At 56.4% G+C, this 56,402-nt stretch carries 62 protein-coding genes and 1 rRNA gene (1 of these 63 running past the window's edge); 19 read left to right on the forward strand and 44 right to left on the reverse strand.

Annotated features, from left to right (window positions below):
* The 12 genes from BGP77_RS03830 to BGP77_RS03885 all read right to left on the reverse strand — a co-directional run.
* Window positions 1-151: ribosomal RNA gene (locus tag BGP77_RS03830) — 16S ribosomal RNA — on the reverse strand; the annotation flags it as partial.
* Between the two features lie 405 nt (window positions 152-556).
* A complete protein-coding gene (locus BGP77_RS03835) occupies window positions 557-964 on the reverse strand; it encodes a ClpXP protease specificity-enhancing factor (RefSeq protein WP_199224191.1) in 408 nt (135 codons plus the stop codon).
* 2 nt (window positions 965-966) lie between these two features.
* Complete coding sequence (locus BGP77_RS03840; RefSeq protein ID WP_108163413.1) at window positions 967-1,596, reverse strand: glutathione S-transferase N-terminal domain-containing protein; 630 nt, start codon at window positions 1,594-1,596, stop codon at window positions 967-969.
* A gap of 98 nt (window positions 1,597-1,694) precedes the next feature.
* On the reverse strand, window positions 1,695-2,456 hold the full coding sequence (locus BGP77_RS03845; RefSeq protein WP_370446822.1) for a cytochrome c1: 762 nt from the start codon (window positions 2,454-2,456) through the stop codon (window positions 1,695-1,697).
* Window positions 2,453-3,682 (reverse strand): cytochrome bc complex cytochrome b subunit, encoded by a 1,230-nt coding sequence (locus tag BGP77_RS03850; protein WP_108163414.1) that lies wholly within the window; start codon window positions 3,680-3,682, stop codon window positions 2,453-2,455. The genes BGP77_RS03845 and BGP77_RS03850 overlap by 4 nt, the downstream gene beginning before the upstream one ends.
* On the reverse strand, window positions 3,682-4,275 hold the full coding sequence (gene petA, locus BGP77_RS03855; protein WP_108163415.1) for a ubiquinol-cytochrome c reductase iron-sulfur subunit: 594 nt from the start codon (window positions 4,273-4,275) through the stop codon (window positions 3,682-3,684). Before petA ends, BGP77_RS03850 begins: the two co-directional genes overlap by 1 nt.
* 213 nt (window positions 4,276-4,488) lie before the next feature.
* The gene (gene rpsI / locus BGP77_RS03860) at window positions 4,489-4,884 is read right to left on the reverse strand and encodes a 30S ribosomal protein S9 (protein WP_108163416.1); all 396 of its coding nucleotides are present in this window, start codon (window positions 4,882-4,884) and stop codon (window positions 4,489-4,491) included.
* An 11-nt stretch (window positions 4,885-4,895) separates the two neighbouring features.
* Window positions 4,896-5,324 carry a 50S ribosomal protein L13 gene (gene rplM, locus BGP77_RS03865; RefSeq protein ID WP_108163417.1) on the reverse strand — a complete coding sequence of 143 codons (429 nt, stop codon included), beginning with the start codon at window positions 5,322-5,324 and terminating at the stop codon, window positions 4,896-4,898.
* Between the two features lie 122 nt (window positions 5,325-5,446).
* A complete protein-coding gene (locus tag BGP77_RS03870; protein WP_108163418.1) occupies window positions 5,447-5,767 on the reverse strand; it encodes a hypothetical protein in 321 nt (106 codons plus the stop codon).
* A gap of 36 nt (window positions 5,768-5,803) precedes the next feature.
* Complete coding sequence (prfC, locus tag BGP77_RS03875) at window positions 5,804-7,390, reverse strand: peptide chain release factor 3 (RefSeq protein WP_108163419.1); 1,587 nt, start codon at window positions 7,388-7,390, stop codon at window positions 5,804-5,806.
* Between the two features lie 233 nt (window positions 7,391-7,623).
* Window positions 7,624-8,700 carry a DUF418 domain-containing protein gene (locus BGP77_RS03880; protein WP_108163420.1) on the reverse strand — a complete coding sequence of 359 codons (1,077 nt, stop codon included), beginning with the start codon at window positions 8,698-8,700 and terminating at the stop codon, window positions 7,624-7,626.
* Between the two features lie 189 nt (window positions 8,701-8,889).
* Window positions 8,890-9,639, reverse strand: coding sequence for a helix-turn-helix domain-containing protein (locus BGP77_RS03885; protein ID WP_108163421.1), 750 nt, complete (start codon window positions 9,637-9,639; stop codon window positions 8,890-8,892).
* Between the two features lie 94 nt (window positions 9,640-9,733).
* Between BGP77_RS03885 and BGP77_RS03890 the strand changes: the two genes are divergently transcribed.
* From BGP77_RS03890 to cmoB, 3 genes are read left to right on the forward strand one after another with little or no spacing between them, the layout of a single operon-like run.
* Entirely contained in the window at window positions 9,734-10,936 is a 1,203-nt protein-coding gene (locus tag BGP77_RS03890) for an MFS transporter (protein WP_108163422.1), read from the forward strand.
* Window positions 10,937-10,967: 31 nt separating this feature from the next.
* Window positions 10,968-11,699 carry a carboxy-S-adenosyl-L-methionine synthase CmoA gene (gene cmoA, locus BGP77_RS03895; protein WP_108163423.1) on the forward strand — a complete coding sequence of 244 codons (732 nt, stop codon included), beginning with the start codon at window positions 10,968-10,970 and terminating at the stop codon, window positions 11,697-11,699.
* Window positions 11,696-12,697 (forward strand): tRNA 5-methoxyuridine(34)/uridine 5-oxyacetic acid(34) synthase CmoB, encoded by a 1,002-nt coding sequence (gene cmoB, locus BGP77_RS03900; protein ID WP_108163424.1) that lies wholly within the window; start codon window positions 11,696-11,698, stop codon window positions 12,695-12,697. Before cmoA ends, cmoB begins: the two co-directional genes overlap by 4 nt.
* A 6-nt stretch (window positions 12,698-12,703) precedes the next feature.
* Here cmoB and BGP77_RS03905 read toward each other — a convergent pair whose 3' ends face one another.
* The 15 genes from BGP77_RS03905 to mnmG all read right to left on the reverse strand — a co-directional run bounded on the left by BGP77_RS03905 (window position 12,704) and on the right by mnmG (window position 25,694).
* On the reverse strand, window positions 12,704-13,105 hold the full coding sequence (locus tag BGP77_RS03905; protein WP_108163425.1) for a RidA family protein: 402 nt from the start codon (window positions 13,103-13,105) through the stop codon (window positions 12,704-12,706).
* A 94-nt stretch (window positions 13,106-13,199) separates the two neighbouring features.
* On the reverse strand, window positions 13,200-14,081 hold the full coding sequence (locus BGP77_RS03910; RefSeq protein ID WP_108163426.1) for a LysR family transcriptional regulator: 882 nt from the start codon (window positions 14,079-14,081) through the stop codon (window positions 13,200-13,202).
* Between the two features lie 99 nt (window positions 14,082-14,180).
* Complete coding sequence (locus tag BGP77_RS03915) at window positions 14,181-14,600, reverse strand: F0F1 ATP synthase subunit epsilon (protein ID WP_108163427.1); 420 nt, start codon at window positions 14,598-14,600, stop codon at window positions 14,181-14,183.
* A gap of 17 nt (window positions 14,601-14,617) precedes the next feature.
* The gene (gene atpD / locus BGP77_RS03920; protein ID WP_108163428.1) at window positions 14,618-16,024 is read right to left on the reverse strand and encodes a F0F1 ATP synthase subunit beta; all 1,407 of its coding nucleotides are present in this window, start codon (window positions 16,022-16,024) and stop codon (window positions 14,618-14,620) included.
* A gap of 24 nt (window positions 16,025-16,048) precedes the next feature.
* Window positions 16,049-16,915: a F0F1 ATP synthase subunit gamma gene (gene atpG, locus BGP77_RS03925; protein WP_108163429.1), complete on the reverse strand. Its 867-nt coding sequence runs from the start codon at window positions 16,913-16,915 to the stop codon at window positions 16,049-16,051.
* 43 nt (window positions 16,916-16,958) lie between these two features.
* Window positions 16,959-18,503, reverse strand: coding sequence for a F0F1 ATP synthase subunit alpha (atpA, locus tag BGP77_RS03930; RefSeq protein WP_108163430.1), 1,545 nt, complete (start codon window positions 18,501-18,503; stop codon window positions 16,959-16,961).
* 13 nt (window positions 18,504-18,516) lie between these two features.
* Window positions 18,517-19,053 carry a F0F1 ATP synthase subunit delta gene (locus tag BGP77_RS03935; protein WP_108163431.1) on the reverse strand — a complete coding sequence of 179 codons (537 nt, stop codon included), beginning with the start codon at window positions 19,051-19,053 and terminating at the stop codon, window positions 18,517-18,519.
* A 9-nt stretch (window positions 19,054-19,062) separates the two neighbouring features.
* The gene (locus BGP77_RS03940; protein WP_108163432.1) at window positions 19,063-19,533 is read right to left on the reverse strand and encodes a F0F1 ATP synthase subunit B; all 471 of its coding nucleotides are present in this window, start codon (window positions 19,531-19,533) and stop codon (window positions 19,063-19,065) included.
* Between the two features lie 53 nt (window positions 19,534-19,586).
* Entirely contained in the window at window positions 19,587-19,814 is a 228-nt protein-coding gene (gene atpE / locus BGP77_RS03945; RefSeq protein WP_108163433.1) for a F0F1 ATP synthase subunit C, read from the reverse strand.
* A gap of 90 nt (window positions 19,815-19,904) precedes the next feature.
* Complete coding sequence (gene atpB, locus BGP77_RS03950) at window positions 19,905-20,789, reverse strand: F0F1 ATP synthase subunit A (RefSeq protein ID WP_108163434.1); 885 nt, start codon at window positions 20,787-20,789, stop codon at window positions 19,905-19,907.
* 37 nt (window positions 20,790-20,826) lie between these two features.
* A complete protein-coding gene (locus tag BGP77_RS03955; RefSeq protein WP_108163435.1) occupies window positions 20,827-21,243 on the reverse strand; it encodes an ATP synthase subunit I in 417 nt (138 codons plus the stop codon).
* A gap of 219 nt (window positions 21,244-21,462) precedes the next feature.
* Window positions 21,463-22,344: a ParB/RepB/Spo0J family partition protein gene (locus BGP77_RS03960; protein ID WP_108163436.1), complete on the reverse strand. Its 882-nt coding sequence runs from the start codon at window positions 22,342-22,344 to the stop codon at window positions 21,463-21,465.
* An 8-nt stretch (window positions 22,345-22,352) separates the two neighbouring features.
* The gene (locus BGP77_RS03965) at window positions 22,353-23,153 is read right to left on the reverse strand and encodes a ParA family protein (RefSeq protein ID WP_108164348.1); all 801 of its coding nucleotides are present in this window, start codon (window positions 23,151-23,153) and stop codon (window positions 22,353-22,355) included.
* A 10-nt stretch (window positions 23,154-23,163) separates the two neighbouring features.
* Window positions 23,164-23,799, reverse strand: a complete 636-nt coding sequence (gene rsmG / locus BGP77_RS03970) for a 16S rRNA (guanine(527)-N(7))-methyltransferase RsmG (RefSeq protein WP_108163437.1) — start codon at window positions 23,797-23,799, stop codon at window positions 23,164-23,166.
* Window positions 23,796-25,694 (reverse strand): tRNA uridine-5-carboxymethylaminomethyl(34) synthesis enzyme MnmG, encoded by a 1,899-nt coding sequence (mnmG, locus tag BGP77_RS03975; protein WP_108163438.1) that lies wholly within the window; start codon window positions 25,692-25,694, stop codon window positions 23,796-23,798. Before mnmG ends, rsmG begins: the two co-directional genes overlap by 4 nt.
* 182 nt (window positions 25,695-25,876) lie before the next feature.
* Between mnmG and BGP77_RS03980 the strand changes: the two genes are divergently transcribed.
* Together BGP77_RS03980 and BGP77_RS03985 are read left to right on the forward strand one after the other, a co-directional pair.
* Window positions 25,877-27,244, forward strand: coding sequence for a hypothetical protein (locus tag BGP77_RS03980; RefSeq protein ID WP_146171189.1), 1,368 nt, complete (start codon window positions 25,877-25,879; stop codon window positions 27,242-27,244).
* An 83-nt stretch (window positions 27,245-27,327) separates the two neighbouring features.
* Entirely contained in the window at window positions 27,328-27,819 is a 492-nt protein-coding gene (locus tag BGP77_RS03985) for a C40 family peptidase (RefSeq protein ID WP_233252291.1), read from the forward strand.
* Between the two features lie 24 nt (window positions 27,820-27,843).
* Here the strand turns inward: BGP77_RS03985 and BGP77_RS03990 are convergent, their stop codons facing one another.
* The 11 genes from BGP77_RS03990 to BGP77_RS04040 form a co-directional block, all read right to left on the reverse strand.
* On the reverse strand, window positions 27,844-28,392 hold the full coding sequence (locus BGP77_RS03990; RefSeq protein WP_108163440.1) for an SRPBCC family protein: 549 nt from the start codon (window positions 28,390-28,392) through the stop codon (window positions 27,844-27,846).
* A gap of 3 nt (window positions 28,393-28,395) precedes the next feature.
* Window positions 28,396-28,722, reverse strand: a complete 327-nt coding sequence (locus BGP77_RS03995) for a helix-turn-helix transcriptional regulator (RefSeq protein ID WP_108163441.1) — start codon at window positions 28,720-28,722, stop codon at window positions 28,396-28,398.
* Between the two features lie 34 nt (window positions 28,723-28,756).
* Window positions 28,757-29,122: a DoxX family protein gene (locus BGP77_RS04000; RefSeq protein WP_108163442.1), complete on the reverse strand. Its 366-nt coding sequence runs from the start codon at window positions 29,120-29,122 to the stop codon at window positions 28,757-28,759.
* Between the two features lie 137 nt (window positions 29,123-29,259).
* On the reverse strand, window positions 29,260-30,270 hold the full coding sequence (locus tag BGP77_RS04005; protein ID WP_108163443.1) for an amino acid ABC transporter substrate-binding protein: 1,011 nt from the start codon (window positions 30,268-30,270) through the stop codon (window positions 29,260-29,262).
* Window positions 30,267-31,097 (reverse strand): LEA type 2 family protein, encoded by an 831-nt coding sequence (locus tag BGP77_RS04010; protein ID WP_108163444.1) that lies wholly within the window; start codon window positions 31,095-31,097, stop codon window positions 30,267-30,269. Before BGP77_RS04010 ends, BGP77_RS04005 begins: the two co-directional genes overlap by 4 nt.
* 59 nt (window positions 31,098-31,156) lie before the next feature.
* Window positions 31,157-31,825 carry a fumarylacetoacetate hydrolase family protein gene (locus BGP77_RS04015; protein WP_233252292.1) on the reverse strand — a complete coding sequence of 223 codons (669 nt, stop codon included), beginning with the start codon at window positions 31,823-31,825 and terminating at the stop codon, window positions 31,157-31,159.
* Window position 31,826: 1 nt separating this feature from the next.
* Window positions 31,827-33,053, reverse strand: coding sequence for an extracellular solute-binding protein (locus BGP77_RS04020; protein WP_108163446.1), 1,227 nt, complete (start codon window positions 33,051-33,053; stop codon window positions 31,827-31,829).
* Entirely contained in the window at window positions 33,050-33,556 is a 507-nt protein-coding gene (locus BGP77_RS04025; RefSeq protein WP_108163447.1) for a hypothetical protein, read from the reverse strand. The genes BGP77_RS04020 and BGP77_RS04025 overlap by 4 nt, the downstream gene beginning before the upstream one ends.
* Before the next feature lie 53 nt (window positions 33,557-33,609).
* A complete protein-coding gene (gene serA, locus BGP77_RS04030) occupies window positions 33,610-34,839 on the reverse strand; it encodes a phosphoglycerate dehydrogenase (RefSeq protein WP_108164350.1) in 1,230 nt (409 codons plus the stop codon).
* Window positions 34,840-35,020: 181 nt separating this feature from the next.
* A complete protein-coding gene (gene ushA / locus BGP77_RS04035) occupies window positions 35,021-36,583 on the reverse strand; it encodes a bifunctional UDP-sugar hydrolase/5'-nucleotidase UshA (RefSeq protein WP_199224192.1) in 1,563 nt (520 codons plus the stop codon).
* A gap of 244 nt (window positions 36,584-36,827) precedes the next feature.
* Window positions 36,828-37,118, reverse strand: coding sequence for a GIY-YIG nuclease family protein (locus BGP77_RS04040; protein WP_108164351.1), 291 nt, complete (start codon window positions 37,116-37,118; stop codon window positions 36,828-36,830).
* 158 nt (window positions 37,119-37,276) lie between these two features.
* On the opposite strand from BGP77_RS04040, the gene BGP77_RS04045 reads away from it, so the two are divergent.
* Together BGP77_RS04045 and BGP77_RS04050 are read left to right on the forward strand one after the other, a co-directional pair.
* Window positions 37,277-39,823 carry a sensor domain-containing phosphodiesterase gene (locus BGP77_RS04045; RefSeq protein ID WP_158269263.1) on the forward strand — a complete coding sequence of 849 codons (2,547 nt, stop codon included), beginning with the start codon at window positions 37,277-37,279 and terminating at the stop codon, window positions 39,821-39,823.
* Entirely contained in the window at window positions 39,820-40,491 is a 672-nt protein-coding gene (locus BGP77_RS04050) for an NAD(P)H-binding protein (RefSeq protein ID WP_108163450.1), read from the forward strand. Before BGP77_RS04045 ends, BGP77_RS04050 begins: the two co-directional genes overlap by 4 nt.
* On the opposite strand, the gene BGP77_RS04055 is transcribed toward BGP77_RS04050, so the two are convergent.
* Window positions 40,463-40,978, reverse strand: a complete 516-nt coding sequence (locus BGP77_RS04055; protein WP_108163451.1) for a hypothetical protein — start codon at window positions 40,976-40,978, stop codon at window positions 40,463-40,465. The two genes, BGP77_RS04050 and BGP77_RS04055, sit on opposite strands and share 29 nt — an antisense overlap.
* A gap of 47 nt (window positions 40,979-41,025) precedes the next feature.
* Window positions 41,026-41,919 carry a LysR family transcriptional regulator gene (locus tag BGP77_RS04060; protein ID WP_108163452.1) on the reverse strand — a complete coding sequence of 298 codons (894 nt, stop codon included), beginning with the start codon at window positions 41,917-41,919 and terminating at the stop codon, window positions 41,026-41,028.
* Window positions 41,920-42,040: 121 nt separating this feature from the next.
* Here BGP77_RS04060 and BGP77_RS04065 point away from each other — a divergent pair, with 121 nt between their 5' ends.
* A complete protein-coding gene (locus BGP77_RS04065; protein ID WP_108163453.1) occupies window positions 42,041-43,018 on the forward strand; it encodes an NAD-dependent epimerase/dehydratase family protein in 978 nt (325 codons plus the stop codon).
* 66 nt (window positions 43,019-43,084) lie between these two features.
* Entirely contained in the window at window positions 43,085-44,584 is a 1,500-nt protein-coding gene (locus tag BGP77_RS04070; RefSeq protein WP_108163454.1) for a YifB family Mg chelatase-like AAA ATPase, read from the forward strand.
* 6 nt (window positions 44,585-44,590) lie between these two features.
* On the opposite strand, the gene BGP77_RS04075 is transcribed toward BGP77_RS04070, so the two are convergent.
* The gene (locus BGP77_RS04075) at window positions 44,591-45,352 is read right to left on the reverse strand and encodes an exodeoxyribonuclease III (RefSeq protein ID WP_108163455.1); all 762 of its coding nucleotides are present in this window, start codon (window positions 45,350-45,352) and stop codon (window positions 44,591-44,593) included.
* A 281-nt stretch (window positions 45,353-45,633) separates the two neighbouring features.
* Between BGP77_RS04075 and pyrE the strand changes: the two genes are divergently transcribed.
* Window positions 45,634-46,284: an orotate phosphoribosyltransferase gene (pyrE, locus tag BGP77_RS04080; protein ID WP_108164352.1), complete on the forward strand. Its 651-nt coding sequence runs from the start codon at window positions 45,634-45,636 to the stop codon at window positions 46,282-46,284.
* Between the two features lie 84 nt (window positions 46,285-46,368).
* On the forward strand, window positions 46,369-47,052 hold the full coding sequence (locus BGP77_RS04085) for a TVP38/TMEM64 family protein (protein ID WP_108163456.1): 684 nt from the start codon (window positions 46,369-46,371) through the stop codon (window positions 47,050-47,052).
* Here BGP77_RS04085 and BGP77_RS04090 read toward each other — a convergent pair.
* Window positions 47,036-47,617, reverse strand: coding sequence for an acyloxyacyl hydrolase (locus BGP77_RS04090; RefSeq protein WP_108163457.1), 582 nt, complete (start codon window positions 47,615-47,617; stop codon window positions 47,036-47,038). The two genes, BGP77_RS04085 and BGP77_RS04090, sit on opposite strands and share 17 nt — an antisense overlap.
* A gap of 125 nt (window positions 47,618-47,742) precedes the next feature.
* Here BGP77_RS04090 and BGP77_RS04095 point away from each other — a divergent pair, with 125 nt between their 5' ends.
* The 6 genes from BGP77_RS04095 to BGP77_RS04120 all read left to right on the forward strand — a co-directional run bounded on the left by BGP77_RS04095 (window position 47,743) and on the right by BGP77_RS04120 (window position 53,019).
* Entirely contained in the window at window positions 47,743-48,429 is a 687-nt protein-coding gene (locus tag BGP77_RS04095; protein ID WP_158269264.1) for a transporter substrate-binding domain-containing protein, read from the forward strand.
* Between the two features lie 77 nt (window positions 48,430-48,506).
* Complete coding sequence (locus BGP77_RS04100; protein WP_199224193.1) at window positions 48,507-48,656, forward strand: lipoprotein; 150 nt, start codon at window positions 48,507-48,509, stop codon at window positions 48,654-48,656.
* Window positions 48,653-49,918 (forward strand): diaminopimelate decarboxylase, encoded by a 1,266-nt coding sequence (gene lysA, locus BGP77_RS04105; RefSeq protein WP_108163459.1) that lies wholly within the window; start codon window positions 48,653-48,655, stop codon window positions 49,916-49,918. Before BGP77_RS04100 ends, lysA begins: the two co-directional genes overlap by 4 nt.
* A gap of 7 nt (window positions 49,919-49,925) precedes the next feature.
* Complete coding sequence (gene dapF / locus BGP77_RS04110; protein WP_108163460.1) at window positions 49,926-50,753, forward strand: diaminopimelate epimerase; 828 nt, start codon at window positions 49,926-49,928, stop codon at window positions 50,751-50,753.
* Window positions 50,750-51,424, forward strand: coding sequence for a DUF484 family protein (locus BGP77_RS04115; RefSeq protein WP_108163461.1), 675 nt, complete (start codon window positions 50,750-50,752; stop codon window positions 51,422-51,424). Before dapF ends, BGP77_RS04115 begins: the two co-directional genes overlap by 4 nt.
* A 110-nt stretch (window positions 51,425-51,534) precedes the next feature.
* Window positions 51,535-53,019: a bifunctional diguanylate cyclase/phosphodiesterase gene (locus tag BGP77_RS04120; RefSeq protein WP_108163462.1), complete on the forward strand. Its 1,485-nt coding sequence runs from the start codon at window positions 51,535-51,537 to the stop codon at window positions 53,017-53,019.
* Here the strand turns inward: BGP77_RS04120 and BGP77_RS04125 are convergent.
* Together BGP77_RS04125 and BGP77_RS04130 are read right to left on the reverse strand one after the other, a co-directional pair.
* Window positions 53,009-54,367 carry a magnesium transporter gene (locus BGP77_RS04125; protein ID WP_108163463.1) on the reverse strand — a complete coding sequence of 453 codons (1,359 nt, stop codon included), beginning with the start codon at window positions 54,365-54,367 and terminating at the stop codon, window positions 53,009-53,011. The genes BGP77_RS04120 and BGP77_RS04125 overlap by 11 nt on opposite strands.
* Window positions 54,368-54,474: 107 nt before the next feature.
* Window positions 54,475-55,191, reverse strand: coding sequence for a protocatechuate dioxygenase (locus BGP77_RS04130; protein WP_158269265.1), 717 nt, complete (start codon window positions 55,189-55,191; stop codon window positions 54,475-54,477).
* Window positions 55,192-55,404: 213 nt separating this feature from the next.
* On the opposite strand from BGP77_RS04130, the gene rimK reads away from it, so the two are divergent.
* A complete protein-coding gene (rimK, locus tag BGP77_RS04135; RefSeq protein WP_108163465.1) occupies window positions 55,405-56,304 on the forward strand; it encodes a 30S ribosomal protein S6--L-glutamate ligase in 900 nt (299 codons plus the stop codon).
* Window positions 56,305-56,325: 21 nt separating this feature from the next.
* Window positions 56,326-56,402 carry the 5' portion of a succinylglutamate desuccinylase/aspartoacylase family protein gene (locus tag BGP77_RS04140; RefSeq protein WP_199224194.1) on the forward strand. Its footprint extends 931 nt past the window's final position, so 77 of the gene's 1,008 nt are visible here — the first part of the coding sequence; its start codon is at window positions 56,326-56,328; its stop codon lies off the right edge, out of view.

Here is a 56,402-nt window from a genome sequence, read left to right on the forward strand (position 1 = left end):
GCTATCCCCAACTACCGGGCAGATTCCTACGCGTTACTCACCCGTCCGCCGCTCGACGCCTCCTAGCAAGCTAGGATCGTTTCCGCTCGACTTGCATGTGTTAGGCCTGCCGCCAGCGTTCAATCTGAGCCATGATCAAACTCTTCAGTTTAAAGTCTGGCAAACCATCCGAAGACAATCCGCCTTTACTCATGACTCGTTCGCAAGCTGAAACTCCCTAAAGAGTTTCAACGCCTCTCAGAATTTTCTGACAGGTCACTTGTCGATCGAGTTTGCCTCGAAAGGCATATAGGTCGACCCACAAGCGCCCACACGAATTACTTGATTCCAATACTGTTAAAGATCAACGAGCCGCGCTGTTGGCGCTCGTTTAAGCGAGGCGCGTATTCTACGCCTGCGCCGCACCCTGTCAACTCTAATTTGCAAAATTCGTTTAGGAATCAGCTTGTTAGCGGCGCGCTCTTCGAAGACTCGAACAGCGCTTCAGGATGGCTGTCGGTGACAGCGGAGGCGCATTATAGAGATGGACTTGGTGCTGTCAAGGACGCGATTGCGCTTATTTCACCACTTTCAAAGATGGCTTTTTGGCGCCACTGTCTTTCTGACCTTTCAGGTCTTCCGGAGCTGAGGGTGGCGGCTCGGTTGGTTCTTCGATATCGAAGCCCATACCCTGGCCATTTTCTTTGGCAAAAATGGCCATGACCGCTCCCATCGGCACCCGGATCAAGGTCGGAACCCCACCGAAACGCGCACTGAATTCGATCCAACGGTTATCGATGGCCAGCTCACGCACCGCTGTCGGTGAAACATTGAGCGTTATCTGACCGTCACGAACAAACTGCACCGGCACTTCCACGCCAGGGTAGTCTGCCGCAACAACCAAATAGGGGGTGCAGTCATTATCCAGCACCCACTGATGGATGGCTCGAACCATGTAAGGCTTGTTCGAAGTCATCTCACTCATGATCAGTCCCGCATTTCCTGTTCAATCTCAGACAGACTGACCTGGAAAGATTCACGCGCAAACAAACGCTCCATGTATTGCAGCATGCTCTTGCATTGCTTCTCTGGCAGTTCGATACCCAGCGCCGGCAGGCGCCACAGAATCGGGGCAACACAGCAGTCGACCAGCGTAAACTCTTCATTCATGAAGTAATCGTACTGCTGGAAAACCGGCTCCATGGCGATCAGGTTTTCACGCAATTCTTTGCGCGCCTTCGTCACACTATCTTTGCTCTTAGCCGCAACGATGGCATCAACTTTGTCACACCATTCACGCTGAATCTGAGCGATGTATTGGCGGCTACTGGCACGAGCCACCGGATAGACGGGCAACAACGGGGGATGTGGAAAACGCTCGTCGAGGTACTCCATCATCACATAATGTTCGTACAAGACCAGATCACGATCGTGCAAAACAGGCAGAGTATTGTAAGGGTTGATGTCCAACACCTCTTCAGGAATGTCTTCCGGGTCGACATCTTTGATGTCAACTGACACACCTTTTTCAGCCAGAACGATGCGAACACGATGGCTATATTGGCTGGCTGGATCAGAATAAAAGGTCATGGAAGAACGCTTGGCAACAACGCCCATCAGGTACTCTCCTCGATGCTAAAAACACCCTAGTGAAGACAAAACAAGCGCGGACAAGCCGCGCTTTGCAATCAATAACTTTTTAACGAAGGCTGGAATTAATGGATGTCTTTCCAGAGCTCGCGATACAACAGCTGAGCAATCACCAGGAAGACGGCCAGGAAAGCAAACACCATCCAGCCGATGCGTTCGCGGTCTTTTTTGAACGGCTCTCCAGTGTATTCCAGGAAGTTAACCAGATCGTAAACCGCTTCGTCATATTCAGACTGGTTCATCGATCCTTCAACTTCGTAGTGCTCACATCCACCTTCGGTGATGGTCTGGCCAGTCAGCGGATCAAAACGCTTATCGCTGACGGGATGCGGCGCTTCAGCACATAAACCCTGCAGCTCCATCAATACGTGCGGCATGCCGACGTTATTAAAGCGGACGTTATTGACACCCATTGGACGGCTTTCATCTTTATAGAAACCACGCAAATAGGTGTATAACCAATCCGGACCACGAACACGAGCAACAAGCGTCAAATCAGGCGGGGCAGAACCGAACCAGGCTTTACCATCGTCTTCGCTCATGGAGTTCTCCATCAGCGAACCAAAACTTGCGTCAGTAAAGACCAAGTTCTCCATCAAAATATCTTCAGGAATATCCAGATCCGTAGCCATCCGATTATAGCGAGCATGCTCCAGCGAGTGACAACCCATACAGTAGTTCATGTACAACTGGGCACCGCGCTGCAATGACGGCTTGTTAGTGACGTCTGTTTTGATGTGGTCAAGAAACAGATCTTCGCCACCAGCCGACAGGGCCATCATTGGCAACAAGCCAACAAAGAGAGACAACAAAATTTTCTTCATCATTCTGGCACCCTCTCCGGCACAGGCTTTGTCGACTCCCAACGCGTATAAAACGGCATCAGAAGGAAAAAGGCGAAATAGATTACAGCAAAGAAGCGAGCCAGCCATGTGTTCTTAACATCAGCCTCCATGCCGCCAAGAGCAGACAGGGCAATAAAGGATAAAGCAAACAGAATAACGGCTATTTTGCTGTACCAACCTTTATACCGCCAAGAACGGACCGGGCTTCGGTCCAGCCAAGGCAGGATAAACAACAGAGCTATGGCCGCGCCCATGGCAACAACACCTAACAACTTATCAGGCACCGCTCTCAAGATGGAGTAGAAAGCACCGTAATACCAGGTTGGTGCGATATGCTCAGGTGTCTTCAAAGGATTAGCTGCTTCGAAGTTCGCGTGTTCCAGGAAGTAACCGCCACCTTCTGGGAAAAAGAAGAGCACACCACAGAAAACGAACAAGAAGATTATAATCATCGGAAGCTTGCCGATGGTGAAGTAAGGATGGAACGGAATCCCATCCAAAGGACGACCCTTGTCATCCATATGCTTCTTGATATCGATACCGTCAGGGTTATTCGAACCCACCTCATGCAGCGCCAGTACGTGCAATACCACCAGCAAAACCAGCACTAATGGCACCGCAATGACATGCAACGCAAAGAAACGATTCAGGGTAATACCCGAGATCAGGAAGTCACCGCGAATCCATTCAGTCAACCCATCACCGATGACGGGAATAGCACCAAACAGGGAGATGATTACCTGGGCACCCCAATAGGACATTTGCCCCCATGGCAAAACATATCCCATGAAACCCTCAGCCATCATCGCCAAGTAGACGAACATACCAAACACCCAAATCAGTTCCCGTGGTTTTTGGTACGAGCCATACATAATGCCCCGGAACATGTGCAGGTATACGACGATAAAAAAGAAGGAAGCTCCCGTAGAGTGCATATAACGGATTATCCACCCAGAGCCACCTGCCAAATCACGCATGCCGGCTTCAACAGCATGAAAAGCTTCAGCCGTGCTTGGAACATAAATCATGGTTAGCCAAATCCCAGTCAAAATTTGATTGACCAGCATCAACATGGCTAAAAGACCAAACACATACCACCAGTTCAAATTTTTGGGGGCATAGTACTTGGACATGTGTTTTTCATAGGCACTGGTAACCGGTAAACGCCGGTCAATCCACTGCATTACAGCGGGCTTACTAGTACTCATCAGGCGGCCTCCTCACCAACAGTCAAAACGGTGCCATCAATGCGATGGGGCGGCACCACCAGATTGGTCGGCGCTGGCACACCACGGAATACGCGACCCGCCAGATCGAAGCGAGAGCCATGACAAGGACAGAAGAACCCACCCATCCAGTTTTCATCAAACGGCTGAGGCTCTACTTCTGGACGAAACTGTGGCGAACAGCCCAAGTGTGTACAGACGCCTTCGAGCACCAGCAGATCGTCCGAAAGCGAGCGCAAGATGTTTTGCGCATATTCCGGCTGCTGCGAAGCAACTTCAGACTGAGGATCAGACAGACGGCTCATGAACGCATCTTGTTGCAGGTTTTCAATCATGGTCTCAGTGCGACGCACGACGAAAATAGGCTTTCCTCGCCACTCTACAGTCCGTATCTCACCGGCTTCCAGCGTACCAATATCGACGCTCACGGGCGCGCCAACGGCTTTGGCTTTCTCACTGGGGTACCAGGATTTGACGAAAGGGGTTGCGACTCCCACTGCACCCGCAGCGCCCATGGCACCTGCGGCAATGTAGAGAAAGCGGCGCCGACCCTGATTTACGCCGTCTTGCGTCATTATTAGGTCCTCTGTCTGAAGGTAGTGTAGTACTGGGCAGATGCCACAAAATGGAGGGAATACTAAAGAATTACGCCTTCTGTGACAAGAAAACCCTTCGCCGAACAAGGGTATACAAAAGCCGCATAAACATTGCTGCAGCCCCCGTCAGGCGCTGGCTGCAAACAAAAACGCCCGGCATGAGCCGGGCGCTTGTACAGTCCACCAACGCGATTAACGCTTGGAGTACTGAGGACGCTTACGCGCTTTGTGCAGACCGATTTTCTTACGCTCGACCATACGGGCGTCGCGAGTTACGTAACCCGCAGCACGCAGCGGCTTGCGCAGATTTTCGTCATAAGCGATCAGAGCACGAGTAATGCCGTGGCGAATCGCACCGGCCTGACCGTTGGCACCGCCACCGGAAACGCTGATAACAACGTCGAACTTATCGGTCATTTCGACCAGTTCCAGCGGCTGACGCACGATCATGCGTGATGTTTCGCGGCCGAAGTACTCTTCCAGCGAACGCTTGTTGATGCGAATGTCGCCGTTGCCGGGGCGCAGGTATACGCGCGCGGCAGAGGTTTTGCGGCGACCGGTACCGTAGTTTTGCTGAATGGCTGTCATGATGCTCCCCGTTAAATCTTCAGTTCTTTCGGCTGCTGAGCAGTATGCGGATGTTCAGTACCGGCATACACCTTCAGCTTCTTCAGCATGGTCCGACCCAGCGGTGTGCGGGGGATCATACCTTTAACGGCCAACTCGATGATTTGCTCAGGCTTGTGATCAACCATCTTGTTGAAGCTCATGGACTTCAGGCCACCCGGATAACCAGTGTGACGGTAATACATCTTCTGGCTCGCTTTACGACCGGTCACAGCCACTTTCTCAGCGTTGACCACGACGATGTAATCGCCAGTGTCGACGTTCGGCGTGAACTCGGCTTTGTGCTTACCGCGCAGACGACGAGCAATTTCTGTGGCCAAACGGCCCAAGGTCAGACCGTCAGCGTCGACAACGTACCAGTCGCGCTTCACTTCTGCCGGTTTTGCTACAAATGTTTTCATCTTAGTCTCTTAACTCCGCCATGTAAGTGGGGGCTCAGGGGAAGTTAATCCAGAATGAGGGCGCGGATCATATATAAGATGCAGGACTGGAGCAAGCCTTTTTAGCGGGCCAAATCCAGTTTTCACCGATAGCGTTCAGGCGCTTGCATCTGCGACAAGCCATAACCCAAAGCGCCCATGCAACAGCAGGCCGTAAACAGCAAGCCAAAGGTGGCTCCATTAATGCCCGGTGCGGTGATATCGGGGACGCCAAAGCGACTGACGCCCCAAAAATAGGCCAGGCTCGAAAACAGGAAAGTCAGAATGAGCATCACGACCACCAGATAACCTTTGGCATCGTAAGCCGACACTCGCCCATCACTCACCAGGGACTGCAAACCCAGGACCGCAGCGCTACCGCCGCCTGCGTTAATCAGCAACAACCCCAGTAAATAGACGATCATGCATCTTCCTCCAAACTTTCTCGTTTAAGCCGACACTCAGTGTTCGCGCGTTTTACGGAAACCGATCTCCGGGTGCCGCTCCTGCGCCATCTGCAAATTCACCATGGTCGGGGCGATGTACGTCAGGTTATCGCCGCCATCCAGTGCCAGGTTGTCATGGGCTTTATCACGGAACTGCTCAAGCTGACGCTCGTCCGGCGCTTCCACCCAGCGCGCGGTAGCAACACTGATGGGTTCGTAGACCGCCTCGACTTTATATTCGCTTTTCAAACGCTGTGCCACGACATCAAACTGTAGCAGACCCACGGCACCGACAATCAAATCATTGTTTTTCAGTGGGCGGAATACTTGCACCGCACCTTCTTCAGACAACTGTAGCAAACCCTTCTGCAGCTGTTTGGCTTTGAGCGGATCTTTTAGTCGAATGCGGCGAAACAATTCCGGTGCAAAGTTGGGAATGCCGCTGAACTTAATCTCTTCACCCTGAGTGAAGGTATCGCCAATCTGAATGGTGCCATGATTGTGCAGGCCGATGATATCGCCGGCCCAAGCTTCTTCGACAGCCGCCCGATCGCCCGCCAGGAATGTCAGCGCATCGGAAACGCGCACGTCACGGCCGAGCCGGACCTGACGCATCTTCATGCCTTTTTCGTACTTTCCGGACACAATACGCAAGAAGGCAACACGGTCGCGATGGTTCGGATCCATATTCGCCTGAATCTTGAACACAAATCCTGAGAAAGCGTCTTCCTCGGCAGTGACTTCACGTTGGTCAGTCGCACGCGGCTGCGGTGTTGGTGCCCACTGAATCAGGCCATCGAGCATATGGTCCACGCCAAAGTTACCCAGCGCCGTGCCGAAATACACCGGTGTCAGCTGACCCGCCAGAAACTCTTCCAAATCGAAAGGGTTCGCTGCCGCTTTGAGCAATTCAATTTCATCGCGCAGTTCATCGGCATACCCATCCAAGGCGGCATCCAACTCCGGATTATCGAGCCCTTTGATCACCCGACGTTCAGTGATGGTATGACCAAAACCGCTTTGGTAAAGAATGACTTCGTCGTTCAGCAGATGGTAGACACCTTTAAATTGCTTACCTTGCCCGATAGGCCAAGTAATTGGCGCACAGCTGATCTTAAGAATGTTTTCGACTTCATCCATCAGCTCGATGGGGTCGCGAATATCGCGGTCGAGCTTATTCATAAACGTCAGCACAGGCGTTTCGCGCATGCGTGCGACGTCCATCAGCTTAATGGTGCGATCCTCCACACCCTTGGCCGCATCAATCACCATCAAACAGGAGTCGACCGCCGTTAAGGTGCGATAGGTGTCTTCTGAGAAGTCTTCGTGCCCGGGTGTATCCAGCAGATTGACCAGCTTGTCGTGATAAGGGAACTGCATCACCGAGGTGGTAATGGAAATACCCCGGTCTTTTTCCATTTCCATCCAGTCGGACTTGGCATGCTGGCCCGATTTTTTACCCTTAACAGTGCCTGCCGTCTGCAACGCCTGTCCGAACAACAGCACCTTTTCAGTGATGGTGGTTTTACCCGCATCGGGGTGGGAGATGATGGCGAAGGTGTGGCGTTTGCCCACTTCGCTGGCAATTTTTGTGTCTGTCATTGAATAAACCTGTCATGCCGTAACGACCGGAGCCGTTCAATTTGCCCAACCAGAATCCTGGCGGGACTCAGCCAGAAACCTGAGACTCATAAAAGTTGCGAACGTTGGGCTACATGGCTCACCTGCGGGTCGTAACGGGGCGGTCTGCTCTGAGTTTGGGCAGAACCGGGAATCGTGTGGTAATGCAGCCGGCATTATAATGATCAGCGGCCAATATTCGACCACCGCAATGCCTAACCAGCGATCTTGCGGACACACCACTCCAGTGGCCCGGTACGAAAACGGCGTAACCAGAACACACTGACAACAACAGCCGCACAGCAAAACACCAGCGCGGCCAACCAGGAACACTCAACACCTTGCCCGCCCAGAAGCCCCAATGCCTCCAAGGACCCCATACCGACAATAACGTGCGCTACGTAGAGGGTCAGAGACAGCCGGCCCGTAGCCGATAAGGCGTTTATCCACATCGCTCCGGGCTTGCGCAATGCCAACGCAATACACACCAGCAGTACCGCGGTGGCCGAGGCCGACGCGCTCAAAACGTACTGCGGTAGAGGCGGCATCATGTCGATCGAGGTCAACACCGCCAAATCGCTGCTGGGTGTGGCCGCAAATTGATCACGCACCCAGACGCCGAGCCCCCAGAAACTGCCTTCAACCATGGCCAAGACGATAACGGCGCCGATCAGTAATCGACGCCGGATGCGGGCATCGGTTAAATCACGGCGACCCAGCCACATTCCCCACAATAAAAATGCCAGCCAAGGCAGGACGGGATGAAATCCATTAAAAAACAATCGACGAATCATCCCCAGGGGCAACCAGCTATCTTGATAGGTCAAAGATGACCAGTCCCAACCGGCCTCATAATCGAACATCAGCAACAACAGCGAGAACGCCAAGATAACCACCGCCGCCAGCCACAACAGCGCGCGATCAGACCACACCAGAACCCAGGCGGCGAAGACAAAATACAGGCCGTAATAATGCAGAATATCGGCCGGCCAAATAGCGGTGTACGCCGAGCCAACCACGAAAAGCAGCAACCCTCTGCGCACGACACCTCGGCGCTGCTGACGGACAACACCAAACTCGGCGTGCCCACGAGCGTGAGCGGTCATCAAGCTGATGCCAATGCCCGCCAGCACCACGAACAGCGCTGACGCACGCCCCTCAAATAACAAGGCCAGGCTCAGTAACCAGTCTCGACCGTGATCGGCGCCCATAACCAGCCGGAAGTTAACCACCACCATGCCAAACAGTGCCAGCGCCCGGGCGACATCCAGTCCTTCAATGCGTTGTGTCACTATCGATCACTCCTGTTGGGTCCGTTCGACCATTCATGTCACCAAAGCCAGGCTCCAATCACATCGCATGGTTTATAGCTATCACTCAGCCAGTCTGTTTGAGCGCATACACCAACGCTGCAGCGATCGCGTTTAACCATCGGCCATCATAACCTTCGACCGATACTTTTCGACCGCTGCGCGCCCCTCTTACGGTTGTGGTCGTAAAAAATGACTGGGCGGTCGTTTGAGTTGTTTGCGGAACGCGCTTGAGAACGCTGAGGGGCTGTCATAACCCAGCTCATAGGCTACGACGCTGACCCGAGTACCTGACATCAATCGCTCCATCGCCGCCAACACCAAGGCTCGGTTGCACCAGTCAATCAGGCTGAGGCCGGTTTGCTGTCGGAACAAACGGGTGAGTGACCGCCGACTCAACCCCACCTGATCACACCAGTTATTTAACCGGACACCCGCCTGCGGTCGCTGCGCATACGCCTCACACCGTGCACGCAATGCTGGGTGAGCCGGCAGTGGCAGTGAAAATGGCATCGACTGGAGTTGCTGTATTTCCAGCATCAACAACTGATGCAGCAACCGATCGCGCTCTGTTTGCTGCGCTTGGGCACTGAGCACAATCGATTCCTTGAACAGGCTGACCAACAACTCGGTTGCCGCAAACACCTCACACTGCGTCGGCATGATGGCCGCGGCCTGCGGCTCTACATAGAGGTTGATCAGATGCACCCGGTCGCTGATCAGCACCGAATGCTCCACGCCTGGCGGTATCCACAGCGTGCATTGCGGTGGCATAACCCAGGCGCCCTGGTCCGTTTCCACGCGTACCAAGCCATTTTCAGCAAACAATAACTGGCCACGACGATGGCGGTGCGGAGCAAACACATCCTGAGGCTGACACCATTCGCCCTTAGTAAAGAGGTCACGGACAGGTGTGGTCATAACGATGGCCCAATTGATAAAGAAAATGACCCTATTGCATATTCAGGCCAACTGCCAGTCTGGCGCATGCTGCTTAAACTGACAGGAGAGCCGTATGACCACCCCCACTGTGTTATCCCGAACCACCGAACGCACCCTAATCACCGGCCTCAGCCTGTGCCATTTGCTGAACGACCTGGTGCAATCCGTTTTGCTGGCCATCTACCCGCTGCTGAAAACCGACTTTTCGCTCAGCTACACCCAACTGGGTTTGCTGTCGCTGAGTTATCAGTTGACGGCTTCCTTGATGCAGCCGCTGATCGGAAGCTGGGCTGATCGCTATCGGCTGTCTGCATTACTGCCGCTGGGCATGCTGTGCACTCTGGCTGGCCTGCTGACGCTGGCCTTCGCGCCGCATTACACGGGCCTGCTAACAGCCAGCCTGATGCTTGGACTGGGTTCGGCCGTGTTTCACCCTGAAGCCGCACGGCTGGTTCGGTTGAGCAGCGCCCACAAACCCGGACTGGCACAGTCACTGTTTCAATTTGGCGGTAACTTAGGCGCAGCCCTGGGTCCTCTGTTGGTGGTTGCTCTGGTATTGCCGATTGGCCGTTCGCAGATCAGTTGGTTTGCTGTGCTCACACTGGCAGCTCTGCTATTGATACTGCGCCTGGCACCCTGGCAACGCCAACCCAAGACGACACACCCCCCCAGCCGAAACCGGGCATCACTGAATCGACAACAACGCTGTGGCCTGGCATTACTGTTTGGGTTGATGCTCGTGAAATGGCTTTATCTGGCCTGTTTCAGCAACTTCTACTTGTTCTACCTGATGCACCGTTTTGTACTGGATCAGAACCTGGCGCAAATTGGCCTGTTCCTGTTTCTGGCGGCGGTTGCCAGCGGCACCATCGTCGGCGGCTGGGCCAGTGATCACCTGGGTGGGCGCAGCGTTATCCTGGCGTCGTTTGTGCTCGCATTGCCATTCAGCCTTGCCGCTACCAGCGGTTACTTGCCACTGGCATTACCGGCCGCCGTGCTCTCCGGTGCGATTTTGGCATCCGCCTTTCCGGTCATGGTGGTGTACGCTCAGGATCTGATTCCCAACCGGGTTGGCGCCGTTTCCGGCTTGCTGTTTGGATTGGCGTTCGGTCTGGGCGGAATTGGCGCGGCGGCGCTAGGCGTGGCGGTGGATCACTTTTCCTTGCACAGCGTGTTTTGGGTTTGCAGTCTATTGCCGCTGATCGGTGTGCTGGCTTACTGGTTGCCGCCGATCGCTCAAGAGGGGCGCGATTTATGCGCTGAACCGGTAAACTGAGCGCTTTCCACGAACCTCAGTCTCAGCCTTTATGCCGCACGAAAAAGACACCATCTACGCCAGCGACCACGGCCAGGTCGCTGATTTCCGCTTTGATGAGCAGGTCGCCCGCGTCTTCCCGGACATGATCAAACGCTCGGTGCCCGGTTACAGCCATATCATCGCCATGATTGGCGTACTGGCTGAGCAGTATGCCCAGCCGGACAGCCAGCTGTACGATCTCGGTTCGTCGCTGGGGGCCGCCAGCCTCGCGATGCGGCATCGCGTTCACACGCCCGGTGCGCGCATTATTGCGGTGGATAACAGCCAAGCGATGCTCGATCGCAGCCGCGATTTTCTCGACAGTGAAGATTTACCCACACCCGTGCACACTCTTTGCGCCGATATCACCAACCTGACGCTCGAGCGCGCTTCGTTCGTAGTCCTGAATTTCACGCTGCAATTTGTTCCACTGGAAGAACGTCAGGCGACACTGCAACGCATTTACGATGGCATGCTGCCCGGTGGTGCTTTGGTGTTGTCGGAAAAACTGCGCTTCGAAGATCCGGTACAGGAACAATTGCTCGGGCAGCATCACCACGATTTTAAACGCGCCAATGGTTACAGCGATTTGGAAATCAGTCAGAAACGTCAGGCCATTGAACGGGTGCTATTACCGGAAAGCGCTGACGATCATTTAAACCGTTTGCACAGCGTTGGATTTCAGGTGGCAACACTCTGGTACCAGAGTTTTAATTTCGCTTCTTTCCTGGCCATCAAATGATTGATTACCGTCCTTTTATTGAGTGTTTATCCAATACCTCCCTTGCTCATTGGCAAGCGCCATTAAGCGAACAAATGGCACAATTATTTGCCAACTTAAACGACGGGAATTTGCCACGATTTTTGCAGCAACTCGATAAGCTACCGAATATTGATCACTTAAAAATCAACCTGGATCGAGTCGCTGCTAGTACCGAGCAACCGCTAACACAAGATCAATCAGAATCACTCAATGAGGCATTGCGCGGTTTGATTCCCTGGCGCAAAGGTCCCTTCCAATTATTCGACACTTTTATCGATTCTGAATGGCGTTGCGACCTGAAGTGGGCGCGTGTTGCGCCACATTTAAGCGATTTAAAAAATCGTACCGTTTTGGATGTCGGCAGTGGCAATGGCTACTATGGCTGGCGCATGAAAGCAGCGGGCGCACGACTGGTGGCGGGCATTGATCCGTCCTGGTTGTCGGTCGTTCAACACCTGGCCATTAACCGTTATTTTAATGACCCCAGCCACACTGTTTTGCCACTGACACTGGAACAGTTAACTCCCAATTTGGAAGCCTTTGATACGGCATTTTCCATGGGGGTTCTGTACCATCGACGTTCACCCTTGGATCACCTCAGCGAGCTCCGTGCTGCTTTGCGACCCGGCGGAGAACTGCTGTTGGAAACTCTGGTGATTGACGGCGGTGAACGTGAAGCCTTGGTACCACCCGGGCGTTATGCCCGCATGAATAACGTTTGGTTTTTGCCCTCGCCTCAAGCGTTGGCACTGTGGTTAGAGAAGGTAGGCTTTGAAGACGTTCACATTGTTGATGTCACTCATACAACGACAGAAGAGCAACGCAATACCGACTGGAAACCCGGTCAATCACTGGCCGATTATCTGGATCAAGACGACCCTAACTTAACCATTGAAGGACTCCCCGCACCGCTGCGCGCGGTGTTGATCGCCCGCAAACCGGACGACCAACAACGTTTACGTCGCTATCAGCTTTAAGAATAATTAACGCAATACCTTAGCCGTAGCTTCAATTTCAATCAGCAAATCCGGCTCGGCTAAAGAAGCCACACCAATACCGGTTAACGCGGGTCGATGTTCGCCAAAATATTTGGGCAACAAGGGCGCAATGGAAGGCAAGTGATCGGCTACTTCGCCGCGCACATAGATGCGTAATTGCAGCACACCTTTGACCCCTGAGCCAGCTGCTTCCAGGGCAATGACTAGATTCGCCAGAGCGGCGTCCGTCTGCTCAGCGATGCCGTCGTGCAAGCGCCGACTGTTGCTGTCCCAGTCCACTTGGCCAGAAACAAATATAAGACCGGTATCGGTATCAACCGTGGCTTGCGATAAGCCGACCGGTGTACCGTCGTAGAGGTGTTCGGGGTTGATCATTTCAATGGACATGGCAGCGCTCTCGGTGCAATTGATTGAGCGCGCATCTTATGCAGCGCGGCCAGGCCCAACCATCAATCACGCCTTGTATCCGATACAAGCACGCTCAAAAGTAAGTCTGCATCCATGTCAAAACCCGCCTCAATAATGGATCGGAAGCGGCGCTTGGATGGTAAGCAGCAACCACTTCATAGCCGGGAGGCAACGGCTGTAATGGCAATTCATAAATTCCCTCTAAACGCGGCAATCGACGTGGCAGAAACGCAACCAATGCCGCCTGTTGCAGCGCCCGTTGCGCCATATAAAAACTGGGCACGCTGAGCACAACGCGTCGCTTAATATCGCGCCGTTCAAACCAGTCCTGCGCCGAACCTTTAAAATCGGCGGTTCCGGGTGAGGTCACGACAAAATCTAAACCCACCAGTTGAGACAAACTCAAAGCGGTATTATCGGGCACAGAGTGATGCGCGGAATACAGTCGATATTCTTCAGTAAAGAGTGCACGTGATTCCAAACCTTCCGGCACATAGGCTGACGTCGTTAATGCCAGATCGATGTCACCTTGTTGCATCCGACGAGTCAGAGACTGAGCTTCAATATTGATCAGTTTCAGTCGAACGTTGGGTGCCCATTCGCGCAATTCGGCTAACAGCGGTAACGCAATGAGTTGCTGTGTGTAGTCAGTCGCAGAAATCACCAGCGCGCGATCCAATTCGTTCAACGCTTGCTGGCCCGGTAACGGAATTGCCTGCACCGCCGCCAAAACGTGCTGCAATTGCGCTTCAATCGAGCGGGCATAGTGGGTGGGCGCCATACCCTGACCGGAGCGAACAAACAAAGGGTCGCCCAGCAGTTCGCGCAAACGATTCAGCTGTTGGCTCACGGCCTGCTGCGACAGACTCAAGTGTTCGGCAGTCGCCGAGATCGAACCGGTCTGCAGCAGAACAGCCAGCGTCCGCACTTGTTTGAGTTCCAGCTTTTCAATCATGTCGAACCCACCTATTGGGACCCGCATTGTTACCCAAGCATTCTGTAACGCAAAAAAAAAGCGACCCGAAGGTCGCTTTTTAACTGCATCAGTCTGGCATCACTTCAGGCGTTTGGATTCCCGCAGTGTGCGCAACTGGGCAGCGGCCCGCGCCAGGTCGGCTGCGACCTGTGCAAACTCCGCTTCGGCCATCTTATCGGCGATGGCTTGTTCGGCGTCCTGCTTGGCTTTTGCCGCTGCGGCTTCGTCGATGTCGTGCGCGCGCAAAGCGGTATCAGCGAGAATGGTCACCACGTCCGGCTGGACTTCCAGGAAGCCTCCAGAAACGTAGTACACCTCTTCACTGCCGTTTTGCAGCGTCAGCTTGACCGGCGCCGGATTCAGGCGGGTCAGCAAGGGCGCGTGCTTGGGTTTGATACCCAGCTCGCCCTGCTCGCCTTCACAGACGATGGTCTCGACCAGCCCTTCGAAGATTTTCTCTTCGGCGCTGACGATATCGCAATGAACAGTCATGGCCATAGCTACCTCCGCCCTGATTAGCCTTTGCTACGGGCGTTGTGTGCTTCCATTACTTCGTCGATCGAACCCTTCATGTAGAAGTCCTGCTCGGCGACCTCATCGTATTCACCGTCCAGGATGCCCTGGAAACCACGGATGGTTTCTTTCAGTGATACGTATTTACCTGGAGCACCTGTGAAGACTTCCGCCACGTGGAACGGCTGAGACAGGAAACGTTCGATCTTACGAGCGCGCGCTACCGTCAGTTTGTCTTCATCAGACAGTTCGTCCATACCCAGGATGGCGATGATGTCCTTCAGCTCTTTGTACTTCTGCAGCACGCCCTGAACGCCACGGGCACAGTCATAGTGCTCACCGCCGACGACCAGTGGGTCGAGCTGACGAGAGGTAGAAGCCAGAGGATCAACCGCTGGGTAGATACCCAAAGCAGCGATGTCACGGCTCAACATGACCGTTGCGTCCAAGTGGGCGAAGGTGGTCGCCGGAGACGGGTCAGTCGGGTCATCCGCCGGTACGTACACTGCCTGAACGGAGGTAATGGAACCGGTCTTAGTGGAGGTAATACGCTCCTGAAGAACGCCCATTTCTTCCGCCAATGTCGGCTGGTAGCCCACCGCAGACGGCATACGGCCGAGCAGTGCTGATACTTCGGTACCGGCCAGGGTGTAACGGTAGATGTTATCGACGAACAACAGAACATCACGACCTTCGTCACGGAACTGCTCGGCCATGGTCAGGCCGGTCAGCGCCACACGCAGACGGTTACCGGGCGGCTCGTTCATCTGGCCGTAAACCATGGCTACTTTCGATTCCGCCAGGTTGTCCAGTTTGATAACGCCGGCATCACTCATTTCGTGATAGAAGTCGTTACCTTCACGAGTCCGCTCACCCACACCGGCGAAAACAGACAGGCCGGAGTGTTCGATGGCGATGTTGTTGATCAACTCAAGCATGTTGACCGTTTTACCCACACCGGCACCACCGAACAGACCGACTTTACCGCCCTTAGCGAACGGGCAGATCAGGTCGATGACCTTGATGCCGGTTTCCAGCAGCTCGGTGTTCTGTGATTGCTCAGCGTAGCTCGGAGCATCACGGTGAATGGTGGCGTGTTCTTGCGAACCAATGTCACCGCGTTCATCGATGGGTTCACCGAGAACGTTCATGATGCGACCCAGAGTGGCCGTGCCGACCGGTACGCTGATCGCTTCACCGGTATTGTCTACTGCCAAACCACGTTTCACACCTTCGGTGCTGCCCATGGCAATGGCCCGGACAATGCCGTCGCCCAGCTGCTGCTGAACTTCGAGTGTCAGGCCAACTTCATTTACTTTCAGAGCGTCATAGATCTTGGGGACGTTATCGCGCGGGAATTCCACGTCGACAACGGCGCCGATGATCTGGGTGATACGTCCGCTACTCATCTTCTGTATCCTCTCAAAACCGTGTTATTGCACCGCGGAAGCGCCGCCGACAATTTCAGCGATTTCCTGAGTAATCGCTGCCTGACGCGCCTTGTTGTATTCCATATTGAGACTTTCGATCAGATCCTCAGCATTATCACTGGCGCTCTTCATTGCCATCATGCGTGCGGCCTGTTCACAAGCAAAGTTCTCCACTACGCCCTGATAAACCACCGATTCGACGTAGCGAACCATCAGGTGGTCGAGCAGTGACTCAGCGTCTGGCTCGTATAAATAGTCCCAAGTATGGCGGCGCGCGCTTTCGTCTTCGGCCGCTTCCAGGGGCAACAGCTGTTCAAGGACCGGCTTCTGTACCATGGTGTTCACGAATTCATTGAACACCAGATACAGACGATCGATCTTGCCCTCGTTGTAATCGTCCAGCATGACCTTGACGCCGCCGATCAGATCGCTCACAGAAGGCTTATCACCCAGCTGTGACATCGAAGCTGCGACATCGAAGCCGCGACCTTTGAAGAAACCGGTGCCTTTACTGCCGATGGCACTGATTTGCACTGATGCGCCTTTGTCTTGCCAGGCATTGGCTTGCTGAATCACCTGTTTGAACAGGTTGGCATTCAGACCACCACACATGCCTCGGTCCGTGGAGACCACGATGAAACCCACACGCTTGACGTCACGCTCAACCAAATAAGGGTGGCGATATTCCGCGTTGGCGTTGGCCAAATGGCCGATCACCGCGCGGATTTTGTCCGCATAGGGCTTACTGGCATCCATCCGATCCTGGGCTTTACGCTTCTTACTCGCCGCAACCATTTCCATGGCCGAGGTGATTTTCTGCGTGTTCTTAAAGCCCGCTATCTTTGTCCGTATCTCTTTTCCGGCTGCCATAGCATTGCCTCAGTTCAGTCGGCCACCTGAGGTGGCCGGTGAATTACCAGGTCTGGGTCGCCTTGAATTTCTCCACGGCGTCCTTCAGCGATTGGGCAATCTCATCGTTGTAGTTGCCCGAGTCGTTGATCTGTTTCATCAGATCAGCGTGTTCGCTGTTCATGTAGGCATGCAGGGCCGCTTCGAAACGTCCGACTTCGCTGACTTCCAGCGCTTTCAGATGACCTTCGTTGGCGGCATAGACGGAAACAGCCATTTCAGCGACCGTCAGCGGCGCGTACTGACCTTGCTTCATCAGCTCGGTGACGCGAACACCATGGTCCAGCTGGGCTTTGGTGGCTTCATCCAAGTCCGATGCGAACTGGGAGAATGCCGCCAGTTCACGGTACTGAGCCAGAGCGGTACGAATACCACCGGCCAGTTTCTTGATGATCTTGGTCTGAGCCGAACCACCTACACGAGAGACCGAGATACCGGCGTTCATCGCCGGACGAATGCCGGAGTTGAACAGGTCGGTTTCCAGGAAGATCTGACCGTCGGTAATGGAGATCACGTTGGTCGGTACGAACGCAGAAACGTCACCACCCTGGGTTTCGATGATCGGCAGCGCAGTCAATGAACCGGTCTGGCCTTTCACTTTACCGTCGGTGAATTTTTCAACGTAGTCAGCGTTAACGCGAGCCGCACGTTCCAGCAGACGGGAGTGCAGATAGAAAACGTCACCCGGGAATGCTTCACGGCCCGGCGGACGACGCAGCAACAGGGAAATCTGACGATAAGCCACTGCCTGCTTGGACAGATCATCATAGATGATCAGCGCGTCTTCACCGCGATCGCGGAAGTATTCACCCATGGTGCAACCGGCGTACGGAGCCAGGAACTGCATGGACGCAGGTTCTGAAGCCGTGGCTGCAACGATGGTGGTGTATTCCATCGCGCCGTGTTCTTCCAGCTTGCGTACCACGTTGGCAACGGTCGATTGCTTCTGACCAACCGCCACGTAGACACACTTAATGCCAGAGTTTTTCTGAGCGATGATGGAGTCAACGGCCAGAGCGGTTTTACCGGTCTGACGGTCGCCAATGATCAACTCACGCTGACCACGGCCGATCGGCACCATGGCGTCGACGGCTTTGTAACCCGTCTGTACCGGCTCATCAACCGACTGACGAGCGATTACGCCCGGCGCGACCTTTTCCAACGGATCGGTCAGGTCGGTGTTGATCGGGCCTTTGCCATCGATGGGGTTACCCAGGGCGTCAACGACGCGACCGAGCAGTTCCGGGCCGATCGGTACTTCCAGAATACGACCGGTACACTTACAGATCTGACCTTCGGCCAGGCCTTTGTAGTCGCCCAGAACGATGGCGCCAACGGAGTCTTGCTCCAGGTTTAGGGCCATGCCGAAGAGGCCGCCCTCGAATTCAATCATCTCACCGGACATCACATCGCCCAGGCCGTGAATGCGCACAATACCGTCGGAAACACTGACGATGGTGCCTTCATTCTGAGCCTTGGAAGCGGTATCGAGCTTGCTGATACGCTCCTTGATGATGTCACTGATTTCTGAAGGATTCAGTTGCTGCATTTCATTTCCCTCATTAGGAATTCATTGCGTCAGCGAGCTTCGCCAACTTGCCGCGCACCGAACCGTCGATGACCAGATCGCCCGATTTGATCAGCACACCGCCAATCAGGGCTTCGTCAATTTCGACGGTTAAGCTGACTTTGCGACCCAGTTTCGTGGTCAGTTTTTCTGTCAGCTTTTGCTGCTCGCTATCGCTCAAAGAAAATGCACTGGTCACCAGTACATCAGCACTCTTTTCATGCTCAGCTTTCAGCGCTTCATACTGCACGCTGATTTCGCCAAGCAACGACAGGCGGCGGTTTTCGGCCAGGACGTCGATCAGGCTGGTAACGCCATCACCAATCGCATCGCCAGCAACATCTTTCAATGCGGCGGCCTTGTCGGAAGCCGACAGGGCTGGATTGTTGATCAGGTCTTCAACCTGGCTCTGCTCGCTGATAACAGCCAGAGTCGCCAGTTGCTTGGACCATGCGTTCAGCGCCTGACTGTCCAGTGCGGCGTTGAAAGTAGCCTTGGCGTAAGGACGAGCGAGCGTACTGAGTTCTGCCATGCTTCCCCCTTACAGCTCTGCTGCCAGCTTATCCAACAACTCGCTGTGTTTTTTCGCGTCGACTTCAGAGCCCAGAATGCGCTCAGCGCCAGCCAGAGTCAGTTCAGAAATCCGCTCACGCAATTGCTCACGCGCTGCTGTGACTTCTTTATCGACTTCAGCCTGGGCAGAGGCCACGATGCGGTCGCCTTCTTCACGAGCAGTCACCTTAGCTTCATCCACCAATTGGGTGGCGCGCTTGTTGGCTTGCTCGAGGATGGCTGCCGCTTCTTTCTTGGCTTCGCTCAGCTGCTTCTCCGCTTCGTGCTTGGCCAGTTCCAGATCTTTGGCAGCACGGTCGGCAGAATCGAGCCCTTCGGCGATTTTCTTCTGGCGGGCCTGCATGGCTTCCATAATCGGAGGCCAGACAAACTTGGCACAAATCCAGACGAAAACGGCGAAGACGACGATTTGTCCGATAAAAGTTGCGTTAAAGTTCACGCCTTCACCTCGTTTTGGTTGGTTTAATCACAGTACCTCTAGGGGCGCTTGGATTAACCAGCCACCACGAAGATGAGGTACATAGCGATACCAACACCGATAATCGGGATGGCGTCGATCAGACCAGCAACGATGAAGAAGCGGGTTTGCAGCATCGGGCCCAGTTCCGGCTGGCGAGCGCTGGCTTCCATCAGTTTACCACCGAGGATGCCGATACCGATCGCAGCACCGATCGCGCCAAAGCCCATCATGATTGCAGCGGCAATGTATACCAGTTCCATGTCGTTCTCCTAAGTTTCAGTTAGTAGCTCAAGTTTAAGTCGTAAGGTTTGAAAAATTAGTCTGACCCATCGGGCCAGACCGGTGAATCGTCAATGGTCCTCGTGCGCCTGACTCAGGTACACGATGGTCAACACCATGAAGATAAAGGCCTGCAACGGGATCACCATGATATGGAAAATCGCCCAGGCCAGTTGCAGCGCACCACCGAAGACAGCAATGAAAATGCCGCCGCCGAACATCAGTGCGATCAGAATGAAGATCATCTCAGCCGCGTAGAGGTTACCGAACAAACGCAGACCCAGTGAGAACGGCTTGGCCAGCAGACCAACCAGTTCCAGGAACAGGTTGAAAGGTACGAATGCCCAGTGGTTAAACGGCGTAAATGACAGCTCCTTGATGAAACCCATGCCCTTCACTTTGAAGGAGTAGTAGATCATCAGGAAGAAAACGAACGTCGCCGTGCCCAGGGTAATGTTCGGGTCGGTCGACGGTACGATCTTGTGATACTTCACACCCAGCAATTCCAGGCTGTAAGGAATCAGGTCGACCGGGATGATGTCCATCAGGTTCGACAGGAACACCCAGACAAAGACCGTCAGAGCGATCGGCGCAATCCAGGGGTTACGGCCGTGGAAAATGTCGCGCACCTGGGTGTCGACAAATTCAACGATGGTTTCAACGAAATTTTGAATGCCGGTCGGCACACCCGCATGGGCTTTGCGCGCGACCATTCCGAACAACAGAAGAAACACGGCGCCCAGTCCGATCGACCAGATCATGGAGTCCAAATGGATGGCCCAGAACCCCATGTGTTCCACTTCTTCGTGGCATTGAGCCACTTTCCAAACGGCTTCACTGGTCGTGCTGCCATCACACAGATGACTGCCCGCTTCCAATTTGCCGTAGGTCAGGTTCGTCAGGTGGTGCTGAATGTACTCACCCGCGTTGGCGTAACCGCCTTCGCTACTTGCCATAGGTACTAATCCCCTTGTTTACCACCCTTGCGAGCGGTCACTTAACCAGAATCGGAGCCAGTACTGCCGCCAACGTATTGATGACGATGACGGTCAGCAGCATGGCTAGGGCTTCCGGTCCGCTGGCGTTGCGCCACAGCAACAGCAGACCGACAGCCACTATCATCCATTTACCAAACAGGCCTCGGGTTGCACCCACAATGAAGAGGCCAACCTGGCGGGCGCCGTAGTGACGCAAACTTCGCCAGGTAAAGTAAAACTGGGCCAGCAGCGCCAGCAGCGCTGCAACCACGACAGATACCAATACCTCGGGAAACCAGATACCAACGGCTACGAACATCACGACCGCAGACACCCCCTGTACCAACAACACCCGCCAGGCTGTAGGGCGGGGTATGGGGCGCGGTCGAACCGGCCTGAATAAGGTCTGATTCCGGTTTTTATCGTCTGCCATAACGCTCAATACCGAAGCTCATTTGGCAGCGGGCTTGCCTAAAATGGGCATTGCCCCGCTTTTGTCCACCGGACACCAGCCAAAAAATCCGGGTGAGTATATTGGGTTCGTTCGGGGGCTTCAATACAGATGAGCCAAAGGTCGCAACACTTGGTTACAGCCAGGCGCTGCTGGCGTGTAAAGCGTCAATTCTAACGCTGATAGTTGTCGCGACCGTGACTATTTTACGTGATTCAGAATACCGTCCAGTTCATCCAGACTGTTGTATTTGATGACCAACGAACCTTTACCTTTGGAGCCATGCTTAATGGCAACATTGGCGCCCAGGCGCTGCGACAACATCTCCTCGAGATTCTTGATGTTGGCATCCGGCCGCGCTTCGACCGGCGCTTCAGGCTTGCCACCTTCGGCCAGTGTACGCACCAGTTGTTCGGTGGCCCGAACCGTCATGCCTTTGGCCACCACCTGGCGCGCGGCTTCGACCTGCGCGCTGCCTTGCAAACCGAGTAAGGCTCGAGCATGACCCATTTCCAGATCACCGTGTTCGAGCAAGCGGCGCACTTCATCTTCCAGGCTGATCAAACGCAGCAAATTGGTGACGGTAACCCGACTCTTACCGACCGCTTCCGCAACACCTGCCTGAGTTAACTCAAACTCTTTTTGCAGTCGTTGCAGAGCAAACGCTTCTTCCATCGGATTCAGGTTTTCGCGCTGAATGTTTTCGATCAACGCCATGGCGATGGCGTCTTCATCCGGTACATCACGCACCACCGCAGGAATGGTATCCAAACCCGCCATTTGCGAGGCACGCCAGCGACGTTCACCGGCAATCAGTTCAAAACTTTGCGGACCCACCGGGCGCACCACCACCGGCTGCATCACACCCTGAGCCCGAATCGAGGCGGCCAGCTCTTCCAAGGCATCGGCCGACATATCCCGACGCGGCTGATACACCCCGCGCTGCACCCATTCGATAGGCAGTTCGCGCAGGCTACCGTCGCGGACTTCTTTAACCGGCTGTTCAGAAATGGCTTCCACTTCTTCACGGGTGGTGATCAGTGCGTCCAGGCCGCGCCCGAGACCTCGTTTTTTCGGTGACATTGTCATCGTTATCCTGTGATTTCAGCCGCTTCGGGTGCTTTAACGCCTTCAACCCGACGCACCATCTCGCCCGCCAGCGCCAGGTAAGCCAGGGCGCCTTTGGAGGTGCGATCGTATTGCAGTACCGGTGTGCCGTAACTGGGCGCTTCGGCCAGACGAACGTTACGGGGAATGACCGAAGAGTAGAGTTTGTCGCCGAAATGGTTTTTCAGCTGATCGGAAACATCATTGGTCAGGCTGTTGCGCGGATCGTACATGGTGCGCAACAAACCGCCGATGGCCAACCCCGGATTCACCACTTTCTGAATGGAGCCGATGGTTTCCATCAAGGCGGCCAGACCTTCCAGTGCGTAGTATTCGCACTGCATCGGAATCAACACCTGCTCGGCCGCAGCCAGGGCGTTAACCGTCAGCATGTTCAAGGACGGCGGGCAGTCGATAAAGATGTATTCGTAATTTTGTTTGATTTCCGCCAACGCGTATTGAAGACGATGTTCTTTCATCTTCATGGGCATCAGTTCAACTTCAGCTGCGGTCAGGTCGCCATTGGCCGGCAAAATGTCGTAGCCCGCATTGTCAGCACGCACAACAGCATCGGCACAAGCGCAACGACTGGTCAGCACATCGTAGACGCTCAACTCGACGTCGTTTTTATCGATACCGCTGCCCATGGTGGCATTGCCCTGTGGGTCAAGATCGACCACCAGCACCTTGCGCTTCATGGCCACCAGCGAGGCTGGCAGATTGATGGCGGTGGTCGTCTTGCCGACGCCGCCTTTCTGATTGGTAATCGCGAAAATCTGAGTCAAGATCGCATCCTTATACATCCCGGATCGACAACTGTACCAGATGTCGAGCGCCGGAGGTGCCTGGCACATTCAGCGAATGGACAGCATCACACACCACGCCGTTAGGCAGGGCATCGAGCTCGTCCTGAGGGTAGCGGCCCTTCATTGCCAAAAAACGACCGGCCGGGGCCAACAGGTGTCTGGATTTTGCCACCATCTCATCCAGAGTGGCAAAGGCCCGTGAACTGATTTGAGCAAAGTGACGCTGTGGCTGCCAGCTTTCCAGACGGTTGTGCACAACCGTCGCGTTCTCCACACCCAGATCCAATCGCACCTGGGTCAAAAACCGCGTTTTTTTACCGTTGCTGTCGAGCAGCGTCACGGCTTGTTGCGGCCGCACCAGCGCCAGCACCATGCCGGGTAAACCGGGGCCGGTGCCCACATCGAGCAATTCAGTGTGATCGACAAAAGGCACAATGGCGAGCGAATCAATCAGGTGACGATGAATCATTTCGCTCGGATCGCGCACCGAGGTCAGGTTGTAGGCTTTATTCCACTTCACCAACAAAGCGTGATACGCCAACAAGCGCTCAACCGCTGACGGTTCGATGTCGAGATCGAGCGCCGCTATGCCGGTTTCCAGCTCGGCGCGCCAGGCATCACTCATGCGCTGTCTTTCACCGCAGCGTGGCCGAGAGAGCGCTTCTTCAGATGAATCAACAAAACCGATACCGCCGCCGGCGTTACACCAGAAATACGGGCGGCTTGCGCCAGTGTTTCCGGACGCGCCTGCTCCAACTTTTGTTTCACTTCGTTGGACAGACCACCGACGTTGCCGTAATCGAAATCATCCGGCAGCGCCATATTTTCATGACGACGCAGGGTGTCGATCTCATCCTGCTGACGCTGAATGTAACCTTCGTACTTGGCGCTGATTTCCACCTGCTGACGCACCGCATCGGTGAGCTCAACATCGCTCGGCACCAGCGCTTCAATGTCGGTGTAATTCAACTGCGGCCGCTTGAGCAAATCTCGCAACGTGGTCTCGCGTGACAGTGGCTGATCCAGCTGCTCCGCCAGCGCCTTGGCCTGTTCAGAACCGAGCTGCACCCAGGTACGTTTCAGGCGTTCGTTTTCTACCGCGATGGCGTCTTGTTTGGTGGAGAAAGCCGACCACCGCTCGTCATCGACCAGACCCAGCTTGCGACCGGTTTCGGTCAAACGTGTATCGGCGTTGTCTTCACGCAGCAGCAGCCGATATTCGGCGCGACTGGTGAACATCCGGTACGGCTCCTGAGTACCAAGGGTAATCAGATCATCGACCAACACACCCAGATAGGCTTCATCACGACGCGGATACCAGCCGTCTTCGCCTCGGGCGCGACGGGCGGCGTTCAAACCGGCGAGCAAACCCTGCGCACCGGCTTCTTCGTAACCGGTGGTGCCATTGATCTGGCCGGCGAAATAGAGGTTTTCGATATAGCGCGTTTCCAGCGTATGGCGCAGGTCGCGTGGGTCGAAATAGTCGTACTCAATCGCATACCCCGGCCGGGTGATGTGCGCGTTCTCAAACCCTTGAATGGTCCGAATAAAGTCGACCTGCACATCGAACGGCAGACTGGTGGAAATGCCGTTCGGATAGACTTCGTAAGTACTCAGGCCTTCTGGCTCGACAAACACCTGATGACTGGTCTTGTCGGCAAAACGGGTCACCTTGTCTTCAATCGACGGGCAGTAACGCGGGCCAATGCCTTCAATTTCACCGGCGAACATCGGTGACTGGTCGAGATTGGCGCGAATGATGTCGTGCGTTTGTTCGGTGGTGTGGGCAATCCAGCAATCGACCTGCTGGGGGTGTTCATCCACCGAGCCCAGGTAAGACATCACCGGTAGCGGGGTATCGCCCGGCTGCACGGTCATTTTCGAATAGTCGAGGCTGCGACCATCGACTCGCGCCGGTGTGCCGGTCTTTAAACGACCGACACGCAATGGCAGTTCCCGCAGTCGCGCTGACAGAGAATTGCTCGGCGCATCGCCCATGCGACCGCCAGAATAGTTCTGCATACCGACGTGAATTTTGCCGCCGAGGAAAGTACCCGCCGTCAGTACCACCGTATCGGCCAGAATGCGGATACCGGTCTGAGTCACCACGCCGGTCACACGATCGTTCTCAATCAACAGATCGTCAGCGCCCTGCTGGAAGACTTCCAGGTTGGACTGATTTTCCACAATGTCGCGAATTGCCGCGCGATACAGCGCTCGGTCAGCCTGGGCGCGGGTTGCGCGCACCGCCGGACCCTTGCGGCTGTTGAGCATGCGAAACTGAATACCGGCACGGTCGGTCGCGCGCGCCATGGCACCGCCGAGCGCATCAATTTCTTTCACCAGATGACTTTTACCGATGCCACCGATGGCCGGGTTGCATGACATCACACCAACCGTTTCGATGTTATGCGTCAGCAACAGCGTCTGCGCACCGGTGCGGGCCGCAGCCAGAGCCGCTTCGGTACCGGCGTGACCGCCACCGATCACCACCACCTGATAACGCTTGGGAAAATCCACGTTCCACCTCAAACCGTTGAACCCGGGCCGGCACGTTCACTTTTTGACCAGCCCGGAAAAATGGGGCGGCGATTATACGAGTTTTCCCGGCCCCTTAGAAGATGGCGTCAAACCACTCAATGCCTTGCATCTGGCGCTCAGCGGCTATACTAGGGGATTCAACCCCCGTTAGGACGATTTTTGTGATTCGCAAGCTTTCAGTCTGCGCCCTGTTATGGGCAGCAAGTAGCCTCTGTTTGGCGCAAAACCTGCTTCTGGTCACTGACCTGGATGATGACAATCTGGCCAGCCGCCCAGACTTGCGTCTGGTCGCCAGTGAAGCCATCAACCAGTTACGTGATTATCAGGTGTCCACCGCCAAGACGTCCGAACGGCCCGACAGTCAGGCTAAAATCACCGCCATGGTCGACGCCGCCCGACGTGCCGATCTGACCACCGTCGCAGTGGTCACGCTCTATCCGCACGGCTGGGGTTCGTCCACCTTAACCACCTCCTTTTACGGTGTGTCCAATGGCGAGCTGCAGATGCAGCGCTCACTGGATTTCAACACCCGCGATGTACAGTCCATTCTGGCGCAGCTCGAATACGAGCTGCCGCTGATGCTCAAACGCGAATTCCGCGAACTGGGCTCCGTTGTCCGAGTCACGGCCGACCGCCTCTATTTCGATCTGGGTGAAAGCGCCGGTGTGGAAGTCGGTCAGTTGTACCGCGTCTTCCGCCGGGGTGAAGAAATCCGTGACAGCCGCGGCGAAAGCTACGGCTTTGTCGACAACCAGACGGGCATCATCGAAGTCACCTCCGTCAGCGGCGTCTATTCGGTTGGCGAAATCAAACTCGGCCGGTTGTCGATTCGCAATAACGACTGGGTAGAGATGACCGCGCCTGACATTCGCGTTGAAGGTGAGGTGTTGTCGAAGCTCGATAACGAAGTCGCCATCAACCTCGGTCGTCTGTCCGGCATCAGTGCCGGCAGTTATTTCGCCATCTACAAAGACATCAAACCGATCGATTCGGAGCAATCGTTCCGTGAAATGGTGGGTCAGATCCGCATCAACGAAGTTAACGACAACGTCGCCCGCGGTGAAATTGCCCGTTCTGACCACTACGACCTGGCCAAGGCGCTGATCGAAGAAGGCGACCGAGTAGAAGAGGTGGCCTATCGTCATCGCAACCAATTGGAAGTGGGCCAGAACCTGTTTGGCATTCTCAACAACCTCGACCAAAGCTATTTCGTTGGCTTGCGGTTCGACTCCAACAGCGACATTGACCTGGGTTACCGGCTGCGCGCCAGCGTGGTAGAACCCTATTACGGCAGCATCGGTCTGGTATCAGCACTGAATCACAGCGAAAGTTTCCGCTATGGTCTCGATGGACTCTACGGCCCAGACGGTCTGGGAACGCAGTTGTTCGTTGAAGCCGATATCCCCACCCCCTTGAGCGAACGTGCCCGCTTCTCACTCGAAGGCGGTTATCTGCTGGGCGGAATTGAAGCGGCAGAAGGCCTCAACATCAGCTTGAGCGTTAAGCTGGGCCTGGTGTCGTTGCTGTAACCGGAACTGTAAAGATAGTGTCTGTCACGGGATTGGCTCCGCTACCATCACGGTAAGCCGAGCTAACCCCTTGAGGACCCGCAATGACATCCACGCCCATGCCCTGGTCACATCGTCTGTCCTGGCCAGCTTTACTGCTGAGCCTGGTGATCATGGGCTGCGCCAGCTACCAAAGCATGGAAAGCTCGAACTACGCGCTGCAGTCGGATCTGGTCCTTCGGTTCGAGGAAGTTTATACCCGCTATCAGGGCGTGCCCTACGTTTACGGTGGCAGCACACCCGCCGGCTTTGATTGCTCCGGTTTTATCAAAACCGCTTATCGCGAAGCATTGGGTCACACCGACTTACCGCGCACCACCGCGCAAATGCTCAACGGTGGACAGTTTGTTCGGCTCGATCAGTTGCGACCGGGCGATCTGGTGTTTTTCCGCATTGCCGGTAAAGAGCAGCACGCGGGCATCTACCTGGACAACGATCGCTTTATGCACGCTTCTTCGTCGCGCGGGGTGACGGTGTCCTCCCTGTCGAATCGTTATTGGATCAACCATTACTCCCAGGCGCGACGCTTTCTATAACACCGGATCAGCCGTAATGCCAGCTCAGGCTTCGCCGCTGCGCCCGGCCTTAAACTGTTCAGCGTATTGCTGATGCAACTTCGGCCAGCCGTGTGCCATAGCATCCGCTCCGACAATCCGCCCCAGCGGATCGCCGTCCAGATAGTGCCCCAACACATCAAAGCAGATATGCCAGCCCGCAGCGCCCATGGCGATGTAGTCGCGACCGATGCTGTGCCACAGCGTCAGCAGGGTGCCGCCATCATCGAGCGCCTCCAACTGCCAGCGCATATCGTTATCGCCCCAGCTTAGTTCCAGCAGGGTCGGCGCTTCGGCGCGCTTGATTTCGGTCTCGGTGACATGCGGCTCGGGCGTGCCGACCGTGGATAACTTTGCCATCCCGCTTTGTGCCAGATTGCGATCAGCATCGAACGGCGCCCACTGACGCAGTTGCTCCGGGTCGGTAATGGCCTGCCACACCTTGGTCGGGGAATGACGCAGACGCCGCTCAACCACCAAAATCCAATCGTCCCCCTGCGCTTCGATGCGCGCACCCTGGGCGTCACCGGCCTGGTAATCGTCTGCCGTGCTCATGCTTCAATCCTCACTCGGTGCATCATCGCCAAGCCCGTCCAGATGCGCTTCCAGCTTATCGATCTGCGCCGACCAGTAGCGACGGAAGGGCGCCAACCAGGCATCCAGTTCCATCAGCGGTTCCGGTTTCAGCCGATACAGACGGCGCTGAGCTTCCACTCGCGACTCAACAAAACCCGCTTCGCGCAGGATGCGTAAATGCTTGGAGACCGACGGCTGCGACAAAGTCAGCGCCTGTTCTATTTCGCTTACCGAGCGTTCGGAGTCGAGCAGCATATCGAGAATGGCACGTCGATTGGGTTCGGCGACGACACTAAAGCTGGTTTCCATCGCTATCGATCTCTGTTTTGGTTTTGGTTCGACTTCAGGCCAACCATTTTAACCGACCATAAAGGATGATCGCCGCTAACAGCGCCATCACCAACACATAGGGCAGCGGTGCTTTATCGCCAAAATATAAATAGAACGCAGCAATCAGCAGCGAATGCGCCAGCATGACGGCGGCGGCAATGGGCGTCACCACTGGCATGATTTTAAAAGCGGCGGGAAACACCAGGCCCAACCCGGCAATGATGCCGACTGCGCCCAACACCGCCCAAACGCCCTGTGGCAGTTGCTGCATCGCCACCACCGACGTTTTCAGATCGGCGAATTTAAACAGCTGGAAATAGCCGCCCGCGATAGCAAACCAAGCCAGCACCGCCTGGATGATCCATAAAGCAATCGACATAACCTTTTCCTCTTATCATTGGTTTAAAAAGCCTGGGGAATCTAAGTTCCAAGGTAGTTATATAACCAACAGAGAATATTACTGTCAAGGCATGAAAAGACACTAAGGCCAGCCGGAATTAAGGATTAACAATAAGGTCAGCGTAGCGGCGGGGCGTAAAGCAGACCGCCTTCGCTCCACAGCGAATTCAGCCCGCGATCGAACCCCAAAGGCGTATCCGGACCAATATTGCGATCAAAGACTTCACCGTAATTGCCGACCTGGCGAACAATCTGATACGCCCAATCTGCCGACAGACCCATGGCCCGCCCGGTATCGCCATTCACGCCCAGCATGCGCTGGATCACCGGTTTGTTGGAGCGGCGCATCGCGTCTACGTTCGTCTGGGTCACGCCATATTCCTCGGCATTGACCAGGGCATAGAGCGTCCATTTAACGATGTTGTACCACTGCATATCGTCCTGCCGGACCGCCGGACCTAAGGGCTCTTTGGAGATGACTTCCGGCAACATCAGCACGCTGTCCCGTTTTTCCAGACGCGTGCGCAGCGCATACAGCTGCGACAAATCCGATGACAGCACCGCACAGCGCCCCGCCTGAAATCCTTCAAGCGCCAAGTCGGACGTGGCAAAGGATACTGGCTGATAATTCAGACCGTGCTCGCGGAAATAGTCGGCCAAATTCAGTTCGCTGGTCGTCCCTCCCTGAACACAAACAGCCGCGCCGCCCAGATCATTAACACTCTGAATGCCGGAGGTACGCTGCACCATAAACCCCTGCCCATCGTAAAAGGCGATGCCCGCGAAGATCATGCCTAAGGTGGTGTCGCGCGAATGTGTCCAGGTGGTATTGCGAGAGAGCATATCGATCTCACCGGACGACAAGGCGGAAAAACGATCGCCCGGGGTTAAGGGGGTAAACCGTACTTTGGTGGCATCGCCCAACACGGCGGCAGCCACCGCGCGACAGATATCCACATCCAGACCGCTCCAGTGGCCTTGGTTATCCGGATTGGAAAAACCGGGAATGCCGGTCGAGACCCCGCAGTCGAGCTGGTCTTTGGCTCGCACCTCACTGAGCGTGGAGGCCGTCGCACTCAGGCTGAAGCAAACACCCGCCACCCATAAAGCCCACTTAGCCCGACTCACAAGGCCACCTCCCCAACAAAGTCAGGCAATGCCAGTCCCAAATCCGGACTGCGGACCGGCGCACGCCACTCCAGCTCAAGATCGTTTGGCCAACGTCCATCACGCAACGCATTCACGAACGTGCCGCCCAGGTCACCATAATCCAGCCGCAAACGCGTCGACTGCATGCGCTTTTCACCCGACCCCATCGACACCGGCGACAGGCTTACGGCCGAGATCGGATCGCCCCCGGTACGCACCGCCAGCTCGACCGGGCCGGTGCTTAAACCAAAACGATTGGGGTTATCCAACAGCAGGTCCAGTTCGACCGTCACCGAAGTCAAATTAATGCTATCGACGCGCCAGTCCGCCAGCTGCACCGTCGGCAAACGCGGTACCGGCACGGTAAAAGACTGTTCCCACGATAACTGGCGTGGCCCCAGTACCGGCACATCCACAGTCGGCGACAGATGCAGCATCAACGCCACTTCGCCGTTGTCATAAGCGTCAGCCACACGGTCGATCAAACCCGATACCGCCAGTGACCAATCCAGATTCACCGTCGTGGCACGGCCAGCAGGCAAACCGGAAATCGGTGGGCTGTCGAGTTGCAGCCAGGGTTCGCCATCGAGCCAAAGCTCCGCCCGCAGCGATTGAATGGGTAGGGAATAGGCGTTGGGGTTGGTGATGGTGACGCGGCTGCGGCCATCAAGTTGCTGCCAGCTCAGCGCGGTCAGCTGACTGCTTTGGTGCTGAAAGGTGGGTGCCCGGTACACATCATCCACACCCAGGCCAGCACAACCGGCCAACCCTAGAACCACCGCCACAAACAGCCACAAGACTCGCATCACAGCTCACCAATACAGGAATAAAGACCTCGGCACCTTTGCCTGAGCCGGCACAACTGTCAAGAGCCAGCGACGCCCACCTGGCTGTGCAATTGCCAATCGGTGTCATCCAGTTTGAACAGCAGTTGATCACCGTTGGATAAAACCCCCACACCTGCCGGGGTACCGGTCAGCACCACATCGCCAGGAGACAGACTGAAATCCTGTAGAATCAAACGCAGCAATTGCGCCGGCGGACACAGCATTTGACGAATCTGTCCGTGCTGACGAAGCGCGCCATTAAGTTCCAGACGATAGGACCAATCGCCCATCTGAGCGGGCATTTGCGCGATGGGCAACCAGGGACCCAAGGGTAAGGCACCATCGAACGCTTTGGCGCGCTCCCAGGGATGACCAGCCTGTTTTAATTCCAATTGCAGTTCGCGATCGGTTAAATCCAGCGCCAGAGACACAGCCGTCACCGCCGTCCAAGGATCATCACTCGACGCCGTCAAAGGCGCACCGATCAACAGCGCCAATTCCGTTTCAAAATGCAGCGTCGCGCGTGTCAGCGACAATTGACCTGCCAACTCACAAAAGGCGCTGGCGGGTTTATGAAACAGCAGCGGCTGCTCCGGAATGGGGTTGTTCAACTCACGCGCATGCTCGGCGTAATTGCGCCCGACACACACGGCCTTGCCGACCGGCAGTTCGATGGCATCACCAGAATGCCAACGATGCGCATACACCTTACTCTTCCTCGTCTTCTTCGACGGGCTCGGGGATGACCGCCAACTCGGCAATCTGAGCGGCCGCATCAGATAACGTCGATTGAATGGGCGCTTGCTGCTCCAGAATGGCTTCCATGGCGGCACTGCCAAACATCCAATACAACGCCATGGCAGGCACCGATGGCTGCAGTTCGGCTGTTTGCCAAACGGTCCAGGCCCGCGCGTGCCAGTCTTCGTCTTCCTGCCACTGCTCCAATGCCGCTTCGTGCAAAGGCGCAGCCGGCGCCAGGGTTTCGGTTAACGCGTCGAAACCGGCCTCACTGAGCAAGGCGTCTTCAATAAACCGGCGCGACAGGGTTTTATTGGGTGTCGCCGAATTGATAAAGGCTGCCGTTACCTCACCAAACCCGCGCCCGGACTGACCACTCAGCGACGGATAAGGCCCCACGAGCAGATCCACACCGGCGGCTTCGTAATCCGGCAACGCATTGGCCGCAGTCAGCACACAGGCCGCCCGATCGGCCGTGAAGGCGTCATCAACATCTTCGGTGGTCAAGCGCGCCGGCAACAGATCGCCCTCGATCATCGATTGCATAAACGACATAGCCGCAATGGCAGCCGGAGCACTCAATCCCACATCCTGCGTATTCAATAAACCGGCTTCATCGCGACCAAAAACATAGCCGCCTTGAGCGCTCATCAAGCCGTAATTCAGATAGAGGTTGGTGGCATCAAACAGCAGGGGGCGGGCATTTTGACGCGCCAGGCTGCTTTCGGCTTGCCACACCGCCTGCCAAGTGTCGAAAGGGGCATCGACCTGATCGGCATTGCAGGCTTGAACAGCGCCTTCCAGTGCCAACGGATAGCCATAGACGACGTCCTGGAAGGTGAGCACCGACCAATAGGGTTCGTTGATGGCATTGCGTAACGTCGAGCGCGGTTCGATGGCGGTCACAACACCGCCCATGGCCCAGTCAGTCAGATGTTGGTGTTGACCGATGTAGATGTCGGGCCCGTCGTTATCCACTTCACGTTGCTGAAAAGCACGCCGGCCTTGCTCCGGCGCCGCAACCTCCACGGTCACACCGGTACGTTCGCTGTAGGCTTCCGCCAACCGAGTCAGTTCATCGATATCGCGGCCCGGGTCAACCCAAACCAGCAAAGAACCTTGCTCAAAGGCATGCGCGGGCGTCATCAGGGCGACCAGCAGTAACAGGGCGGCAGGCAGGCGAAGCGTAGCAATCATGGCAATTCCTGTTCGGTTGAAGGTTGCGGTGGCGTTATACCCGCCGAGCGCAGACGATTATCGAGCACCCCACGCGCCTGCTCGGCGGTGCGGTTCAGGCCGACCAATATCCAGATGGTTCCAGCCGGGCTGGTACGGGTTCGCACCACCCGCAGCTCTTCACTGAGCCAGTCGTAAACCAGAGCCTGTGCCCGGTCACGCTGTTGCGCCGGTAACGCGGAATACCAAGCCTGATTCCACTCCAGCACCAGTTGCTGATGAACCGACTGAAATCCACTTTCGATGCGGGCTTCCGCCGTGGCCTCACTGGGTGGCGACGAGCGTAACCGCGTCAGCGGATAACCGGGCAACGGCTGACCACAGATAAAAGCGGGCGCCGGTGTCCGGACGCTATCCGGATAGGTGCAAGTGGTCAGCTCGGATTGACCAGGCCGGGTCATGCAGGCGCTGACCACCAGCGCACAGAGCACCCCGACTGAGGTTCGCCACAGCGACAAAGGCATCCACTCCATCCTAACGATCAAAACAGCCGTCGATTATGACAGCAGCCATCGACTCAGAACAGGATGCGCGTCCGCATGGTGGCTTTCACTTCGCGCACTTTTTCCAAGGCTTTCAGCGAACATTCCTGCGCCACATCAATCACCACGTAACCCACCTTCTCATTGGTCTGCAGATACTGACCAATGATGTTGATGTCGTTCTCCGAAAAGATGCGGTTAATTTCCGACATCACGCCCGGCACGTTGTGGTGAATGTGCAAAATGCGGTGCGCATCCGGGTGCGATGGCAACGCCACTTCCGGGAAGTTCACGGACGACAGCGACGTGCCATTATCGGAATACAGCGCCAGCTTTTCTGCGACCTCAATACCAATGTTGTACTGCGCTTCCTGAGTAGAACCGCCGACGTGTGGCGTGAGGATCACATTGTCGAATTCGCGCAACGGGGATATGAATTCGTCGTTATTGCTGCGCGGTTCGGTCGGGAACACATCGATGGCGGCGCCCAGCAGTTTTTTCTCAGCCAGTGCCGCGGCCAAGGCATCAATATCGACCACGGTACCGCGCGAGGCGTTGATAAACACCGAGCCCGGCTTCATCCGGCGGAACTGATCGGCGCCCATCATCCACTTGGTCGCTTCGGTTTCCGGCACGTGCAAGGTCACCACATCGGCTTCAGCCAGCAGTGCATTCATCGAGCCAACCTGGCGGGCATTACCCAGTGGCAATTTGGTGACCATATCGAAAAAGATCACTTCCATGCCCAAGCCTTCGGCCAGCACACCCAGCTGAGTACCAATGCTGCCGTAACCGACAATGCCCAGCTTTTTACCGCGAATCTCATAGCTGTCGACCGCGCTCTTCTGCCAGCCGCCGCGATGACAAACGGCATTTTTCTCCGGCACACCACGCAGCAGCAAAATCGCCTCGGCCAGTACCAGTTCGGCCACCGATCGCGTATTGGAATAGGGTGCGTTGAACACCACCACGCCATGTTCGCTGGCCGCGCTCAGATCGACCTGATTGGTGCCGATGCAGAAACAGCCCACGGCCACCAGCTTGTCGGCCGCCTCAAAGACAGCCCGCGTCAGCTGGGTACGCGAGCGAATGCCGATAAAGTGCGCGTCCCGCACCTTTTCGATCAGCTCGTCTTCGGGCAGTGAGCCCTTTAGGTATTCGATGTTGGTGTAGCCCGCCTTGTTCAGGGTATCCAATGCGCTCTGATGGACACCTTCCAACAGGAGGATGCGAATCTTGCTCTTATCCAGAGAATTCTTGCTCATGCTCGGCTCTTGCTGCGGGTGGTCGAAAAGAATGGCGGCGCGGATCATACCACAGCCAGGGCGCAGCCGAAGGGGCTGATTGTGCAATGGTCTGTTGCGAAGCACACAGCAGCGCACGACGTCGCACCATAAAAAAAGGCCGCCGAAGCGACCTTTTTGCAACACAGACTGAGCATGAAGATCAGTCGCGAACCACGGCCATGCCCGGTTCAAAGTCTGCGATATCGAGCGGGCTGTTGCGCTCGATGTAATCCGCCAGCATGTCGGCATCGACAAAACCAGAGTTCACGTAGTTCGGGTGCTCGGTAATGTTCGGGTAACCGTCACCGCCAGAGGCCATGAAAGAGTTCACCGACAGACGGTAAGTCTGGTTCGGATCGATCGGCTCACCACCCACTTCGGCTTCAACCACTTCACCTGCGACAATGCGCAGTTCAACGCCATCGAACTGGGCGAAAGCACCGCTGCCGGCTTCTTTCTCAGCGGCGGCGTTCAGGTAGTTCATCAGTTCAGCGCCGGTGAAATCGACATAGGCCAACATGTTGCCGAACGGTTGGACGGTCAGCACGTCTTTATAGGTGATGTCGCCACCTTCCAGATCCGCACGAATACCACCGGAATTCATGATGCCCACATCGGCGTTGGTGCGCGCGCGTTGAGCACGGGCAATCAACACACCCAGGTTGGTCGGCTCGTTACGTACGACCGCACGATCACCAATGAAATCGCCATTGGCGCTGCCGATCACAGTGTTCAGCGCTTCACCACCGGCTTCCTGATACGGCGTCAACATGGCCAGCATGTCTTCGTCTTCGGCAATTTCAGCGCGCATCAGTTCGTCGTTGTCGTCGAGCAGGTTGACCGGAATCAGGTCATAGCGGTAATCAACCACTTCGCCATTGCGCAACGTCAGATCCAGGCGACCCACGTACTTGCCCCATTCGTAGGCTTGCAGAATCAGGGTGTCGTTCTGAACGTCCGGTTCAAACAGCGGGTTCTGGCTGTGGCCACCAACAATGACGTCGATGCCATCAACGCTGCGTGCCAGGGTCACATCACCCGGGGCGTTGCCACCGAAGTTGCCATTGGCGTAATGACCCATGTGAGTGACGGCAATGATCAGATCCGATTTGGCATCCAACTCAGGGATCAGGTCAGCAGCAACATCGCTCGGCGTCAGGAAGCTGAGGTCAGTCATGTATTCAGGGTTGGCGATCTTAACCGTGTCTTCGGTGGTGAAACCGACGACGGCCACTTTATGGCCCTGAACGGTGAACATTTCATAAGGCTCAAACAGAGTCTTGCCGCTGTCGGTGTAAACAATGTTGGCAGACAGGAAGGGGAAACCCGCCCAATCGGCCTGTTGCATCAACACATCGCGCGGGTTATCGAATTCGTGGTTACCAACGGCCATGGCGTCGTAGTCGAGCATGGCCATGCCGAGGAAATCGGGTTCGGCGTTTTGCAGATCGGATTCCGGCACACCGGTGTTGATGTCACCACCGGACAGCAGCAATACCTCGCCACCCTCAGCTTCCACTTCAGCGCGAATGCTGTCGATCAGGGTTTTGCGTGCGGCCATGCCGTACTCGCCATCATCATTGCGCCAGAAGCGGCCATGGTGATCGTTGGTGTGCAGAATGGTCAGGTGGTAATCGGTATCCGGCTCATAGCTCGGACCCATCAGCGCACAACCGCTCAGCGCGATTGCCAAACCCAGAGAAACGGGCAGTAGCGATTTCATTATTATGCTCTCCATGTTGTTGCCAACAGCTGGTGGTTTTGTCAGGTCCTGACTCTTCGGTCAGAACAGGCTGAATCACTTTAACGACTTCGTCATTAAACCGAAACAAAAGTGGACCTTGGCTTTCCGGCGGTCTTAACAGCAAAAACCAAGCCGGTTTCGGCGAAGCCTGAACAAGCGGTCAGTTTCACATCGCCAGCCTAGAGACGCCGTATGACAGGGCCATGAACGAAAGATGACAGCGTCAGCGCACCGTTTCGGTGCGCACAGCCATCAGCGCGAGTTTCTGCCGGCGCGACTGTGATTTTATCGCGGCCTCTCGGCGGCCAGCCTCGCTGCGATTCGCGCAAACCTCGGTGTAGACCAACGTCACCGGCCGCCGGGCCCGGGTGTAGCGAGCCCCGCCGACCAACTCACCATTGTGTTCACGCAAACGACGCTCTGGATCGGTGGTAACACCGGTGTACAAACTGTTGTCGGCGCAACGCAGGATATACACAAACCACTGCGCAACCGGGGAGGGCGAGTCTTCCACCAAAGCCTTGTCTCCTGATGAAATTTCAATCGCCGTTCGTATTGACACACAATGTGGCTATTCGACCATTGATAGTGGAGCCCGCGTCACAAGCGGTTTCCAACGACACGATCTTTAACATAGACTTACAAAACACTAACACATTTAACCCGCTGATTATGGCCGTACAGATAGCGTCGTTTTCGTTCCGACCTCGTGTCGAGGACGGTCTGCATCAGCTCGGTGAGTTTAACCGGCGCTTTCCCGATCACCCCAACTTACTGATCCTCATTTTTGCCAACACCTCCGCCGACGACCTGCAACCCATCCTGCCGTGGTTCGAGGCATTGTGGCCCAAGGCCACCGTTATTGGCGCGCAATGTGGTTCCATCCTGAACAGCGGCCCGCTCATCGAGGGCGAAGTGCTGGTGCAGTGTCTGCACTTCGAACGCACCACCTTGCGCAGCCAGGTCTTACCTTGGCAAAGTGATCTGGAAACGCTGGGTGAGCGACTCTACCGCCCGCTGATTCAAGACGACACCCGACTGGCACTGACCTTCTTCAGTGACCCGACCCCCAACTGCGATGACCTCTTCCACTGGGTCAATCAACATCACCCCAACGTCACCATCGCGGGCGGTCGCATGACCGACCAGGTCGGCGGCTGGGTTTTTGCGCAAGGCTTGGTGCATCCGAATCATTGCCTGGTGGTCACGTTCGATAACCCGACCTTAATCGTGCAGTCACAGGCGTTCAGCCAATGGCATCAAATCGGCCGCACCTGGACCGTGACCCGAGCGCAAGGCAGCAAACTGTTTGAGCTGGACAACCGCCCCGTCCAGATGTTGTACGACACCTATCTTAACGACAACCAACCGCTGAACCCGGCCGACTACCGCAACTTCCCGTTAATGCACACCGACGGCGAGCAGCGCCGGCTCTGCGTGCCGATCGATCACCTCAGCGGGGGCGGCTTTCAACTGTCTGAGCCGGTCAAGAATGGCGACAAGGTGCGCTTCGCTTACAGTCATCCCTCGATCAGTCGGGAGGCGTTGAGCAAAGGCGCGCAACAACTCAGCGACGTCCGACCGGAATTGCTTCTGGCATTTAACTGCCAGGCGCGCGTTTCCAGCGATCACGGTGGTCCGGACCTGGAGCTGACGCCGCTGCGTCAATTAGCGCCTTTGGGGGGTGCTTATTGCGCAGGTGAACTGCACCACGAAAACGGTCGCACTCAGTTACTGCAACACCATTTAACGGTGCTGGCTCTGGCCGAAGACCCGGCGCAACAACGACCGCTGCTGACGTACCAAAGCAATGCGCTGACGCCGCTGTTCCATCTGATTCAGGAATCGGTCAAAGACCTCGATCAGGTTAACCGCGACCTGGAAGCCGAAGTCAAAATCAAAACGCGCGAGCTGTTCCGAAAATACGAAACCGACGCCATTACCGGCCTCGCCAATCGCGTCGGCCTGCTGCAATGTCTGCGCGATGCCGACCCCTGGCCCATCGCCCAGGTGTGCAGTTTAAAAGTGAACAATTTGCGGCAGATTAATAACCTTTACGGCTACGCCATTGGTGACCAGTTGCTCGGCGACCTCAGCCAGGCCATTCAGAATCATCTGCCGGAATTGCTGCCGACCACCGCACTGGTGTTCCGCGGCTCACCCAATGAGTTTTTAATCGTCGCGCCGGACGCCTGTGCCAACCAGACGTTCTTCCGTGGCATGGCGCAACTGACCGAACGTTTGCAGGATCAGTCGGACGTGTTCAGCGCCGAACGCGTGCGCAATGTGTTGCCCATCTTGCTGACGGCGGGCACCGCTCATCGCGACGAACTGCCACCGAATATGACACCCGGCCCAGAAGACTTATTGATCAAAGCCTCTGAGGCGCGCCGGCACGCTTACCACCACCAGCTGCCGATCGCCCGCGCACTGGATATGCCCGGCAACGACAAGCACAAACGCGATGGACTGATCTGGCTGGGCCGGGTTCGAACGGCGCTGGCCAACGACGAGATCGAGCCTTTTATCCAGCCGCTATTCGATGCCCGCGGTGATGTCCCTCACGTCGAAGCGCTGATTCGCATTCGTCAGGATGGCCGCATTTATTCGCCCAAGGATTTTCTCGATCTGGTCAAACCAACCCAGCTGTATCCGCGACTGTCGATGCGCATGATCGATGAAACCTTCCGCCTGCTGAAAGATTTAAACATCGGCTTCACCCTGAACTTCACCGCGCGTGATTTGGGCAATACGGAGTTGATTGAACGGCTGAAAAACTGGCTGCGTTCAGGCATTGAAGCCGAGCGGGTCACGCTGGAAATTGTCGAATCGGATGGACTGCGCGACTTCCAGCGTTTCGCCATCACGCTCATGGAATTACGCCGTCTGGGTTGCAAGCTCGCCATCGACGATTTCGGCAGCGCCTATTCCAACCTCGAGCGGGTACTGCATCTTAAACCGGACTGGATCAAACTCGACGGCAGCCTGATTCGTAACCTGGATGAAAGCGAAGTCAGCCGCATCCTGGTTAAGCGGGTGGTGCAGTTGTGTCAGGACTTAAACATCCGCACCGTCGCCGAACACGTTCATTCCAACGACATTCTCAGCGTTGTTAAGCAGATGGAAGTCGACTACTTTCAGGGCTTCCATCTTGCCGAACCCATGGCCGTGGCGGACTTCTGCGCCAACCGGCCACAACGCCAGGAAATGTTTGCATGACCGCCACCGTCTTGATCGGTGCCACTGGCCTGATTGGCCAGAACGTCGCCAGCCGACTGAGCGATGACCGTTTCGCGCCCACCTGGCTGCTGACGCGGCGTCCGCTGACACCACCGCTGCCCCATCAGCGCGTTCGGGTACTCGATTTTGCCGAGTTAGAAAATCAAACCCTGGATCTTGAACTCAGCGATGGAATCTTGATCTGCACGCTGGGCACAACCTTGCGTCGTGCCGGCTCCAAGGACGCCTTCGTCGCAGTGGACCGGGATCTGGTATCTCAAGTAGCGCATTGGGCGCGTGACCGTGGCGTACGGCATTGCCTGGCCGTCTCGAGCGTTGGCGCTAATGCCGACAGCCGCAATCTCTATTTGCGCACCAAAGGTCAGGCTGAACAGGAGTTGATTGCGCTGAATTTCCCCCGTCTGACGGTATTGCGGCCGTCGATGTTGCTCGGGGAGCGCTCAGAGTTTCGTTTGTTGGAGCGTTTAGGCACGCCCGTTTTGCGGGCCTTAACGCCAATTTTTTCCGGTCCGTTGCGGCGTTATCGTCCAGTCCAGGCGGCCAAGGTGGCCTCCATACTGGTGCACCAAGCAGCCAGTGCGTCCGGCCCCGTAATCGATATCTGGGAATCGGACCGCATCAGTCGCTGGCAACCGGACACGGACTGAACGACCGCCACTGCCACAACATCGGCGCCGCATTCCCCTGAAAACCAAGACTCAGACAGTGCTCCCCCGCCTGAACCTGCCAGTGACGCGATTCTTCCACCAACAATGACCAGGGCGGTTCTGGCAACGCCTGCAAGCGCGGTGTCAGCGCCTCCGCCAAACCCGCTGCCTCGTTCAGACGAGCGCCGGCACGAGGCAGTAACGCCGCAACGGCGGCCTCCGGGTCAGGATGACCACTGTCGGCCAGATCCCCCAACAATTGATCACCGAGCCACAGGCGCTGCTGTTCGGCTAAGGCCTCCACCAGCAAATACGCCGGATCGAGCGCGACGTTTCCCAGCGCAACCTCACCCAGATGCGCCAACAACTGCTGCGGCGCCTGCACATGGCGCCGCTGATGGCGTTCAAACCAGAAAATACTCAGCGCCACCATCAGCGCGGCCGTTAGGCCGCCTGCCCAGTACAGTCGGGTTTGAGTCAGGGTCATGCGCAGTTCTCCGCTTACAATCGACGCGCCAGTGTATCAAGACCGCCTCAGTCAGCCACCCAGTCGCGCAACGATTCACCCAAATGATCGAACAGCAACCGCACCCGCCGCACCGAACGCAACGATTCGTGCATCGCCAGCCACATCGGTAACTCAAAACGGACACTGTCGGACAGTATCCGGACCAGATTCGGCTCACGCTCAGCCAGTTTGCATTGCATCGGGCCAATGCCAAGGCCACAGCGAATGGCCGCCAATTGCGCTGAGTTATTGTCGGTGCGCAGATCGAAATCGGCCCGCTCGAGTTTGAAATCGTGTTCGCGCAGAACGCGCACAGCGGTGTCGTCGCGATCGAATCCGATGAGCGCATGACCGTTTACATCGTCCTTGTGCTGCGGCGTACCTCGCCGAGCCAGATAATCCCGATGCGCATACAAGGCGACCTCGACCTGACCAATGTGCCTGGCCACCAACGCCGTTTGATTCGGTTCGGTCATGCGGATGGCGATGTCAGCTTCGCGCATCAACAGATTGGTGACGCGGTCGGACGTCGACAATTCCAACGCAATCGTCGGATAGCGCTGACGAAACGGCACCAACACCGACGGCAGAATCTCACAGCCGACCACTTCACTGGCCGTGACCCGAATGGTGCCACTGGGTTCGGACGACTCCCCCGAGGCTTCACGCAACAGGGCTTCAGCCGCGGCGTTCATGGCTTCGACATGCGGAATCAGCGCCAGCGCAACTTCGGTCGGTTCCAATCCATTACGCCCACGGGCAAATAAAGCGCGACCCAGCTGCTGCTCCAGCGCGTCGATGTGGCGGCCGAGTGTCGGCTGCGTCAGATTCAATCGACGCGCCGCTGCTGACAAGCTGCCTTCCTGAACCACCGCCAGGAACGACCGGTAATGAGTCCATTCGCTGCTCTTTTCATTCATGCTTTGTTAATCACACTCATTCATTTTTGTATATATCAGATACATATTTCGCCAATTTCCATTCTTATTATTAGAGAGCACAGTAAGCGCCGTGTCCACCCAAACTCACCAGGAGATCACAATGAGTACTGTATTAATCCTCGGCGCCACCGGCAGTGTTGGCGCTAACATCACCCGCACTCTGGCCCAACGCGGCTGGAACATTCGCGCGCTGCATCGCAACCCGGAAGCCGCCGCCGAGCAGTTTCAGGATTTACCCGCCATCGACTGGCGGCGCGGCGATATGCATCAACCGGGCGACGCCACCGCCGCCGCTCAAGGCTGCGACGTGATCGTTAATGCCACCAACCCGCCCGGCTACCGTCACTGGCGCGAAATCGGCTTGCCGATGCATCGCGAAGCCATCGCTGCCGCCAAGGCGACCGGCGCCACCTTGGTGTTTCCGGCCAACGTCTATAACTACGCGCCGGACAGTGGCGAGAACATTACCGAAACAGCACCGCAACAACCGGTTACTGACAAAGGCCGGGTGCGCGTCGACATGGAGCAGATGTTGCGTCAAGCCGCCGATGAGGGCGTGCAGGTCATACTGCTGCGCGCAGGCGATTTCTTCGGGCCGGGCGCGGGCTCGTCGGTGTTGAACTTTTTGATTAAACCCAACCAACGCATTCGCAAAATGGCTTATCTCGGCCCCATGAATGTCCGGCACAGCTACGCCTACTTACCCGATCTGGCCGAGACCTTTGCCCGCCTGATTGAACGCCGCGACCAGCTGCCACGCTACGCCGATTTCCAGTTTGCCGGTCAGGTGATGACCGGCGCTGAACTGGCCCAACAGGTCCGACAGGTCAGCGGCGAACCCGCCATGAAGGCGGGCGGTTTTCCCTGGTGGCTGGTGCATCTGGTGGCGCCGTTTAATCTGACCTTTAAAGGATTGCTGGAAATGCGTTACCTCTGGGACCAACCCATCACACTGGACAACTCCAAACTGGTGGCCGAACTGGGTGAAGAGCCGCGTACGCCGATGCCGAACGCACTCACCGAAACGCTGACCGCCATGCATTGCCTGCCGGGCGATGAGCAAACTGCCACCGCCTGAGAACCTTGCCGCACTCGAGTGGAAAGGGTAGCGTTAAGCCTCACTCGAACACTGTCAGGGACGACAATGAGTTTAGCGGTGCTCTACAGCCGTGCGCGTTTAGGGATGGACGCGCCACTGGTCACCATCGAAGTTCATCTCACCAACGGCCTGCCCGCTTTTACCATGGTCGGCCTGCCTGAAACCGCCGTGAAAGAAGCCCGTGACCGGGTGCGCTCGGCCCTGCTCAACAGCCAATTCGACTTTCCCGACCGACGCATCACCGTCAACATGGCGCCCGCCGATTTGCCCAAACAGGGTGCTCAGTTTGATCTGGCCATCGCGCTGGGCATTTTAATTGCCAGCAAGCAACTGCCCGGTGATGGCATCGAGGGGTATGAGTTCTTTGGTGAGCTGGCACTGTCGGGTGAACTCAGGCCCGGCCCGGCATCACTGCCAGCGGCCATTGCCTGCACCGACGCCGGACGCACCTTGATCACCAGCCCATCTGGCGCCGTCGAAGCGGCGCTGGCTACTGGGTCCGATGTGCGCCACGCCAGTCATCTGTTGCAAGTCACCAGTCATTTTCGCGGCCATCAAGCGCTGCCTCAGGCGCACTACCAGCCACCGTCGGCGCCGCCGCCAGCGCCGGACCTGGCCGATGTGAAAGGTCAGGAAGGTGCCAAACGGGCGCTGGAGATCGCCGCCGCCGGGCGACATAACCTCTTGTATTTTGGCCCGCCGGGCACCGGTAAAACGCTGCTGGCATCACGACTGCCGGGCTTACTGCCGCCGCTGACAGAGCAGGAAGCGCTGGAGGTCGCCAGTGTGCAGTCGGTCTGTGGTCTGCCGCTGAATTGGGGTTATCGACCGTTCCGAGCACCGCACCATACGGCCTCGGGTGTCGCACTGATTGGCGGCGGTTCGATTCCGCGACCCGGAGAGGTGACCCTGGCCCATCGTGGTGTTTTGTTTCTGGACGAGCTGGCTGAGTTTCCACGGGCGGCGCTGGATGTGTTGCGCGAACCACTGGAGAGCGGCGAAGTGAGCATCGCTCGCGCTGCGCGTCAGACCACCTTTCCGGCGCGCTTCCAGCTGGTGGCGGCCATGAACCCAACGCCAGGAGGATACAGTCCGGACGATCCGCGCTCACAACGCTACAGTCGCGAGCAGATGCAACGTTATCTGGCGCGGTTATCCGGCCCGCTGTTGGACCGCATTGATTTGCACATCGAGGTCCCTGCGCTGCCCAAGGAGGTTTTAACCCAAGCCGCGCCAGGCGAGCCGACCGCCATCGTACAGCAACGCGTGGCTCAAGCCTGGCAGCGCCAACTGGATCGCCAGGGGTGTGCCAATGCGGATCTCAGCGGGGCGCTTCTGGAACAACACTGCGCGCTGAGTGCTGCGAATCAACACTTATTGGATACCGCCATGGAACGATTGCGACTCAGTGCACGGGCCTACCATCGCATCTTGAGAGTCGCCCGCACCGTTGCGGACTTGCGGGGGCTAGCGGAGATCGACAAGAGCGCCCTGATCGAGGCGCTCAACAGTCGGCAATTGGAAAAGCTGCTGGGATCGGTCTGACGCCGATCACAGTTCCATATCGTATTCGATCATCACCGGCAGGTGCGGCGAAATACGTGGCTCACGCTGAATTTTCACGTCAACCACATAGTCGGCTATGTTGGGCGTGACCATCTGGTAATCGAGCCGCATGCCGTTGGCCTGAGCTTCGTCGAACGGCCACCAGCTGTGCTGACGATCTTGGCGGTTCATCAATCGGAAGGCATCGACAAAACCGATCGGCCCGGTCACCTGATCCATCCAGGCGCGTTCTTCGGGCAGAAAACCCGCTTCGCGCTGATGGTTTTCCCAGTTACCCAGATCGATGGAGCGATGCGCCACCTGATAAGAGCCGGCGAAAATAAACTCGCGGCGTTTGCGGCGGGTTTTCTTCATGTGCAAACCGAGCACTTCCAGAAACGCCAGCTTGTGTTCCACTTCCTCTTCGGTGCGCGCGTGCGGCACGTTGATGGAAGCGATGCTGACGTTATCGAAATCGGCCTGAATAAACCGACCTTCCAGATCCCACTGTGGGGATCCAATACCACGAATGATTGCTTTGGGCATGGAGCGGCTGTATATGGCCGTACCCGAGTAACCCTCTTCTTCTGCGTCAAAGAAAAAGGCGTTGTAGCCGGGCACTTCCAGAAACGCTTCGGGCAGCTGATATTCCTTGGCACGCAGTTCCTGAACGCAAACCACGTCTGCATCCAGTTTCTCGAGCCATTCGAGAAAGCCACGCTGGGAGGCATTCACAATGCCATTCAAATTGAGGGTGACGACCTTCATGCTGTCTATCCAGTCAAAAACGCGCGTATCATAGCGGCGCGATAGTGCAGTGTCACGGCACTGTACCGCCTTTTCAGCCTGATTTGCGGGCCTTTTTTAGTGAAAGTGCTGAGGCGGATCGAACGCTGTGTCCACACAACTTAGCCGACTGTGCCGGTCTTTTTGTTCTCGGCCCGCTTTCGTTATACTCGCGCGCCAACTCGGCCCAAGCAGCCACAACACTCATGCCCTGGGGACCTTAGCTCATGGATCATATCGCTTCCACTGCAACGACAGAAGCACTGAGCGACTGGCAGCGCGATTTCATCCGCTTCGCCATCGACCAACACGTCCTCGGTTTTGGTGACTTCACCCTGAAGTCCGGTCGACAAAGCCCCTACTTCTTTAATGCCGGTCGTTTCCAGACCGGCGAAGCACTCGACCGCCTGGGACGGTACTACGCTCAGGCGCTGGTCGATTCCGCTCTGGATTTTGATCTGGTCTTCGGCCCGGCCTACAAAGGCATTCCCTTGGCGACCACCACCGTCGTTGCACTGAACCGCGATCACCATCGCTCTGTGCCTTACGCCTTCAATCGTAAAGAAGCCAAAGATCATGGCGAAGGCGGTACGCTGGTGGGCGCTGAATTGAAGGGTAATATCGTCATCGTCGACGATGTGATTACCGCCGGTACCGCCATCCGTGAAGTTCAGGCATTGCTGGCACACTACCCCGAGGCGACACTCGCCGGCGTCGTGGTTGCCATGGATCGTCAGGAAAAAGCGCCGGGCAGCGAGCTCTCTGCGATTCAGGCGTTACAGAGTGAGCATCAGTTACCGATCATCCCGGTCATCACCTTCAGTCAGCTGGTCGGCTACTTAAAAGAAAATGGTGATTTCGCCGATTACCTGCCCGCCATTGAAGCCTATCGCGCCCAGTACGGCGTCGCCTGATCCAACCGCGACATAAAAAAGTGATCTGAGAAACTTACCGAAGCGAAAGCAGTCTGAGCCTTTTACCCATTCAGGAATGCAGCCATGCAACGCGCCCTGTTTATCGCCTTGGTGGCACTCGCCATTGGCGCTTTCTTTCTGTTTGATCTCGACAGCGCTTTCACACTGACCAACCTGCAGCAGCAACAGACGCAGCTCGCGGCGTATCAGTCGAACCACCCGTGGCAGTTGGCCACGCTCTATTTTGTCGTCTATGTACTGATGGCCGCGCTGTCGTTGCCCGGTGCAACCTTGCTGACGCTGGCCGGCGGCGCTTTGTTCGGTTTGCCACTGGGGTTATTGCTGGTCAGCTTTGCCAGCACACTGGGTGCCACCGGTGCGTTTTTAAGCGCTCGTTTTGTGCTGCGTGACTGGGTGCAACGGCGTTTCGGTGATCGCCTCGCTGCCATCAATGCAGGCCTGGAGAAAGACGGCGGTTTCTATTTGTTTTCGCTGCGGCTGGTGCCGCTGTTTCCGTTCTTTGTCATCAACCTGGCGATGGGACTGACGCCCATTCGTACCTGGACGTTTTATTGGGTCAGCCAAGTTGGCATGCTGGCCGGCACCGCGGTCTATGTGAATGCGGGCACTCAACTGGCGCAATTGGACGGTCTGGGCGGCATCCTGTCACCCGACCTGATCATCGCCTTTGTCCTGCTCGGCTTATTCCCGCTGGTTGCGCGCAAAACACTGGCACTGCTACGCCAGCGCTTCAGTAGTGATACTTGATCACCGCGCCGTACCAGTTCTGACCGTTGTTGGGTTTTTCGATGCCGCCGTTGGACACATGCTGGAAGCGCCCGCCCAGCTGCACCGGCCCCCATTGCAGACCCAGACCGAAGATCTGGCTGAATTGAAACCGCGTTGAATAAATATCCGGGCCCAGGGTGGTGCGGCTCAAGTAAGCCACGCCCAAACCGGTCTCAAAAATGCCGGTGATCGGGCCCATGGGTAAGCGCCAGTCGAATACGGGTGTTACGTTGGCCATCGATTGCTCCTGACGAACGCCCTCTTCGCGATAGGTGGCCTGACCGAGCGCCACTTCTAATATTGTTGTGACGGCGAACGGACCAAAAACACCCTGCACGGGCAAGTCCCAGCCGACCAATACGCGTCCGCGTTCTTTGCCATCATCGCTGCCGATATCCAGTCCGGCGGTATCTGCGCCCAACGCATTGACCGCCATGGCGGTACCGACAGAGGTTAAAACCGCCACGTTATGCATCTTTAAAGGTTCGGCCTGAACCCCGGTCACCAGTGCCACCGTCAACAAACAACCTACCCAGATACGCATTCGACCCCCTTTATCAAAGACCAAAGGCGGGCATTATAGCCATAACAACTTGCCGTTATACTGACCGGATGCTGCCAAACTTACCGCGAATACTCATCTGCTTAAGCTTACTGGGACCTTTAAAGGTGCTGGCCGATACGACGTTGACCATCGTCTCCGAGCCTTGGCCTCCCTATGTCACTGAGCAAATCGAAACGCCCGGCTTTGACGTCGAGGTCACCGAAGCGGTTCTGGCCCAGCTCGGCTTCTCGATGGAGCTGCAACTACTGCCATGGCGCCGGGCAATGATTGAAGTCAATTCCGGCCAGGCCGATGCCTTGCTCGATGCGTTCGACAGCCCTGAACGTCGTCGCCACCTGCACTACCCCGACGAGCCACTGAGTTACAGCACCTCGTTCCTGTACTGCTATGCCTGCGATCACCATCAGGCACCGAGTCTGGCTGATCTGGAAGGTTCCGTTGTCGCGGTCAATCGAGGCTATCAGTATCACGATGCCTTTGATGTACACCCGGGCATTGATCGCATCCCGGTTGATACCTTTGAACAAGGTTTTCGTCTGCTTCAGCGCGGCCGAGTGGAATATTACGCGGTCAACAACCAGGTCGCCGCCTATGTATTGCAGCACTGGGACGACGCCAACATCAAACCGCTGGCGCCGTCTCTGGCACCGGCGGAGCCGGTCTATCTGGTGTTTGCCGACAAACCCGGCTACGACGATATGGCTCAGCGATTCAGTGACGAATTGCAACGCTTTAAACGCACGCCAGCGTACCGTGCCATCCTGCGGCGCTATGGCTTAAACAGCCCTTAAGTCGGTGCGGTGGATGGGCTTAGCCGCCCAGTTCCCCTATACTCCCCATTCGTTTTCGTTCGGTTTGGACTGACCCCATGTTTCGAATGATTGGCGCCTCGTTGTGCTCGCTTTTTCTGGTGGTTGGCCTGACGGGTTGCGGTCAGAAAAGCGACCTCTATTTGCCCGACGAATCCGCCCGCACACTCTCGACCACGCAACAACAGGATTTCATACAGCCATCATGACGGCCGATTTTTCCGCTTTCCAACCCCGTAACGGTGAACTGAACGCCGAAGCTGTGCCACTGAGCCGTTTGGCCGAACAGTTTGGCACACCGCTTTATGTGTATTCGCGGACCACCATCGAACAGAAATTCGACGCTTACCGTCGTGGGTTGGGTGAGCACCCCGGCTTGATCTGTTATGCCGTTAAGGCCAATTCCAACCTGGCGGTGCTCGATGCACTGGCGCAGCGCGGTGCCGGTTTCGACATCGTCAGCCTGGGCGAGTTGGAACGCGTTCTGGCCGCGGGCGGCGACCCAGCCAAGGTGGTGTTTTCTGGCGTTGCTAAGCAAGCCCATGAAATGAAGCGCGCGCTGGAAGTGGGTATTCACTGTTTTAATGTTGAGTCCGAAGGTGAGTTGCGTCGACTCAATGGCGTTGCTGCTGAACTGGGTGTGCAGGCGCCGGTGTCGTTGCGCGTGAATCCAGATGTCGACGCCCAGACGCACCCCTATATTTCCACCGGCCTGAAACAAAATAAATTCGGCATTGCGATTGAGCGGGCGCTGGATGTGTACCGATTGGCCGCGCAGGATTTGCCGCATCTCGATTTAATCGGTGTCGATTGCCATATCGGCTCACAGATTCTCAACACATCGCCCTTCGACGATGCGCTGGATCGCGTCCTGGCGTTGGTCGATACCCTGGCCAGCGAAGGCATCAAGCTCAAACATCTGGATCTCGGTGGCGGCCTGGGTGTGCGTTACAGCGGCGAAGACATCGAACCTGATGTGGCCGCCTTTGTGGCTCGGCTGGTCGATGTGCTGGGCGATCGTGATCTGGAATTGGTTCTGGAGCCGGGTCGTTCCATCGTTGCTAATGCCGGTGTGTTGTTAACCCGGGTAGAATTTCTTAAAGACAACGGCGATCACCATTTCGCCATTGTCGATGCGGGCATGAACGATCAGATTCGTCCGGCGCTCTATCAAGCCTGGATGAGCATTGAACCGGTCACACCTAACCCGAACGGCCAGCAAGCCGACTGGGACATCGTCGGCCCCGTCTGTGAAACCGGCGACTTTATTGGCAAAGGCCGACCGCTGGCACTGGCCGAAGGCGATCTGCTGGCCGTGCATTCTGCCGGCGCTTATGGTTTTGTGATGGCGTCTAACTACAACTCGCGTAATCGTCCGGCCGAAGTTATGGTCGCCGGCGATCAGGCTCAGCTGGTACGCAAACGGGAAACCGTTGCGGATCAACTGGCCCTGGAATCCCGACTGAACTGAGAAGCGCATGCGCCTGAAATTCACCAAGATGCACGGCCTGGGCAATGACTTTATGGTCATTGATGGCGTCTCCCAAAACGTGGAATTTTCCGCTGAACAGGTGGAGCGTTGGGCCGATCGCAACTTTGGCATTGGCTTCGATCAACTGCTGTTAGTAGAACCGCCAACCCGGCCAGACCGCGATTTTCGCTACCGCATCTTTAATGCCGACGGTGGCGAAGTGGAAAACTGTGGCAACGGTGCACGTTGCTTCGCGCGTTTCGTGCTCGATCGCAAATTGATTCAGGCTGATCGCATCCGTGTTGAAACCGCAGGCGGTGATCTGGAACTGTTGGTACAACCCAATGGCGAAGTCACGGTTGATATGGGACGGCCACGATTAGCGCCCGAAAAAATCCCCTTCATCGCCGACGCGCGCCAATTGCTGTATTCGTTGCACACCGCACAAGGCGATACCCTGGAAATCGCAGCCGTCAGCATGGGCAACCCACACTGCGTCGTGCGCGTCGACCGAGTGGAAACCGCGCCCGTAGAAACGCTCGGCCCGGAACTGGAGCAACACGAACGTTTCCCACAACACGTGAACGTTGGTTTTCTGGAAGTCATCGATCGCACCCAGGCGCGGCTGCGCGTCTATGAGCGTGGCGTCGGGGAAACCCTGGCCTGTGGCACTGGCGCCTGTGCGGCGATGGTCGCCGGTCACATCAACGGCTGGTTTGACGATCAGGTTCACATCCACCTGACAGGTGGTACCCTGAAAATTGAATGGTCCGGCGATGGCAACGTGTTGATGACCGGGCCGGTTGAAACTGTCTACGAAGGAGTGGTGGGGTGACCGAGACTGTTAACGACAGCGCTGTATCGGAAGAGGCCGTCATTGCCTTTCTGCGTCAACAGCCCGATTTTTTTGAACAACACCCCAACCTGCTCAAGCAACTGCAACTGCGTCACGAATCCGGTAATGCCATCTCCTTGATGGAACGCCAGAATCACATTCTGCGCCAGGAAAACCGTCAGTTGATCGACCGCCTGAATCATTTTATTGAAGTCGCCCAACGCAACGACCGTCTGTTCCAACAGTTGCAGCGGCTGGTGCTGGCGATGGTGCCGCATACCACCGCCAATGACCTGATTGATGCTTTGGAAACCGGCCTGATTGAGCACTTTGATGTTCACGAAACCAGCGTCATTCTGTGCGACCGGCCCAATGCTGACGGCGACCCTTGGTTGCAGATCAGCCGCGACAGCCTGAGTCAGTATTTCCCCACGCTGATCAACGAAGGCAAAGCCATGTGTGGCAGTTTTGGCGACCGCGAACGGGATTTCCTGTTCGCCGGACGCCAGGTAGCGTCCCTGGCACTGGCACCACTGACCGATGCCGACCACCAACCGATCGGCGTTTTGGCCTTAGGTCATCAAGACAGCCAGCACTTTCGCTCAGGCACCGAGACGCTTTTTCTGAGCCACCTGGCGCAGCTGACCAGTCTTTTATTGGCGCGTTGCTGACATTTTCTTGATAAACGTCAGCAAAGCTTCAATTCTGTGACGCCACCGCCGTCTCATTGTTCCAATGGCTGCTACACTGGCGGTGCATTCGACCATTACCTGCCGCTTTCATGTTCAAACCCGCACTGCGCATCGCCCTCATTTACGCCCTCTTCGCAGGCGCCTGGATTCTGTTTTCCGATCGATTAGTAGAGTCGCTGATCGACGATGTCGTCTGGCTGAATCGAGCCCAGTCGCTCAAAGGCATTAGCTTCGTACTGATCACCAGTCTGCTGCTGTATATCTTGCTGTACCAAACCCTGCGACAGGTGCAGACGCTCACCTTGAAAGACCCTCTGACGGGCTTACCCAATCGCTATGCGTTTGAAGCCGAATTAAAACGCCGCTGTCGTCGCAGTTTGCAGCGCGGTTCGGTGTTCAGCCTGAGCATGCTCGACATCGACCACTTTAAGAACATGAACGACGAGTTAGGCCACAGCATCGGTGATGACTTGCTGGTGGCCCTACACGGCTCACTGCGTCAGCATCTGGGAGACAGCTGGTATTTGGCGCGTCTTGGCGGCGATGAATTCGGACTGATCAGTCCGCCAGAAATGACTCTGGAAGAATGCAGCGAACGACTCGATTGGTTGCAGCACAGCCTGACCCGCAGCGCCAAACACAGCCGACTCCACGGCCAGACCGTGAGCATCGGCTCCAGCCACTTCCCCGGCGATGGCGATAACAATCGGGATCTGATGCGCCACGCCGACATGGCGTTGTTCCACGCTAAATCGCACGGTCGCGATCGACACAGCGTGTTCCGCGAAGAACTCAAAGACCGGCTGATGGAACGCCTGACGCTGACCAAAGACCTGCGCCAGGCCATCGACGACAACGCCTTCGAGCTGGTCTACCAACCGCAGTGGAATGTCGATGAAAAGCGTTGGGTCGGCGCCGAAGTGTTGATCCGCTGGCAGCACCCGCAACGCGGTTATATCTCCCCGGCTGATTTTATTCCGCTGGCGGAAGAGCAGGGCATGATCGGCGCCATTACCGACTTTGTGATCAATCGTGCCTTCACTGAGCTCGACGCGGCGGGCATTCGACAAAACCAACTCGGCCGCATCTCAGTCAACCTGTCGCACTTGGCACTGATCGAACATGCCACCATGAGCCACCTATTGCGACTGACCAAAACACAACCCGCAGACAGCCCGGTGTTGCGTCTGGAAATTACCGAAACAGCGACCATGCAGGATCTCGATGTCGCGCTGAAAGCGATCAGCGCCTGGCGTCAGGAAGGCATTGAGTTTTCCATCGACGACTTCGGCACCGGCTATTCATCACTGTCGATGCTCAAACAATTGCCGCTGGTGGAACTGAAGATTGATCGCAGTTTTATTCAGGATATTCCCGACGATCACAACGACGCCGTCATCACGGAAACCATCCTCGCCATGGCGCGTACTTTAAAACTGGAAGTGGTGGCGGAAGGCGTCGAAACGGATGCGCAGGCGGCGTTTTTAACGCAGCACGGCTGCTCCATCATGCAGGGGTTTTATTACGCCCGACCCATGCCGGTTACCGAATTGACCCAGCTGCTCAACCAATAAACGCCAACACCAGTGAGGCGGTGCCGAGAAAGGCAAAGAAACCGACCACATCGGTGACGGTGGTCAGCACCACCGAACCGGCCAATGCCGGATCAATCTTCATGCGCGACAACACCCAGGGCACGGCCACACCCGCGAGCGACGCCGCCACCAGATTGACCAGAATGGCAAAGGCAATCACACCCATCAGCACCAGACTGTCGTACCAGACGCTGGCAACGATGCCGATGACAACGGCCCACAACACCGCATTGATAGCGCCCACCAGCAATTCCTTGCGAATCAGCGAGCGCACGTTAGCCGAGCCCAGCTGACCGGTCGCCAGCCCTCGAATGGCCAGACTGAGCGTCTGACTACCGGCAATACCGCCCATGCTGGCCACCACCGGCATCAGTACCGCCAAGGCCACCCACTGCGACAAAGCCACTTCGAAGCGCCCAATCACCCAAGCCGCCAGCAACGCCGTCAGCAAGTTGATACCTAACCAGACAGAACGTTTAGGGACCGCCAAGCGCACGGGGGAGAACAAGTCTTCCTCTTCCAGACCACCACCGGTCAGTTGGGAAATCTGTCGTTCCTGCTCTTCGGTGATAACATCAAGGGCATCGCTGGCGGTAAACCGTCCGAGCACCGTGCCGTTTTCATCGACCACCGGCAGCATCGACCAACCCGAGGCACGTATCGATTGAGCACCTTCGTGCAGTGACAGGGCGGGGTTCAACGGATTGATTTCCGGATCGATAAACTGGCTGAGCGGTTGCTGCGTCGGCACCTGCATGGCGGTATCGAGCGACAAACAGCCTTGGTAACGGCCATTGTCATCCACCAAAACGATGACATCCGTCATCTCCGGAATCCCGGTTTCGCGCAGCGCTTTACGAAACAGACGACCGGGCGTGTCGGCCACTACGGTAATGACCTTAAAGCTGAGCCAACGACCAATCTGATCATCGTCGTAACCCAGGGCCGCCTGCAGCTGTTCGCGCTCTTCCTGATCGAGTCGTCGCAATACCCGCCGGCCCAGTTGCACCGGCAAGTCGTCCATCAGCTCCAGCAGATCTTCCGGATCGGTACGACCCAGCCATTGCAATAACGAATCCGGCGGCGCGGCTTTGAGCAACGACCGGCGGTGCTCATCGTGCAACTCCACCAACACCGCGCCCCGCATCGCTGGCGGCACTGCCTGCCACACCGACAAGCGCGCTTCAAATGGCAAGGATTCCAGCGTAAAGGCAATATCGGTATCGGACAGGCCATCAAACCAGTCAGGGCGGGGTGGTCGCTCAGCGGCTAATTCTTCCAGCCAGAATTCGACGTGATCGTGCAGGGTTTCTTCGCGGCTCGACATGCTTGGGCAGTTCCCGGAAAAACGATGGGCCGGTCGGCACTCGCCGACCGGAAACAGGTCAGATTAACCACCACTATAGCACGAGGTTAACGACATTTTGCGCCGTCTCAGGCAGCGATACCAACCACCAGACGAGCCACATAGCCCGCCACCGGATCCCCTTCGATCGTCACTACCTGAAGCTCGCTGCCATCGGCAAAAATGGAATCGGTGGCGACGCTTCTGACCGACGTATTCTGACCCCGCTCAGTGTAATCGCGGCTGTTATAAACCGCCTGAGTGACGGTATCGGGAAACGCCAGTTGCGAAGTGACCGTTGCGCGACTGCCCGCCGGATCTTCCAGATACACCTGAAAGTGAATGTGCGTCACCCGGCCCGGATACCAGCCCGGATAGATCGTATTGAAACGCGCAACTCCCTGACCCTCGGCAAACTGAAGACCGCGACAAAAGGTTTCACCGCGCGCGTCGTTGTAGCCGGAATAACGTCCATCCCGGTCACAATGCCAGACATACACACCAGCACCTTCAATCGGTCGGCAGCCATTGTTCACATCGACAATCTTTAATTGCAGCGCTAACGGAACACCCGGCAAGCCCTCGGTCAAATCACGACGCACCAGGTCCGGACGGTTAAGCACCTCCCGCAACGGGAAGGGACCTTCGGTTTCGCGCGGCATTAACCGGCATTGAATATCGTCCAGTTCATCTTCATTTTCGGCGCGGGCAAAGCCGGACGCGCTGATCAAAGCGCCCGTGACCATGCCACCGGCCAACCCTAGAAAAAGACGCCGGCTGGTTGCCGGAAGATTGTTGTCACTCATGCCATCTAGCCCTCGGTCGATGCCATTCATTCATACCGACCCTTTGTACGCCATCCGGCTTGGCAGCGAATGTGCCATTCGGCAGAAAGACGGGTAAAAACCCCGTAAGGACAAGGCTTGGCATGTGACCGCTATTTGCTTGAAGATAGTGGATCAGGCTCATCATTCCCCGTATGCTGCGCCGCCGCCAACCTTCTGCCATGGGAGTTCGCAATGAAACTGGCTGTACTGACCCGCGAGCCGAGTAATTATTCGACCCAGCGACTGGTCTCGACCGCGCAATCACGCGGCCACGAGGTGCTGGTCATCGATACTCTGCGCTGCTACATGAGCATCGCCTCGCATCGCCCGGCCATTCATTACAAGGGCGAGGCGTTGGAAAACGTTGATGCCATCATTCCCCGCATCGGTTCCTCCATTACCTTTTATGGCACTGCCGTGGTTCGTCAGTTCGAGATGATGGGCACCACCACGCTGAATCCGTCACTGGCGATCTCGCGTTCGCGCGACAAATTGCGTTCGATGCAAATGCTGGCGCGCAAAGGCATCGGCCTGCCGATCACCGGTTTTGCTCATAGCCCCGATGAAATCCCTGACCTGATTCAGATGGTCGGCGGTGCGCCCTTGGTGGTGAAACTGCTCGAAGGCACTCAGGGCATTGGCGTGGTGTTGTGTGAAACACGCAAAGCTGCGGAAAGCGTGATCGAGGCGTTTCTGGGCCTGGACACCAACATCCTGGTGCAGGAATACATAAAAGAAGCCGGCGGTGCTGACATCCGGTGCTTTGTAATCGGTGACAAAGTGGTCGCCACCATCAAACGTCAGGCCGCACCGGGCGAATTCCGCTCCAACCTGCATCGCGGCGGCAGCGCTGAGGTGATCAAAATCACTCCCGAAGAACGCAAAACCGCGGTGCGCGCCGCCAAGGTTATGGGGTTGGAAGTCGCCGGTGTCGATATTCTGCGCTCCAATCACGGCCCGGTGGTGATGGAAGTGAATTCTTCGCCGGGTTTAGAAGGCATCGAAATGGCCACCGGCAAAGACCTCGCCGGTCTGATCGTCACTCATCTGGAAAAGAAACTGGTCGACAAACCCAAGCGCGTCGAAGGTTAACCGAACAAGGAAGACATCCCCATGCCGCAAATCGAACCTGCCAAGCTGGCGCCCGGGCGCTGGCATAATCTGCCGCTGGCGCTGCCCGGCGCTCCGGG

This window comes from Saccharospirillum sp. MSK14-1 (assembly GCF_003054965.1).
Taxonomy (GTDB): Bacteria; Pseudomonadota; Gammaproteobacteria; order Pseudomonadales; family Natronospirillaceae; genus Saccharospirillum.

Excerpts from the sequence above, each read along its gene's own strand:
- petA (WP_108163415.1), bottom strand. The coding sequence starts at position 4,275 with ATGACGCAAGACGGCGTAAATCAGGGTCGGCGCCGCTTTCTCTACATT.
- rimK (WP_108163465.1), top strand. The coding sequence starts at position 55,405 with ATGAAACTGGCTGTACTGACCCGCGAGCCGAGTAATTATTCGACCCAG.
- BGP77_RS03995 (WP_108163441.1), bottom strand. The coding sequence starts at position 28,722 with ATGGAAACCAGCTTTAGTGTCGTCGCCGAACCCAATCGACGTGCCATT.
- BGP77_RS04085 (WP_108163456.1), top strand. The coding sequence starts at position 46,369 with ATGCAACGCGCCCTGTTTATCGCCTTGGTGGCACTCGCCATTGGCGCT.
- BGP77_RS03985 (WP_233252291.1), top strand. The coding sequence starts at position 27,328 with ATGACATCCACGCCCATGCCCTGGTCACATCGTCTGTCCTGGCCAGCT.
- BGP77_RS04100 (WP_199224193.1), top strand. The coding sequence starts at position 48,507 with ATGTTTCGAATGATTGGCGCCTCGTTGTGCTCGCTTTTTCTGGTGGTT.
- serA (WP_108164350.1), bottom strand. The coding sequence starts at position 34,839 with ATGAGCAAGAATTCTCTGGATAAGAGCAAGATTCGCATCCTCCTGTTG.
- atpB (WP_108163434.1), bottom strand. The coding sequence starts at position 20,789 with ATGGCAAGTAGCGAAGGCGGTTACGCCAACGCGGGTGAGTACATTCAG.
- BGP77_RS04020 (WP_108163446.1), bottom strand. The coding sequence starts at position 33,053 with ATGATTGCTACGCTTCGCCTGCCTGCCGCCCTGTTACTGCTGGTCGCC.
- BGP77_RS03935 (WP_108163431.1), bottom strand. The coding sequence starts at position 19,053 with ATGGCAGAACTCAGTACGCTCGCTCGTCCTTACGCCAAGGCTACTTTC.
- BGP77_RS03905 (WP_108163425.1), bottom strand. The coding sequence starts at position 13,105 with ATGTCCATTGAAATGATCAACCCCGAACACCTCTACGACGGTACACCG.
- BGP77_RS03870 (WP_108163418.1), bottom strand. The coding sequence starts at position 5,767 with ATGATCGTCTATTTACTGGGGTTGTTGCTGATTAACGCAGGCGGCGGT.
- BGP77_RS04125 (WP_108163463.1), bottom strand. The coding sequence starts at position 54,367 with ATGTCGAGCCGCGAAGAAACCCTGCACGATCACGTCGAATTCTGGCTG.
- atpA (WP_108163430.1), bottom strand. The coding sequence starts at position 18,503 with ATGCAGCAACTGAATCCTTCAGAAATCAGTGACATCATCAAGGAGCGT.
- cmoB (WP_108163424.1), top strand. The coding sequence starts at position 11,696 with ATGATTGATTACCGTCCTTTTATTGAGTGTTTATCCAATACCTCCCTT.
- BGP77_RS03850 (WP_108163414.1), bottom strand. The coding sequence starts at position 3,682 with ATGAGTACTAGTAAGCCCGCTGTAATGCAGTGGATTGACCGGCGTTTA.
- atpG (WP_108163429.1), bottom strand. The coding sequence starts at position 16,915 with ATGGCAGCCGGAAAAGAGATACGGACAAAGATAGCGGGCTTTAAGAAC.
- rplM (WP_108163417.1), bottom strand. The coding sequence starts at position 5,324 with ATGAAAACATTTGTAGCAAAACCGGCAGAAGTGAAGCGCGACTGGTAC.
- atpE (WP_108163433.1), bottom strand. The coding sequence starts at position 19,814 with ATGGAACTGGTATACATTGCCGCTGCAATCATGATGGGCTTTGGCGCG.
- BGP77_RS03840 (WP_108163413.1), bottom strand. The coding sequence starts at position 1,596 with ATGGGCGTTGTTGCCAAGCGTTCTTCCATGACCTTTTATTCTGATCCA.
- BGP77_RS03845 (WP_370446822.1), bottom strand. The coding sequence starts at position 2,456 with ATGATGAAGAAAATTTTGTTGTCTCTCTTTGTTGGCTTGTTGCCAATG.
- BGP77_RS03955 (WP_108163435.1), bottom strand. The coding sequence starts at position 21,243 with ATGGCAGACGATAAAAACCGGAATCAGACCTTATTCAGGCCGGTTCGA.
- BGP77_RS04075 (WP_108163455.1), bottom strand. The coding sequence starts at position 45,352 with ATGAAGGTCGTCACCCTCAATTTGAATGGCATTGTGAATGCCTCCCAG.
- BGP77_RS03835 (WP_199224191.1), bottom strand. The coding sequence starts at position 964 with ATGAGTGAGATGACTTCGAACAAGCCTTACATGGTTCGAGCCATCCAT.
- BGP77_RS03915 (WP_108163427.1), bottom strand. The coding sequence starts at position 14,600 with ATGGCCATGACTGTTCATTGCGATATCGTCAGCGCCGAAGAGAAAATC.
- dapF (WP_108163460.1), top strand. The coding sequence starts at position 49,926 with ATGCGCCTGAAATTCACCAAGATGCACGGCCTGGGCAATGACTTTATG.
- BGP77_RS04025 (WP_108163447.1), bottom strand. The coding sequence starts at position 33,556 with ATGCCTTTGTCGCTGTGGCGAACCTCAGTCGGGGTGCTCTGTGCGCTG.
- BGP77_RS03960 (WP_108163436.1), bottom strand. The coding sequence starts at position 22,344 with ATGTCACCGAAAAAACGAGGTCTCGGGCGCGGCCTGGACGCACTGATC.
- BGP77_RS04120 (WP_108163462.1), top strand. The coding sequence starts at position 51,535 with ATGTTCAAACCCGCACTGCGCATCGCCCTCATTTACGCCCTCTTCGCA.
- cmoA (WP_108163423.1), top strand. The coding sequence starts at position 10,968 with ATGCCGCACGAAAAAGACACCATCTACGCCAGCGACCACGGCCAGGTC.
- atpD (WP_108163428.1), bottom strand. The coding sequence starts at position 16,024 with ATGAGTAGCGGACGTATCACCCAGATCATCGGCGCCGTTGTCGACGTG.
- lysA (WP_108163459.1), top strand. The coding sequence starts at position 48,653 with ATGACGGCCGATTTTTCCGCTTTCCAACCCCGTAACGGTGAACTGAAC.
- BGP77_RS04130 (WP_158269265.1), bottom strand. The coding sequence starts at position 55,191 with ATGAGTGACAACAATCTTCCGGCAACCAGCCGGCGTCTTTTTCTAGGG.
- BGP77_RS04045 (WP_158269263.1), top strand. The coding sequence starts at position 37,277 with ATGGCCGTACAGATAGCGTCGTTTTCGTTCCGACCTCGTGTCGAGGAC.
- BGP77_RS03885 (WP_108163421.1), bottom strand. The coding sequence starts at position 9,639 with ATGACCACACCTGTCCGTGACCTCTTTACTAAGGGCGAATGGTGTCAG.
- BGP77_RS04065 (WP_108163453.1), top strand. The coding sequence starts at position 42,041 with ATGAGTACTGTATTAATCCTCGGCGCCACCGGCAGTGTTGGCGCTAAC.
- rsmG (WP_108163437.1), bottom strand. The coding sequence starts at position 23,799 with ATGAGTGATGCCTGGCGCGCCGAGCTGGAAACCGGCATAGCGGCGCTC.
- BGP77_RS04060 (WP_108163452.1), bottom strand. The coding sequence starts at position 41,919 with ATGAATGAAAAGAGCAGCGAATGGACTCATTACCGGTCGTTCCTGGCG.
- prfC (WP_108163419.1), bottom strand. The coding sequence starts at position 7,390 with ATGACAGACACAAAAATTGCCAGCGAAGTGGGCAAACGCCACACCTTC.
- BGP77_RS03890 (WP_108163422.1), top strand. The coding sequence starts at position 9,734 with ATGACCACCCCCACTGTGTTATCCCGAACCACCGAACGCACCCTAATC.
- ushA (WP_199224192.1), bottom strand. The coding sequence starts at position 36,583 with ATGAAATCGCTACTGCCCGTTTCTCTGGGTTTGGCAATCGCGCTGAGC.
- BGP77_RS04090 (WP_108163457.1), bottom strand. The coding sequence starts at position 47,617 with ATGCGTATCTGGGTAGGTTGTTTGTTGACGGTGGCACTGGTGACCGGG.
- BGP77_RS03910 (WP_108163426.1), bottom strand. The coding sequence starts at position 14,081 with ATGATTGAAAAGCTGGAACTCAAACAAGTGCGGACGCTGGCTGTTCTG.
- rpsI (WP_108163416.1), bottom strand. The coding sequence starts at position 4,884 with ATGACAGCCATTCAGCAAAACTACGGTACCGGTCGCCGCAAAACCTCT.
- BGP77_RS04050 (WP_108163450.1), top strand. The coding sequence starts at position 39,820 with ATGACCGCCACCGTCTTGATCGGTGCCACTGGCCTGATTGGCCAGAAC.
- BGP77_RS04055 (WP_108163451.1), bottom strand. The coding sequence starts at position 40,978 with ATGACCCTGACTCAAACCCGACTGTACTGGGCAGGCGGCCTAACGGCC.
- BGP77_RS04000 (WP_108163442.1), bottom strand. The coding sequence starts at position 29,122 with ATGTCGATTGCTTTATGGATCATCCAGGCGGTGCTGGCTTGGTTTGCT.
- BGP77_RS03990 (WP_108163440.1), bottom strand. The coding sequence starts at position 28,392 with ATGAGCACGGCAGACGATTACCAGGCCGGTGACGCCCAGGGTGCGCGC.
- BGP77_RS04070 (WP_108163454.1), top strand. The coding sequence starts at position 43,085 with ATGAGTTTAGCGGTGCTCTACAGCCGTGCGCGTTTAGGGATGGACGCG.
- BGP77_RS04010 (WP_108163444.1), bottom strand. The coding sequence starts at position 31,097 with ATGCGAGTCTTGTGGCTGTTTGTGGCGGTGGTTCTAGGGTTGGCCGGT.